The sequence below is a fragment of the Cysteiniphilum sp. genome (assembly GCF_057495195.1).
Window position 1 is genome coordinate 1 of the sequence record NZ_JBXTEF010000094.1, and the last position, 57,671, is coordinate 57,671.

Genomic DNA, 57,671 nt, shown 5'->3' on the forward strand with positions numbered 1-57,671 from the left:
GGCTGAAGGCGCTCCCCTGCTAAGGGAGTATGGGGCTAATAACTCCATCGGGGGTTCGAATCCCCCTCTCTCCGCCATACTCAAACGATTCAATTTTTCTATACCCAAAATATCCAAAATACTTGATTGCTAAAGAAGAAATTCTGCAAAATGCTTTGCCGTAAGCATATATACCGCTCGTAAATCATTTTGCGGTGCTCAGTGTCGAAGAAATTTTTGATGATTTTGAATGATTGTATTGCAGGTAATAGCTAGGACTATTGGCAAAATACAATCATTCAAAAGTGCAGGAAATTCGATGACAGGAATATTGTAAAATGGTTTGTGAACGGTATATACTGTTTTACCATAACTTTACAACCTATTGTGAACGTTGAGTATCATGATGCTTCTATCCATTTGTATTCATGAAACAAAAGCGCATTCACACAGCTAACCACACTTAAGAGAACATCTGAGTTATGTCGTTTAAACCCTACATCAGTACCGAACCGTCTATTTTTGGCAAAATGTCTGTGATGGCAAAAAGTCATAATGCCATCAACTTCACGCAAGGCGCGCCTGATTTCAAAACACCTGATTGGTTGATTGAGCGTTTAAATTATTATGTGCAAAATGGCTTTAATCAATATGCACCGATTCCTGGTGCACCCAGTTTAAAACAAGCGATCGCACATAAAATAAAGATGTGTTACAGCGTAGATATTAATCCCGAGGACAATGTATCTATCAGCTCTGGTGCCGTTGAAGCAATTTTTGCACTGATTAGCGCATGCATTAGCAAAGGTGATGAGGCGATCTACTTTGACCCTGCTTTTGATGCCTACCCATCGATTGTTAACTTCAACCAAGGCGTTAGTCGACGCATTCCCTTATTAGCCGATGGCAATATTGATCTGGAGAGATTAGCGCAAACGATTAATGCTAAGACAAAGCTGATCATTCTTAACTCGCCTCACAACCCCATGGGCAGTGTGATTACAAAAGCGCAATATGCAGAAATCGCAAAATTGATCAAAGGTCGGGATATTTTATTGCTTAGTGATGAGGTATATGAGCATATTTACGCAGGAGATTCTTATACCAGTGCTTTGCAAATCCCTGAGCTTAAAGATCAACTTGTCGTTGTGCAATCCCTTGGTAAAACCTATAACCTCACTGGTTGGCGTCTAGGTGTTTGTATTGCGCCACTTGCAATTATCCAAATGATAAATGCCATAAAACAATTCACAAGCTTCAGCGCGCCACACCCGATGCAATTAGCACTAGCCGATGGCATTAATGCACATCCTGAATATTGGCAAGACTTACCTAAACTTTATCAATCTCAGCATCAGAAATTAGTCAATGGCTTAGCTAGTAGTCGATTTAAAACCCTATCATGGGCAGGATCACCTTTTCAGATACTTGATTACACAGGGATTTCTAATGAGGACGACTTTAGTTTCTGTCAACGTTTAATTCACGAGTATGGCGTTGGACTGGTGCCAATTTCATCATTATATGAAACGCCTCAGCAGGGGCTAGTACGCTTATGCTTTGCCAAATATGACGAAGTCCTATTAGAAGGAGTCAAACGCCTATGTCAAGTTTAAAAGTCGCAGTCATTCAGTCTGATATCGCGTGGGAAGATAAACATCAAAACTATACCCACTTTGAAAAGATTATTGCTGAGCTTGAGCCTTGTGATCTGATTGTACTGCCGGAGATGTTTAATGTCGGATTCACCCCAAATATGGATAAAGCCATCACGCCAGAGGATGAAATTATCAACTGGCTAAAGCGTCAAGCACAATACAAAAATGCAGCAATTATCGGCAGCGTTGTGGTATTAAATGATATGCAAAATGCAGTCAATCGTTTGTTTTTTGTCACACCTGCGGGCTTAGTTTCTCATTATGATAAATGTCACTTATTCGTGCTATCTGATGAATACAAACTATTATCTGCCGGTCAATCGCGTGAAATTGTTCATTATCAAGGCTTTAATATCCTCTTAAGCATTTGTTTTGACTTAAGATTCCCTGTCTTTAACTGCAATAATAATGACTATGATCTATTGATCAATATCGCAAGCTGGCCTGCTAAACGCCGAGAGCATTGGCGCACGTTATTGCAAGCTCGCGCGATTGAAAATCAAGCTTATGTTATCGGCTGCAATCGCATTGGTCGTGACGGACTAGGTTTTGATTACAGTGGCGATAGTCTGTGTATTCATTTTGATGGTGAGATTAAAAAAGATATTGCAGCGTATACGTCGGGCGTTTTATATCATACATTTGATAAAAGTAGTTTGGACGATTATCGAAGCAACTTTAAAGTCCTAGCATCACAAGATAAATTTAGCTTAAACTTTTGACCACAAATTAAAATATCCAGCACTTGACAATTGTAAGGCGCTCATGACAATGATAGAATGCGCGTCGAATTGTCATGATCTGGCAGCTTATTGAAAGTATGTTATAAATTCTGATTGCCTTTGCGTCATTTTTTTGCTATAAAGTTGCCCCTTGAGAATTTAATAATTATAACTATTTAATTTACAGCAATTGACTGGAGGATAACATGTCTAGAGTTTGTATAGTTACAGGCAAGCGCCCAATGACTGGCAACAACGTATCGCACGCGCAAAACAAAACTAAGCGTCGCTTTTTACCTAACTTGCACTCACACCGTTTTTGGGTTGAGAGTGAGAACCGCTATGTTCGCTTACGCGTGAGCTCAAAAGGTATGCGCATTATCGATAAGAAAGGTATCGATTCTGTGTTAGCTGATTTACGTGCACGTAACGTAAAATTCTAATTCACCAGATACTTCAGGAGTAACTTAATATGCGTGATAAAATCAAATTAGTTTCAAGCGCTGGCACTGGTCATTTTTATACAACGACTAAAAACAAGCGTACTATGCCAAATAAAATGGAAATTAAAAAGTTTGATCCAGTTGTTCGTCAACATGTTCTTTATAAAGAAGCTAAAATCAAATAATTTCTCTTTGCCCAGCTCGGGCATCTTTAACATCCACAAATTCAGCCAGTTTGACAGTTACCTTTCTAAAATATTAGGGTGAAAGTAACAACTGAGGTGTTACGATTTAATTCCAGAAAGCTCGACGCATAAATATTTAAGATATAAAGAGTCATGACAAACATTGTTGATGCAAATTACTATAGCAAAAATTCAGAATTTCAGAAGAAAATCGCTACAGAACTGTTTAGATACCATTCATTTAAGTCCCACAATGAAAATATACTAGACATAGGCTGCGGCGATGGAGCCATCACTGAACTATTGTCACAGCATGGAACCGTTACAGGAATTGATTCATCAAAAAGCATGATCGAATACGCTACAAATAACCATCTCAATAGAAACATCCAATATGAGCATACACCAATACTTTCATATGATACACAACAAAGATATTCACTTATAACAGCCTTCAATTCCATTTACTGGTGTGGCGACCTCATTCAAATTTTTAATCGAATAAAACAATTACTGAAACCAAAAGGCAAGTTTCTAATAGTAACTTATCCAAAGGAATCACCATACTGGATACCAATTATTAAAACGTTGAATTCACAAAAATGGGTGCAATATAAAAATAGCTCTATATCTAAAAACTGGAAATCCAGCGATGAATATCTTGAACTGATGCGTAGCACTGATCTAAAAATAATAAGCTTTGACGCTTCTGAGGAATGCATATCCTATAACTCACCAGCTGAGTATGCTCGCTATCTAAAAGGTTGGATTCCATTGCTCTTCAACAATAACAAGTTTCCAATTGATCAATTTATTGCGGATGTTGTTAATACCTTATGGCACAACAGCGGTAATGAGCCGTTAAAAATTGCATACAAAAAAGTGGCATTATACGGCGAAAAACAAGAATAGTAGTTACGCAACAAAAAGACGAACAATTTTTACATACTAGAAATTCTTACAATCTAAATCGATGAATTATGGCGATATTATTAATTTTAACCCTGGGAAAAAGATCAAGGAAAACATGGCGGAGAGAGAGGGATTCGAACCCCCGGACCTGTTACAGTCAACGGTTTTCAAGACCGCCGCTTTCGACCACTCAGCCATCTCTCCGAACGATGGCTAATTATAACGGCATTTTTGCAAATAGAAAGAGGTGTTCTTGTTTTTTTAGAAAAAATTTAATAAGCATCATTATAAACGTATACTTTTCACCCAACAAGATGCCGAAAACAGCTAAAATACAAACTTAGCACTTCTTTTTGATCAATCACTATGATAGAATCGCCACGCTTAAATTTTTAGGGATTGGTAACAACCCGCACAGAAATTAGCAAAACTGAGTAGTTAATAATAAATATTAAGGTAACAAAGATGAAAACGTTTAGCGCTAAGAGTGATGAAGTCAAGAGAGAATGGCTTTTGATCGATGCAAATGGTAAAACTTTAGGTCGCCTTGCAACTGAAATTGCAAGACGTCTTCGTGGTAAGCATAAAGCTGAATACACACCTCACGTAGACACAGGTGACTATATTGTTGTAATCAATGCTGAAAAAGTTGCCGTTACTGGTAACAAGCAAAAAGACAAAATTTACTACCACCACACAGGTTATATCGGTGGTCTTAAATCTGTTTCTTTCGAGAAACTAATCGCGCAACACCCAGAGCGTGCGATCGAATCTGCTGTTAAAGGCATGCTTCCTAAAAATCCTTTAGGTCGTGCGATGTACAAAAAGTTAAAAGTTTATGCAGGTGAATCACATCCGCATACAGCGCAACAACCACTTGTTTTAGAAATATAAGAATAGGATAGGAAAATGACTCAAGCATACAATTACGGTACTGGTCGTCGCAAGAGCTCAGTTGCTCGTGTATTTATGAAAAAAGGCACTGGCAACATTGTTGTTAACGGTTTGCCATTAGATGATTACTTCGGTCGTAAGACTGCAAGCATGGTTGTGCGTCAGCCACTTGATTTAACTAACAACCTAGAAAGCTTTGACTTCAAAATCAACGTTCATGGCGGTGGTGAAACGGGTCAATCTGGCGCAATCCGTTTAGGTATTGCTCGCGCTTTAGTTGACTTTGATGAAAACTTAAAGCCTGAACTACGCCATGCTGGCTTTATCACGCGTGATCCACGTAAAGTTGAGCGTAAGAAAGTTGGCTTTAGAAAAGCACGTAGAAAACGTCAATTCTCTAAGCGTTAATCTACACGTTTACTTTCTACTTTTTATATATTTTATTAATAAAAGCCCAACTGAAGTTTCAGCGGGGCTTTTTTGTTATTACTACGACTTCTATGATGCAAAATGGCTGATCAGTAGTATATAATGTTGAAGCTAATATTGAATAAGGAAAATTGGGATAAATGTCTGCTCAAAACAAACGATCATCAATGACTTTATATACCAACGGTAATGACCCTTTTTGTCATCGCACTAAAATGATTCTTGCAGAAAAAGACATTAGTGCAGATATTATTGATGTTGTTGCTGAAGATAAGTTAGAAGAGCTTTATGAGCTTAACCCTTATGGTGGCGTGCCAACATTAATGACAAAAGATCTAATTGTATATGAGCCAAACATCATATTTGAGTATCTTGAAGAACGCTTCCCCTACCCTCCTTTATTGTCTGTCTTTCCACTTGAACGCGCCCAAGCACGTATGTTATGCAAGAAAATTGACAACGAATGGATGCCTTATCTCATCAATGCGTTAAATGCTGATAATGAAGATATTCAACAAGCCAACAAGATTGCGCTACTTAAGGCGCTTTTTTCATTGATTCCGACCCTGAGTCGACAATCTTATTTACTTGGTGATGACTTCACCATTGCAGATTGCTCACTCGCCGTGATCCTATATAACCTACCTAAGTTAGATATCCGCTTGCCTGAAAAAGCAATGCCGCTCATCAAGTATGCAAAACGTTTATTTGCTCGCAATTCATTTAGAAAAAGTATTAAAACTCAATAAGGAATATCACCATGGCAATGTTACGCGCTTACCTAGTTGAAGCAACCTATGATTGGATGATCGATCATGATTTAACGCCCTATTTACTTGTTGATACCGAATATGAAGGTGTAGTCTTGCCCGAAAGTCATATCGATGAAGATGGTAAAATATTGCTTAATATTGCCCCTGAGGCAATTGAGCGTTTTGACTGTGATGATCAGTTTATTCGCTTTGATGCAACATTTGATGGTGAAGTGATGTCATTGCAAATCCCTGTTGAAGCAGTTCTTGAGCTCTATGCTGGAGAGACAGCACAGGGTCTTTATGCTCGTGAGTTTGGTTATGGCATTGATGTTAATGAGGGTGATGATAATGACGTTAACCCTTCAAAAAACAGTGCACAAAAAGGAAGTGGTGGGCTGCATCTGGTTTAATCATGTTAGATTATAGCTTTCTTATCGGACTTGGCATTGGCAGTATTATCTGCTTTTATACCATATTTCGCTTGCGCAAACAGTTTAAGATCATTCTAATGCAACGCGAACAACGTTTATTTGCTTTAACCTCAGTCACTGAAAAGCTCGTTGCCAGTGCCAATCTACAACGCAATGGCTTATTAAACAAAGAAATTGAAGACACTTTGCTTGAAGGACTTAATATGCCGGCAATTGAAAAAGCTGGCATTACGATCCGTGGCCTTGCAAATCGTAACTTATCACGTCCAGAAAGCATGCAATTTTGCCTTGATCGTTTGCAAAAAAATATCGATCAACTGGAAAAAGATTATAACGACCCATTTCGTTGGAAAAAACCTGGCTAACTTACTACCTTCATTGCTTCAAGCATAATGTTATCCTAGAATAACACCCAAGTTGTAAACGTGCGATTTTACTCTTTATTGGGAAAATACAAACGGCAACAACTTAAACTGATAAAACATAAAAACACAGACAACAAGGAACTTGATCCAATGCGACAGGTATCTCATTCATTAGGCGCCAATCCTAGCTATGGCATTATTGGCAACGGTCGACTTGCGCGACATATACAACTTTATTTTAAGCTCAAAAATATCCCGCACACGCTATGGCATCGCCAGCAATCAGATTCTCCTGAAGATGTATTAAATCAAAGCAACATCATTCTTCTGGCAATTAGTGACGATGCGATAGATGCATTTTTGGATGATCACCCCCGATTAAATGACAAGTTATGCGTACACTTCTCAGGTGCTTTAGTTAGCCAACATGCCCTGTCATATCACCCTTTGATGACATTCTCACCAGAGTTGCAAGATCTTGATTTTTACCAAAATCTGTTGTTTGTTGGCGAGGATAATGCACCAACATTTAGTACTATTTTCCCACAATTAACCAATCCATGTATTCAAATCCCTCAAGCAAAGAAAGCCTACTATCACGCGCTTTGTGTGATGGCAAATAACTTTACCACACTCTTATGGCAAAAGTTTTTTAATGAAATGACAACGGCCTTTAATGCACCACTAAATGATCTTAAACCCTATCTTAAGCAAACATTGCTTAATATCGACAATGATTATAACAATGCCTTAACAGGCCCCTTAAAGCGTCAAGACTTACAGACAATTAAGCATAACTTAGATGCACTTGAAGAAGATACTTTTATCAAAATTTACCAAGCATTTGTCGACGTCTATCAAACAAATTTAGATAACGATATGGGAGCAAAACATGAGCACACATAACTTAATTAAAAAGCCGAGCATTAATAACTTACAAGGCAAAAAGCAAAAACAACAAAAACTATCAATGTTGACTTGTTATGATTTTACTTTCGCGCAAATCATGAATGAAACTGCCATTGACATGCTGCTTGTTGGTGATAGTGGCGTTATGACGCAATTAGGGTACCCTGACACAACCCATGCGACAATTGATATGATGTGTTTTATGACACAAGCCGTTGTTAAAGGCGCGCCTGATAAATTTATCATTGCTGATATGCCATTTCTGGCACAACGCCAAGGCATAACGCATGCCATATACTGTGCCGATAGACTCATTAAGTGTGGTGCTAATGCCATTAAGATCGAAGGAGTTAATGGTCATCAAGAGGTTATTGCACATATTATTGAATCCGGCATCCCCGTGATGGGGCATATTGGATTAACTCCACAATCAGTACATAGCTTAGGTTATAAAGTACAAGGCAAAGATCAAGCAGCTGCCAAAAACTTAAAAGCACAAGCGCTGCAACTGCAAGAGATTGGCTGCTTTAGTCTAGTCATGGAGTGTGTCCCTAATGAACTTGCCAAGGAAATCAGTCAAATGCTGAGCATTCCAGTAATTGGTATTGGGGCAGGTAATGATGTTGATGATCAGGTGCTTGTTCTTCAAGATATGCTTGGCTTAAACAGCAACCTGCAACCAAAATTTGTGCGTCACTTTCTCAATGGCTTTAATGATATCAAAGCAGCATTTGACGCTTATCATCATGCGGTACAAAGCGGTGACTACCCTAATAAGCAAGAAAGTTACGATATTAAAATTGCATAACTTAAGGAAATCCAATGAAGATTTTTAATGATATAGCCTCTTGGCAAACAGCACGCCAACAAATCGCAACGGATAAAACCCTAGGTGTTGTAATGACCATGGGCGCATTACATAAAGGGCATGTAAGTTTAATCAAGCAAAGCCAACAAGATAATGATTACACATTGGTAACAATTTTTGTTAATCCAACACAGTTTAATAATCAAAGCGACTTTGACAATTACCCGAACACATGGCAACAAGACGTTGATTTACTAACGATGGAAGGTGTTGACTTTCTATTATCGCCAGACAAAGATATGCTTTACCCTGATAATTATAACTATCAGATCAATGAGAAAAGTTTAAACCAAATACTCTGTGGTACTTCACGTCCTGGGCATTTTGAGGGTATGCTGACCATTGTCATGAAGCTGTTAAATATTGCCCAAGCAAATAATGCTTACTTTGGCGAAAAAGATTACCAACAATATCGGCTGATCAAAGGCATGGCACAAGCTTTCTTTATCCAAACCAACATCGTTAGCTGCCCAATTATTCGTGAAGAAGATGGACTAGCTTTTAGCTCAAGAAATTTACGTCTAGATGAAAGCGCTCGCAACAAGGCAGGCTATTTTGCCCAAACGATTCGCCAGAATTACGATATTGAGCAAGTGAAAAACACACTTATTGCCAACCACATTACCATTGACTATCTAGAGGATATTGATAATCGCCGCTTTGCGGCAGTGATTATTGACGATGTTCGACTCATTGATAATTTCCCACTTGCTGAAATCACCCAACTGACTAAGGAACATATATGAAACGCACGCTATTAAAATCTAAAATCCATATGGCAACCGTCACGGAAGCAAACCTTAATTATTACGGCTCAATCAGTATTGATCGCGCGCTTTGTAAAGAAGCAAATCTCATTCCTTTTGAACGTGTTGAAATCTATAACTGTAACAATGGTGCACGCTTTGCCACCTACGTCATCTTAGGTGATAAAGGTGAGATTTGCTTAAATGGTGCCGCAGCACGTCATGTCGCTACAGGAGACACCGTTATTATTGCATCTTATGCTGAATATGAGGCACATGAATTAAAAGATCACAACCCACACCTTGTCTTTGTTGATAAGCAAAATGACGTGATTGAAATTAAACGTTATTTGGACTCATCCATTAATCATTAGTTAGGGAAATCACAACGAAACATACTGCCCTTGCCAAGGTCACTTTGAATGCTTAATGAGGCTTTATGACGAATAAGCACGTGTTTGACAATTGCTAAGCCAAGGCCAGCTCCTCCTGTTTCTGGGGAGCGCCCTTTATCAACACGGTAAAAACGCTCAGTTAAACGCGGGATATGTTTTTGCTCAATACCTAAGCCTTCATCTTTGACATAAAAGTGCTTGCCATGTTTATCCTGATACCAAGCAATCGTAATGCTTCCACCATTTGGGGAGTAGCGCACCGCATTGATAATCAAATTACTAAAGCAGCTATTGATCTCCTTTTCATTGCCTTGAAGTGACAATCTTTCATCAATGTCTATGACAAACTCATGCTTATCCGTGCCTAGTGTTTTTGCCGATTCAATAATTTCAATGAGCATGGGCGCCACACTCAAAGTTTCCAGTTCACCTTTTTGCACCTGATGACTTTGGACTTTAGATAATAATAACAAATCCTCAATAAGCTATTCAATTCGCATCATTTGTTGCTGCATTTGTTCAAAATAAGGTAGCCATTCATTTAAATGCTCAGCAACATCTGGCTGCATCAATTCTAAATAACCACGAATAACCGTCAATGGTGTGCGCATTTCATGTGATACATTGGCGACAAAATCCTGACGCATACGCTCAATATGATGACGAAAACCGGCATCTTGAGTAATAAGCAGAAAGTGCTGATCATAGGGGATGAGCACCACAGATAATATTTGATCCGGTGTTTTGGGTAACGGCAACTCGAAGGTACTCATATTTTTCTGCCGCAGATAGGTCAACAAAGTAGGAAATTCAAAAACCTCAGCGATATTTTGCGCTAATTGTGCTTTTGATAATTGAAAAAAGTTCTTAGCTGGTTGATTAAACCATTGCACTGATCCTTCTTGATCAACAATAACAACCGCATCAGTAATACCTTGCGCAAAGGTCTTTGCCCAAAATAACCCGATTTTATTATGCTCATCTATCATTTTCACACCAACTCTTGATCAATTAGCTGATAACCTTCACCACGAATTGCACGCAAATAAATATCATAATGAAAAGGAGCTAAGAGTTTTCTAACTCGAGCAATATGTACATCCACTGTGCGCTCAGTAATATCTTTATCCGCATTCCAAACATGATCTAAAATACGTGATCGTGATAATGTTTTCCCTGTATGCTGCATCAAATAGGTTATTAGCTTAAACTCAAGTCGCCCACATTTGATTAGTTTGCCTTTATAACTCAATACATGACTTTGTAAATCAGCATTAAGCTCACGAAAAACAAGTTTTGATTTATCATCACTTACCCCTTTTGTCCGCTTTAACAAGGCTTGAATGCGCATAATAAGTTCTTTAGGCGAAAATGGCTTAGTCACATAATCATCAACCCCCATGCCGAACCCTCTTAACACATCACCCTCTTCAGCTTTTGCTGTTAGCATAATCACAGGCAAGCTCTCAAGTGGCTTCGTTTGCCTGATTTGCGCTAAGAGCTTGATGCCACTGGTATCTGGCAACATCCAATCCAATAAAACCAAATCAATACTTGAATCACTCATCAGTCTTTCTAACGCTTGCACGCCATTTTCAACCATCACAACCTCATATCGTTGACGAGTTAATGTCAACTGCAATAACTGCCGTATAGGTGGTTCATCATCTACAATTAGTATTTTTGCCATATGATCATCAAGCCTTACTTAGATTCACCATAAAATGCTAACTTATCTATGCTATAGATTCCAGTGATATTATTATGATAAATTATACTGGATAGGTTTACGGATTAGCATTTTGACGCATGTTGATTTCATTGTTTATTATGTTATAGTTTGACGCCAAGGAAATGACGTTCTTCCAAAGTGTATAAATGATTATCTCAATCAAACACTTAAACCATCCTTTAAGATTGATGACGTCTATACAATAATCACTTAAAGGAGAATTACAACGATGTTAACGTTATTATTAGTTGGTTTAGGTGGCGGTTTAGGCTCAATCAGCCGCTTTGGTTTATCTGAATTCATTTACAAGGTGTTTGGCAAATCCTTTCCGCATGGCATTTTGATTGTCAACATCCTTGGATGTCTTATCATTGGTGCATTGGCAGCATTTTTTCAGAAAGAGCGCTTGCTTGAGCATTTTCTCACACCGCATTTTAGAGCCTTGTTAATCACCGGCTTCTTAGGTGGATTTACAACTTTCTCAAGTTTCAGTCTAGATGCCTTAACACTCCTACAAAAAGGTGAATGGTCAAAGGCCATTATTTACATTATGCTTAGTGTTCTTATTTCGATGATTGCCGTTTTTGTCGGCTTTTATTTGGTTGAGAAATACTAGGTTTTATTTATTCACCCAGTTTTTTAAGTGGGACACCATTTTCTAAATTCTTTTCAATATGCTCAAGACTGACACCTTTTGTCTCTGGCACAAAGAACTTCAAAAAGATCATTGCTAAAATACAAAAGCCACCAAACACAAAGAATATCGAGGCATTACCATAAAACTTCATAAAGCTTAAGGCATTTGCCATTACAACGCCTGCAAATGTCCAGTTAACCATTGTTGTTACGGTCATGCCAATTTCACGTCCCTTTAATGGGAAAATCTCGGCACAAATCACCCAAGCAACAGGTCCCCAAGAACAAGCAAAACCAAAAATATAAACAACGGCTGACAATAATAAAACAGTTTTTGATAGTCCGCTAGGTGATGCATTACCCGCCATTGATAAAAAAGCAAAGCCTGCTGCAAACATTGACACCATCATCACAACAGCACCAACATAAAGTAGTTTCTTACGCCCCCACTTTTCAATCCATTTAATTGCTGGAAAAGTAAACAGCATATTAACCGTTGGAATAGCCAGAAGTGCTATGATTCCTGTCATACCGGCATAACCAAAAATCGTTGGCGCGTAGTAAATCATCATATTAATACCAACTAATTGTTGGAACATCTGCAATACCACACCAACAATCAATACTTTCCAGAAAAAACCTTTAGAAAGCATATTAAAGCCAACACCTTTATTGACCGAAATGCTTTCTTTGATTTCATTAACCTCGTCATCAATTTCTTGTTGTGATGCGCGTACACGCTTTAGCACCGAAACAGCTTGTGCTTCTTTGCCTTTTAGCAATAGCCAACGCGGACTTTCCGGCAGGAACACACTTCCTAGAAACATGACAAATGCAAATACAACAATCACACCAAACATCAAAGACAATGAGATTTCAACATGTCCTAGCGCCTTGGCAATAAACACATTTGTTACCGCAATTAAAAATATACCAATGGTAATCATTAACTGAAAAAGTGTCGCCATACCGCCACGAATTGCTTTTGGTGCAGTCTCAGATAAATATAATGGCACGGTAAATGAGGCAATACCGACCGCAAACCCTAAACCAAAGCGGCACGCTGTAAGCACGAACAATGGTGGTAAAAATGCTGAAATCAATGAAAAAGCAGTGAATAGAAATCCTGCTAAAACCAGTACTCTCTTGCGCCCTAGAGCGCGCGCAAATAATCCACTAAGCAACGCACCCAGAATCCCACCCCATGCCAAAACGGCTGAATAATGCTCGCCTTGCTGTGTCGTTAAACCATAAACATGGTCAATGGTTGATAATGAGTTGGCTATAAACCCTTGGTCTAAACCAAATAGTAAACCGCCTAATGCGCCGATTAAGCAGATCATATAGACGAGCTTTTGATACTCTTTTTTTGCATTGACATTAGCTGTCATTGGATTCTCCCCGTTTTTTAACATTTGTTGAGATAAGTAATAAATGATAAAAATATGTTAACGCAGCATTGCATCAATAATTACATACTTTGTCAATATATTACTTATTTATTACATAAGATAATTGGCCATCATTTGTTATAAGCTGCCATCTCTAACGATTGCTTTACACCCTTTATCTCCAAGCCATTCTCCTGATTATTTGGCTGTTCTTTGCTTGTTAACTGCACTCAAAGTGCGATATATTTGCCATGAGTAAATTTTCTGCAAACACAACGTAAAAAAGAAAAAGGTAACCAAGTTATGCATAATTTTTTAGGCGCTATTGAAGCTGGAGGCACTAAGTTTGTCTGTGCAGTCGGTACCGATGGCGGAGAAATTCTACAACGCATTCGCATTAAAACAAGCACACCTGAAGAGACCATGCCCGAAGTTATTGGTTTTTTTCGTGAGCATATGAAAAAATACCCACTTAAAGCGATTGGTTGTGGGTCTTTTGGTCCCATTGACCCCGATATCAATTCTAAAACATATGGCCATATCACACATACGCCCAAGCTGCCATGGCGAGATTATAATATCGTTAAAACACTAGAAGATGCGTTACAAATACCTGTTGTATTTGATACGGACGTCAATGCAGCGGCACTAGGTGAACATCACTGGGGAGCAGGCAAAGGAATCAGTGATTTGATCTATCTGACTGTAGGCACTGGCGTTGGTGGCGGTGCTATCGTCAACAATCAGTTAGTACACGGCAGTGCTCACCCTGAGATGGGACATATTTATATCCCTGTTGATTTAACACAGGATGATTTCAAAGGCATTTGCCCATATCACGAGCGCTGTTTAGAAGGCTTAGCATCAGGCCCTGCTTTGAAAACACGCTGGCAAGTTGATTCAGCGCTAGATCTTGCAGATGATCATATCGCTTGGGAGCTAGAAGCCGAATACCTATCATATGCACTTGTAAACTATATGATGTGTTTTGTGCCTAAGCGCATTATCTTAGGAGGAGGTGTCATGAAGCAGACACACTTATTTGAGAAGATTCATACTAAAGTAAAAGCAAAAATCAATGGCTATCTGAATCAAGACTATTGTGATAGTATCCCATCGATTATTGTGCCGCCGGCTTTGGCAGATAACGCTGGCATCATGGGTGCTTTGGCTTTAGCTAGTACCGCCATAGGCGTCACGCGAGCAGAAAAACCACTTGAGGTCGAATAATCAATCACATACATACAGAATAAAGTAATTGTTAAGGTTTTAAAATGGATATAAATGAAGTAGGTAAAGTATATGAACGTCCTTGGGGCACATATCGCACAATTGAATTAGCAAGCGGCTATCAGGTAAAAGTTATTACTGTTAACCCTGGTGGGCAATTATCTTTGCAAAAACATTTCAAACGCGCTGAGCATTGGGTCGTTGTTAAAGGTTCACCAACTTTTACCATTGGTGAGAACAAAAAAATGTATCACGCCAATGATCATGTTTATATTGAGAAAGAGGAAATCCACCGCATGGAAAATACAACGGATTCTCCATGTGAAATCGTCGAAGTACAGATTGGTAATTATCTTGGTGAGGATGATATTGTTCGATTGGAAGATATTTATAACCGTTAGTTAGCACTAAGTGATACCAAATACAAATGCCCAACCTCTCAAATACAGTTAAATCTTTTTAAATAAAAACTTGTAATTTTTTTCTTAAGCGCAATCTATAGCGATCATGTTTTTATAAACCCAATCATTTAAGCGGGGAAACTATGTTAGAAATGAAAGGTACTACGATTTTATGTGTACGTCGTGGCGATGAAGTTGTCATTGGCGGCGATGGTCAAGCAACACTCGGCAATACGGTTGCAAAAGATAATATCATCAAAGTACGTAAATTAAGTAATGGTAAAGTATTAACAGGATTTGCTGGATCAACAGCAGATGCTTTTACCTTGTTTGAAAAGTTTGAGCAAAAGCTTGATTTTTACCAAGGTAACCTTGAGCGTGCATCCGTTGAGATGGTACGTGAATGGCGCCTAGATCGCATGATGAGCAAACTTGAAGCAATGATTATTGTCGCTGATGAAAACAAATCTCTTCTAATCTCAGGTGTTGGTGATGTTATGGCGGCTGATGAAAAAGGTATTTTATCAATTGGTTCAGGTTCTGCTTTTGCTAAAGCTGCAGCACACGCCTTGGTCGATAATACAGATCTTTCGGCATCTGACATCGTTAAGAAAAGTCTCAACATTGCCGCAGATATCTGTATTTACACTAATCACAACTTAACCATTGAAAAGCTTGCTAACAAAGCAGCCGTATAATTTACTAAGGGGATAGAAATCATGTCACAAATGACACCTAAAGAAATCGTCAGTGAATTAGACCGCTTTATCATCGGTCAAAAAGATGCAAAAAAAGCAGTTGCTATAGCACTTAGAAACCGCTGGCGCAGAATGCAGCTTGAAGATGGCATGCGCCAAGAAGTCACACCTAAAAATATTTTAATGATTGGTCCAACTGGCGTTGGTAAAACAGAGATCGCACGACGCTTGGCAAAGCTTGCCAATGCACCATTTATCAAAATTGAAGCGACTAAATTTACCGAAGTAGGTTATGTCGGCAAAGATGTTGACTCTATCATTCGCGATTTAGCAGACATTTCAATCAAGATGTATCGTGAGCAAGAGAAAACCAAAGTCGCAGCACGCGCTGAAGAGCTCGCAAAAGAACGTATATTAGATGCCTTGTTACCGGCAGCACGTGAGAGCAAAGTAGGCTTTGCCAATGAACCCGTTGAAGTCGAACAAAAAACTGAAAATACAACACGCCAACTTTTTAGAAAAAAACTTGCCTCTGGTGAGCTTAACGACAAAGAAATTGAGATCGACATCGCCATGGCAGCACCTCAAATGAACATCATGGGACCTCCTGGCATGGAGGATATGACCAATCAATTACAAAGTTTATTCTCATCGATGGGTGATGAACGTAAGAAGCGTCGCAAAATCAAAGTTAAAGATGCCTTGAAATTACTACAAGATGAGGAAGCCGGCAAGTTAGTTAATGAAGATGATATCAAGCTTAAGGCAATCGAAGCCGTTGAGCAAAACGGGATTGTCTTTATTGATGAAATTGATAAGGTCTGTAAAAAGTCAGATCAGCGTGGAGGTGATGTTTCACGTGAAGGTGTTCAGCGTGATTTATTACCATTAGTCGAAGGCTCAACCGTCAGCACAAAGTATGGCATGATCAAAACAGACCATATTTTGTTTATCGCCTCAGGCGCTTTCCATGTTGCCAAGCCATCAGATTTAATTCCTGAGCTACAAGGACGTTTGCCGATCCGTGTTGAGCTAAGGTCACTTGAAGTTGAAGACTTTGTACGCATTCTCACAGAGCCTGATTATTCATTGATTAAACAGTATGTTGCTCTATTAGGCACTGAAGATGTGAAGATCATCTTTGAAGAAGATGCTATTAGACGCATTGCTGAGATTTCATTCCGCGTTAATGAAGAAGTTGAAAACATCGGCGCACGACGCCTGCACACAGTACTTGAGCGCTTATTAGAAGAAGTATCCTTTGATGCCTCTGATCGCACTGAAAAAACCTTTAGTGTCACTAGCGATTACGTCAATGAAAAACTAGGAAGTTTAGTCAAAGACCGCGACCTAAGTCAGTACATTCTGTAGCGCATTTGTACACTTAAGAAAAATTCGTTAATAAACGCGTGAAAACTCAAAAAATACAATTGACATTAGGGGTTTAGCCCTTATAATCTGATCCTGTTCTGCGGGAATAGCTCAGTGGTAGAGCACAACCTTGCCAAGGTTGGGGTCGCGAGTTCGAACCTCGTTTCCCGCTCCAGTTGGCTGGGTAGCAAAGTGGTTATGCAGAGGCCTGCAAAGCCTTGGACACCGGTTCGATTCCGGTCTCAGCCTCCAGAACAAGTCTTTGCCCGGGTGGTGAAATTGGTAGACACAAGGGACTTAAAATCCCTCGAGACTTAACTCTCGTGCCGGTTCGACTCCGGCCCCGGGCACCATCAAATTTTCCCAATGCAAAATATTAAAAATCAAAATATTTTTGTGAATATTTAAAGCATGATCTCATCAAGACATATTGAAATTGTAACAATCACTGTTAACTCTATACCCATCGTAAGTTATTTTGCGGTGTTTGCTTGCAAAATAGTTTGTGAAGATTTTGGTAAATTGGATTGCAGGTAATATCTGCCCTTGACAGAGTCTTTGGGCGCTCATTTGCCAAAACAATGAAACTATTCATTGTTTCTTAACGCATTCGCTATTATCAAAATTCAACTTGCCAAATGCACGCAAAATACAAAGCAAAAAATCCCTAAAAAACTACGATTTAAAATAATACGGATAATACTTTGGTTCCCAAATCACTTGATCTATCTTGCGCCAAATATCATCAACATCTTCAGCAACACCATCCTCAATTGCCTGACGTGCTACAGCAAATGCCACCTGACGACTGACACTGTATGCCTCACTTAGTTTTGGTAATAATGCATCATCTTGGGTTGAGTAATTTGCTAGTGCCTTACATGCCGCCCATAACATATTATCCGTAAAGCGCTTCGCAGCAATCGCAACGATGCCTAAGCCAATACCAGGGAAAACTAAGGCATTGTTTGACTGCGCAATACGATAAACTTTACCTTTATAACCAACATCATCAAATGGGCTACCTGTAGCAATAAGCGCGCGCCCTTCCGTCAAGCGAATGATATCCTGTGGCACACGCTCACAGCGACTCGTTGGATTAGATAGGGTAAAGATAATTGGGCGATCATTATTCTCAGCCATAGACAAAATAACATCATCCGTAAATGCACCAGCAACACCGGAGCAACCAATTAAAGTCGTTGGTTTTGCTTGCTTGACCACTTCTGTCAACACAATTCTTCCCTGGTCATCCGTAGCCCATCCTTTAACTGATTCACGTGTACAAGCATAAGGACGTTGAAAGTCCATCATATCCTGATCATCAATCAATAGACCATCTTTATCAATACACCAGAAGTGCTGATACGCTTCTTCTTTTGTCAAACCCGAATGCACAAGCGCTGCAACAATCTCATCAGCAATACCCAGCCCTGCCGTTCCCGCACCAAAGATTACAAATTTCTGACAATTAAACTTCAAGCCTGAGCGTTTGGATGCTGAAATCAAACCTGCTAAAGCGACCGCCGCAGTTCCTTGCATATCATCGTTAAAGCTGCAGATTTCATTTTGATATTTCACTAAATTTTTACGTGCATTGTCACGACCAAAGTCTTCCCAATGCAGGAATGTCTCCGGCATTTCTTCTTGAACTGCCTCAATAAATAACTGCACCATTTCATCATATTGCTCACCACGCACACGCTCATGACGCCAACCAAGATACAACGGATCTTCTAACAACTTTTTATTATTAGTGCCTGCATCTAAAAATACCGGCAAATAACGCCCAGGATTAATGCCCGCACACAGCGTATAAACCATAAGCTTAGCGACTGGTATTTCAATACCACCAACGCCTTGGTCACCAATTCCTAACACACCTTCTGCATCACTAACTACAAGAATATCAACATCTGAGTTAGTGCGATTACGTAATATCTCACGCATTTTGTAGCGATCTGGATAAGCAATATAAAGTCCTCGAGGCGATAGAAATTGCTCGCTATAGCGCATCACTGCTTCACCAACTGTTGGTGTGTAGATAATCGGCAGCATTTCATTAAGATTATCGCGCACTAATCGATAAAACAACGTCTCGTTGATATTGTGCAAGTTCTTTAAAAAACTATAGCGCCCAATGTTGCTTCTAAAAGATTTATACTGCTGATAGGCACGCGTTTTTTGCTCTTCTAAAGATTCGATCTGAAAAGGCAATTTACCTAATAAGCCAAATTCTTCACGCTCACGCTCGCTAAAGGCCGTACCCTTATTTAAAGATGCAAGTGTTAATAAACTCTTACCATGCAAATCAGTTTCAACCCACATTTCATTGCTTTCAGGATTGCGTTTAAATTCAAATCTTTTTATTTTCTTCATCATTATGCTTCTATTAGTTATCTTTTATATTTATATCTTTCGACTAAGACTAAATATTCATCCACAAGTGCTCACCGCACCCTGAGCATCAGTCGAAGTGGGTAAGCTTGGGAAAGTCACACTTCATAAAGGCTTCTACTTACGCTCAGCCAACACTTACACAATCAAAGTGGTCAGGAATATAGTCATAGCCTATTTTTCTAACTTAAATTTCTAATTCACTTAATCTTTAGCGCCGAACTCACGCACAGCATCAACCATTATCTTAACTTTATCCGGTGAAATATCCGGATATACACCATGCCCTAGATTAAAGACAAAGCGACTATATGGTGCCTGACTTGTGACGATATTTTTCACCGAGTCAATAATACTTTGATCACTACCATAAAGGGCTGCAGGATCTAAGTTACCTTGCAACGCAAACTCATTGCCAACGGCTTGTCTTGCACGTGCTACATCAATACTCCAATCAATACCGATACCATCGCAGTCGGTTTTAATCAACTGGTCTAACCATAATCCACCGCCCTTAGTAAAAAGTGTCACTGGCACATGCGGATGACGTTTTTTAAGCTCAGCTGTGATCGCTTGCATATAATTTAATGAAAAGGCTGCATAGTTGCCTTCTGCTAACATGCCACCCCACGTATCAAAGATCATCACTGCATCAGCGCCTGCTTTTACTTGTTCATCCAGATAGTTAATAATCACAATACTTAGATCAGACAATAGCTTATGCAAAAGCTCTGGCGCGCTATAGAGCATCTTACGCAATTGCGTAAACTGTTTTGAACCCTGCCCTTCAACCATGTAAGCCGCTAACGTCCAAGGACTACCACTAAAGCCAATTAAAGGCACACGATCTTTAATCGCCTTTTTAGTGGTTGAAACTGCATTAAACACATAATGCAATTTATCAATAGCACCTTCAACATCTAAGCCCTCAACATCTGTTAAAGTTGTCAATGGCGCGGAAAAGATTGGCCCCTTACCACTGATAAACTTAAGATCCATCCCCATGGCTTCTGGAATGGTTAATATATCTGAAAATACGATAGATGCATCTAAATCATAACGATCTAAAGGTTGCAAAGCCACTTCACAACAAGCCTCAGCATGGCGACACATCTGCATAAAATCACTAAATTTGGCGCGTGTCTGGCGATACTCTGGCAAATAGCGTCCAGCTTGACGCATAATCCACATCGGTGTTTGTGTCACAGGCTTGCCTTGTAAGGCATCTAAAAATAACGTTCTCATTTTTTATCCTTTTTATAATAATCAATCCCATCAGGGTGATATTTAAATCGCTTATATGTCCACTGATATTGCTCTGGATATTGGCGAATAATTTCCTCAAACCGTTTAGTAAAAGCATAAGCTACTGGATCTTCAACGCCACCAATTGCTTGATAGTGCTTAATCAAAGGCTCTAAGTCTTCATTAAACAGTGTCAAGCCTTTGCCATCAGCATTTCTAACGGCATAGCTTAACACAACCGCAGGCTTGTAACGCTCATATAATTTTCCAGCGAAATTCATCGTCTTGGCAGGGTTACCAAAAAAATCAACATAGGTACCACCCGCATCAACCGGTACTTGATCCGTTAGCATCGCAATGACTTCTTTTTTTGCTATCGCTTTAAATAGCATTTTGACACCTTTTTGATTGGCAGGTGACATATTTTCACATAAGCGCGAACGCGCACGCAGAATAAGCTTATCCAGTGTTTTTATCTTAGGTGGTGTGTATAGCATCGCCGAAGGATATTTACTTGAATAATACATCGAAGCAATTTCATAACTGCCCAAATGAGGTGCGACAACCATGACACCACGCCCTTCTTCATACAAACGCTGTAAGACATCCCCGCCATGCACCACTTGAATTTGTTTCAATAGTTTTTGTGGATTTTTGAATAAGATTCCTGGCATTTCAGCCCCTGTCATACAGGTTTGTTGTAAAGTTTTCTTAACCAACTTGCGCTTATGATAGTCACTGAGCTCAGGAAAACATTTATGAATATTAATACGTGCTATTCGACGCATATCACTTTTACAAAAATAAAGTAACACCCCAATCATTGCACCAATACGCTGCGCTGTTTTAAAACTTAACTTTCCCCACAGAAACAATATTAATATCAGGGCTTGAGCACCTATTTTCTTCATCGCATTTTACCGTTTTTTATTTTATTGCTGAAAGCGTTCAAATTTACGATAGCTTAATGCCTCTTGAATATGATACTTCGCAATCATCTCTTGTGCTGCCAAATCAGCAATCGTCCGCGCAATTTTAACCACTCGGTGATATGCTCTTGCCGATAAACCTAGCTTTTCAATGGCGTCTGCCAACAACAGCCGCTCATTATCCCCTAAAATGCAAAATTGATCAATTTCCTTACCTTGAAGTTCGGCATTAATTTTTCCTTGACGCTTGATTTGTAGATCACGTGCGTTAATCACGCGCGCTTTGACATCGTGACTTGGTTCGCCTTGTGCACCCGCAACCAAATCATCATGCTCAACCTCAAGCACCTCAACTTGCAGATCAATACGATCTAATAAGGGGCCTGAGAGCTTTTGTTGATAACGTTTTATTTGCATATCCGTGTCTTTACATACTTTGCGTTGAGAACCTAAAAATCCACAAGGGCAAGGATTCATTGCCGCAATTAATTGAAAGTTAGCTGGATATTCAACTTGTGCACTCGCCCTTGAGATCACAATCTTGCCAGACTCAAGTGGCTCACGTAAAACCTCTAATACTTTGCGATCAAACTCTGGCAGCTCATCTAAAAACAACACACCATTATGTGCTAAAGAGATTTCTCCTGGTTTTGGATTTGATCCACCACCAACAAGAGAGACTGCCGATGATGTATGATGAGGGGCGCGAAATGGGCGCTGATAGAAATGCTCCGCAACATCTCTAGCACCTTTAATAGATGCGACCATTGCCGTTGCCAAGGCCTCATCCATAGAAAGTTTGGGTAAGATTGTGTTAAAGCGCGATGCGAGCATCGTCTTGCCCGTGCCCGGGGGTCCAACAAACAAAAGATTATGCCCACCTGCTGCGGCAATCTCTAATGCACGCTTAGCTTGAAACTGACCTTTAACATCGCTCAAGTCCAATTCAAATGCATTATTTGGCAGCACATCTTCTGCTTGTTGTGCCTCTTTGATAAATTGTGTTTTCGATAAGTGCAAAACAACATCCATCAAACTATTAGCTGCATAGGCATGAAGATCTGGTAACAAGGCAACTTCACTTTCATTTTTGACCGCAATGATAAGATTACGTTGATGCTTTAGGCTCTGAATGGCAAACGGTAAGATTCCTTTCACAGGTCTTAATTTGCCACTTAAGGATAGCTCAGCAGCAAATTCATAGTCCTCAATATCAGGTGCTATAACTTGTTGAGACGCAATTAAAATACCAATAGCAATCGGTAAATCGTAGCGCCCACCTTCCTTGGGCAAATCGGCAGGGGCGAGATTAATGGTAATGCGTTTACTTGGAAATTGAAATCCTGAATTAATAATCGCACTTCTAACGCGATCTTTACTCTCTTTAACAGCTGCTTCCGGTAAACCTACGATCGACAAACTCGGCAATCCATGCGATAAATGCACTTCCACAGTTACTTGTGGTGCATTCACCCCCAACTGTGCGCGGCTAAAGACCGTAGCTAGCGACATAACAGCTACTTATTCCCTTGCTTAGCAATAAGCTCATCAACTTTTTTCTCAAGCACCTCAAGCTTTAAACGTGTTTTTGCTAACACTTCTTTTTGGATATCAAACTCCTCACGCGTGACGAGATCCAACTTTTCAAAGCTTGCTTTTAAAACATTTTTGCAGTTATTTTCAAACTCACTCGCCGCTGTTTTTAAGCCACTTGGAATGCCATTGGAAATCTTACTGGCAACATCATCGATTATTTTATTGTTTAGTTTCATGCTCAATCACTTAAATGCTTTACTAATAGATAGTGCATAATGTAGCATAGACAGCTAAATTGACAAATCAATTCGAGCATGAAGCTAATTACAGCCTATATCAAACCACATTTACTTGATCGCACACGTGAAGCCCTATTAAGGGCTGGTGCAACGGGCATTACTATCACTGAAATTAAAGGCTTTGGACGTCAACTGGGTCATACTGAGCTTTATCGAGGCGCTGAATATGCTGTTGATTTTTTGCCAAAGATTAAAATAGAAGTTATTTGCAAAGATGAGCAAAAAGAAGATTTTGTCGAATGGATTATCAAAATAAATCAAGCAAATAAAATTGGTGCCGGCAAAATCACCATCACCCATCTTGAGGAGGTTATTCGTATTCGTACCGGCGAAACTAATACTGAGGCAGTTTAGATGTAAACATTTAAAATCTTATTTAATCAATCTTTAGTCCAAGTGCCATCGCCAAATACTCCTGCTGGATCATAGGCATTTTGATTACACCATCCTTCATGCCCAGTACAGGTATAGGTTACACCATTTCTGATGACTTTACTGCCAATCTGATAACTGCCAATACCATTTGGCCATTCTGGCAAATCCGGTGTTGGCTCAGGTGAGACCTGTCCTTTATTCTCCAAAAGCCAAGTGTACTCAATATGATTACTCTGCTCGATCTCCGTATTGATATAAACCATATTAACGCCACCTTCAACCGGCTTAACCGTATCATCATCTTGTAAGACACCAATCACAATATCATATGCCTGCAACTCATCATTTAATTTAGTAATGTACTGTGACTTCCATGTTGCTAAATTATCAATCACCATTGGCACTTCAATCGCTTCTTTGTAACCGCCTAAGCGCCCAGAATCAAAGATATCACTGCGCCATAATCTAAAGTTAAGCTGATCATTTAGTTTATAACTACTTTCTGATTGAGCACCAAAAACAGCACTACCCTCATTACCTAAAAGTGGGGTCCACACACTTTCAATTGGTTCTGGCGTTACCGCATGATGTTGAATACGCCATTGATAGTTTACTGATGAAGATTTTAATTGATATACATAATAGCCTGACGGTGATGTTGTTTCGACATTTTCACCATCTGCACTTAGTATACCTATCTGTACATCATGCTTATAATCATTATCACAATTAAATATTTTGGCTAGTTCTTGCTGCCAATTATGAGCCAAAACTGCTTCGTTTGGCTTAAATGTAGTCACGGCACAATGATTGTGCATATCGTCAACACACACCTCTAAAGATAGTGTATCATCAATGGACACATTGAGATTGGGTAATCTTGTCTCATCTGATTCACTTCCTATTACTTCCCATTTTTTTTCTGGAGCAGGAGGTATGCTCGCATCAATGACCACATCTGAACATGAATAAAAAGCTTCAGCACTGTCATCTCTTTGCCACACGGCATACAAGATATGTTGACCTGATTTAGATTCTGGAATAGGGCAACGGAAGTCCTCATATCCAATGCCTCCAGGTATGGATGTAACTTGCAAAGGCGTATTAGCTGTCGGCGGTACATGGTGACAAATTGGCTTTGGCTCCAAATCTTGCCAAGTTAACGCTTTATTTGGGTTCCAGCTATCTTTGGTAATATAAATATCAATATAGCCCTTGCCATATGTTTTGTGCGGCGCGCTTACAGCATAAGTGAATGTATTATCACCCGAGCTTATATTGACAGGATAAACATTATCCCCTTGGTCTTGCGCCCATAATGTTTCATCTAATGCTCTAAACTTATGGACATTTGCTGAACAAATAGGTGCTGTTTCACCTCCCATTATAGCGATATGTTTCGCCCTTGGATCATCGGCATATGAAGCATCATCGGACCAGCCAGCTGCGGCACCTTGCGCAATACCACTCCAATCAGAATAAACCCGATGCCAAGTAGTTCTTTGATCACCATCTTCTGCATCACCCTCAAGTGGAAACAAATTTGGATCACAAACTGCTACTCCACTTTTACCATTCCAATCAGCACCATTAGCGCTTGCACAAAGCCATTGTCTACTCTCTGGAAAGGACAAAGCACCATGCCCAAACACTGTACCCGAACTTAATACCAAACTTGACACTAAAAAAATAGAACGTAATTTCATCTGTAACTCCTAAAAAATAATTTAGCAGAATTGTATGAAATTAGAGCCAGACTGTGAAATTGAAAGAACTAATAGCGATATAAGGGATATTTATTTTCAAACTTTATCTATCTTCAGTTGAAAGCGTTACATTGGAACCAGATTTACCTGCTATAGGGGTTGCAATATAAGGATATCCGGAATCAATATCAAAATCATAGCTAAGATGATATTGGTTTTGAGCACGTTTACTAATAATCATAAATTGATAATTAACCTCATAACCTTCATGGTCTACCCCTCTTAAATCAAATTCACATTGATATTTTGCATGATTTGACATCTCTTTATCAGCAACAAGCTCGACCTTCTGGTTAGGTTTCAAAGAATAGCCATCTTCAATAAAATTATTTTCATTCCCTTTTAAATGAACCTTGCATTTAGCATTCCACGGCGAAACATTCTTTCTGTAAAGCTTAAATATTGTTCCCGTATTATTTTGAACATTGATTACAACCTCCTCATTGCCTGCAAGAATATCATCAGCAAAAACAAATGACGACATTAAACCAGAGACAACTAAAGCGCTTAACATTACTTTTTTCATTGATTCCTCCAAATTTTATGTACAACAAAATATAGCTAACACTTCCGTGCAAACTATCGCTTAATATAATTGCTTATAATTATTTAAAAATAATGTAATTTGTTATTTATAATAACTTTAATGATGAATTTTTTTAATATTTATTGGAAATTCGAATGTTAGCCGATAATATGGGGAACATTATAATCCATCAAGGTGTTGACGGTTCTTTCAGGTAACCCTGAGCCGATTGACTGACCGTGCTCTGAATTTCCATCCAGAACAAGCATGATAAGTACTAAGCTATCTGCTGGAACAGTGGTTAGTCTATCAAAATGTATTAAGATTGAAGCACTGCTTGAATCGATAAAAACGCTTGCATACTCCGGTCAGCCTAAAGACGCTTATGAAATACCCCCTAAAAAGTATCTTTTACAGACTGGCTTCGATATATTGTTTAATAAAATAAGCAAAGGATATGACTGTGAATATAAAATGGCTTAATTTTTCACCTATATTGACATATAACGTTATACTTGAAGTTTTGAAGCAAGGTCAAACAAAGTTTGTTAACAATCAAAATAACACAAGGCTTTTAAGTAATGGCTGGATAACGAATGAGTAGCTTTTCACAACAACTAAAAGCCGCAACCATAGACAGTATTGCCGGTTTATTTAAAAATCGGAAAATGTTAGTGATGTTTATTTTAGGCTACTCGTCAGGATTGCCGTTAATGCTTACAGCATCATCACTAACCTATTGGTATCACGAAGCTGGAATTAGCATTAAAGATATTGGTTTACTAACGTTAGTGGCGTTGCCATATACGGTAAAGTATCTATGGTCGCCTGTGATTGATCAGGTAAACCTTAAATTCCTTGGCAGACGCAAAAGTTGGATTTTCTTAATGCAATTATTATTAATTGTCTGTGTGTTTTTACTGAGTCAATTCTCACCTGCACAATCACCATTAATTATCGCGGGTATTGCCTTGGCAATTTGCTTTTTCTCGGCAACTCAAGATATTGCGATTAATGCCTACCAAACAGAAGTATTAGATGAAGATGAACGTGCATTAGGTAGCTCTATCTCAGTATTAGGCTATCGTGTGGCGATGATGGTCACGGGTGCTTTTCTATTAATCATGGTTAAATACTTTGATAACAATTGGCAAACCGGTATATTTGCATTGATTCCATTTTTTGCAGTGGCAATGATCGGCACTTTTTTAGCGAAAGAAGCCTCGGTAGATAATCGCCCGAAAACATTTGCCGATGCGGTTATTCTGCCATTTTATGATTTCTTTACCCGTCGCAGCTTTGCTGTAGCGGTTGTTGTGCTGTTGATTATTATTTTCTACAAATTTAGTGATGCACTGGCATTTTCACTTAATACAGTCTTCTTTGCCGAGCTTGGCTTTGATAAGGTCACGATTGCCGTATCGTATAAAACCAATGCCTTAATATTTACCTTCATTGGTCTAGTATTAGGTGGCATGTTAGCCAAAGGATTTGGTTTGTTTCGCACGTTTTTAGTATTTAGCTTTATGATGGCAGCGGCAAACTTGATGTATATGTGGCTAGCATTTGAAGGGAAGAATTATTATTTAATGGTCATCTCTGTCGCAGTTGAATATATGGTCGGCGCGATGGGCACTGCCGTATTAGTTGCAATGATCATGAGTCTTGTAAATAAAAGCTTTTCCGCAACACAATTTGCAGTATTAAGCTCGATCGACTCATTGGGGCGTGTATTGGTAGGACCATTAGCGGGTAATGTTCAAGCAAGCTACGGCTGGGAGATATTGTTTTTATTAAGTTTTATTCTTGGCTGTATTGTCACCCTTGGCATATGGCTTGCACGCAAGCAAATTATTTCAATGGCGAATCTGCATGCATAATCATGAATCAAGAGTAAGCCGTACTTTAATCCCCCTCACCCGCGCAGCTTAAGCTGCACGAGCAATCCCACAAGGGGCGAGATGCTTTTTTATAGGTCATTACGTAGCGAGCGAATGATCACACTTGGTTAAAGTTTTCTTCAGTTGTGGCATTAAACTTAAACCCTAGTGTTTGCTCTAATGAGGCAAAAGCATCATGCAGCAGCTGATACATTTGCTGGCGATCATTGCTGTTGTTTAAGTTCAGAATCATGGCACTTGATACCCCATTCTGCTCTATGCTTTTTGTAAATGCTGCATTAGCACTGTCAATATTGATAAATTGATAGTCACTCGCCGTTTTACCATAGGCTAATGTGTGCATACTTTCCGCAAAGACTTTTTGTAATTGTGCAATACTAAAAGCGAAAGAGTTGTTAACTTGCAAGCCATATTGTGCCAACTTTTGATTGCTGTTAGTTAGTTGATCAATGTAGTATTGGACTTGTCGCGGATAAAGAATGAATGTCGTGCCTTTATACCACTGTGGTAGGCTTTTTGGTTTGTAGTCATCTGCTAGCGTAGGTAGTTGGAAAGCATTGATATACGCGCTGTCATTTAAGCTGAAGTTTGCCAAGTTGGGCAAATACTGGCTTAATTCTTGTGGATACGCACAAAGATCAATGAGCGTGCCTAGAATATCGGAGTAAGTCCCTGCATTATACGCCGCATTAAGAACCATATCAAAATAGGCAAATTGATTGGCGTTTAATGCTTGTACACATTTTCTCCAGCTATGTGCTTGTGGTCCCCACGTTGTGCTGTTATTGACCTCAATGCGATTTATATCATTTAAATGAAAATAAGCCGCTGCAAGTGGACCAAAATAGATATTATCAAGTGTTTCAGGTCCTGTTGAGCCAGTTTGCGCGCCATTGTCTTGCGATGCAATGCTATAGCCTAAAGATTTCTGTAGAACTGTATAGTTAATGAGTCCAAGGGATCCAGGAACATCAACGCTGGGTAGGCGTTTGGAGTAGTCATTGAGTTGATATGGTCCGCCTTGACCTGCGTTAAGTAATTGTTTTCGCGCTGTTTCATTATTGATAAACAATCCACCGGGATAGTTACTAGTACTGATATTCTCCTGCAGAAGTTGTGCAAATAAAGATCCAGCGATATAGTCCTTATCAATAGACCACTGTGGATAACGTGCTTTTATCATATAATTTAGCAACTCTCCCGCAACATAATTAGATAATATCAGTGGTGCAAATTTAGAGTCACTAAGATCAATTGATTCTGCACTGTGCGCATAATCACTCACTGGGAACCCAACGTGATAAGTGATTTTCCCGTAGTTTGACTGTTGATTGACAATATTGACATTAAAGGCATTTTGTTGGGTGCCTGAAGAGGTATTGAACTGGGTTTTATCAACGCTAGCGCTACCACTTGCGGCATTAACTGACAAAGTGAAACTGTCATTGGCAGGAAGCTCAAGGGTTTGTGTGGAGTTGCCTGATGAGATTTGACGCGTGAAATTGAATGTGGTTTTGTAGTTATTATCTTTTAGCGTGAGTGCTAAGGTGGTTTTATGATCGCTAGTGACCGTAAAAGGTGTAATAACTGTAGCAAGTGGCGAAACTTGGTAGTGAGGTGTCACGCTAACCTGCTGCTGATTTTGGCTAATACTAACATATTGATCAGTGGCATTGGCAACGTTTTTACCATCGCTAACAGACTGAAATTGTAATGTGTAATCACCATAACTTAGCGATTGAAAAGTATAACTACTATTCCAGTTAAGCACTTTAGTTTGTGCTTGCCCATCGTGTGTAAGCGTTACTGTTGTATGATTGCCAATGCCGCTTAAAGGAGCTGACGGTAGGGAAACTTTGATGCTTCCTTGTTCGCTAGGCGTTGTACATTGATAACTTAAACTTAGCGAGTTGATATTGTCATTATTAATGGTTAAAGCATTGCTTGGTGAGAATACGGCGGTGCAATTGCCAATCTTGTTGGCATTCAAGGTATAGTTACCATAATCTAGATGATCAATTAAGCTGGTTTGATCGGCTGTCCAATTGCTATTATTTAGCGTTCTGATCGGCTCTCCAGCAAGGCTAAGCGTCACTTTGGATGCACCTTGAAGTTGGGCGTTGGATTTAAAGGTAAACCTTATTTTCCCATTTTCACTTACTGGAGCGTCATTGCTAAAAATCTGTGCGTCAGTGATTTTAGCTAATTCAGCTAATGGGAAGTTCAATCCAAATTGAACAGAAAATGATTGATTAATATTTAAGGTTTCATCTTTGTTTTTGGCAATGGTGAAACTCACTAAGTCATTATGGTTACTTGGTGGGTTTGAATCGGAGTTTACAAAATTCCAAGTACCCCAAACATTTTGCACTGTGCTATTAGCTTTAAACTGTACCAACGCATTTTTGAGATTAACAGGCTTACCACAGTGGTTGGTAAATTGAATCTCAACGGCTTTGTAATATGCAGCTACATCGGGTTGATCAATGTTGATGTTGGCGCTAATACAGTCAATTGGCTGCGGGGTACTCATTGCATAGCTAAAAGCACCTAAGCTTAAGAGAATACTTAAGGCAAGTGATTTTGGTTGTGGCGTTATATTTGGCATATTTAGGTCCTATCTTGATGTTTCCATGGGCAGTATAGAGTATAACAAATAGCAAGTAACGCGTAATAAATACGTGATATTGATTGTAATGCATTCTAGATATGAGTAACTTTAATTGAATATTAGATGGATTGAGTGAAGTAAAAAGAAAGTCAATTGATTAAACCTCAGCAATTGCCTCAACTTCAATTAATACATCTTTGGGTAAGCGAGCGACTTCAACACATGAGCGTGCCGGTGGTATAATCCCTTGAAAAAATGATGCATAAACCTCATTAAAAGCAGCAAAGTCATCCATGTTTTTAATAAAACAAGTGGTCTTGATCAGTTTATCCATGCTGCTACCAGCGGCTTCGACAACGGCTTTTAAGTTTTGCATGACTTGTTTTGCTTGCACTTTGATATCACCTTGAACTAATTCGCCGTTGGGATTTAAGGCAATTTGTCCTGAGGTATAGAGTATGCCATTGATCTTAACTGCTTGCACATAAGGACCTATTGCTTGAGGTGCATTATTGGTTTGTACAACTTCTTTCATAAATATTCCTTAGATTTTTAAGAGCAATTTCATTCTGGCTAAATCAAGCGTGTTGTCAACGTATGCATTAGCACTTTCGTAACGTGAGCTGTGTGATGAAATTAAATATGATCACCAATAGCACAAGAATAAGCAGGCTAGACAACAACACCTCTTTAAAAGCCATCACTGAGCAACGATGCAGCAATGAGGCAATGCTTAAGTAAATCACCGGAATAAACCCTTGATATAAGATATTAAGATAGGTGCTTAAGAGGGTATTTGTTTGGTTTGAATATTGATTGGTAAAAATGATTTGTCTTAGGTTAAACATGACGACGTATTCGACAATCGCATAAATAATAAAAAAGACAATAACAGCAAGTAACACCCAAGCTATATTGGCTGAACCAATGGTGTAAAAGCACCACAATAGCGGCAACATCAACATGCCAAATAAAAAGATATTCTGGCGGATAGTGGCATCAGTTGTTTGGCTTTTCTTGCGCAAAATAAGACGCAATCCAATGATTACAACAATTAATGAAAATACAGGCTCTAGCGGATAAACTGCTTGATAGATCTGTGAAAGTTGGTCGTTGAATAAAAACAACAGTACCGATGACATCAACACATAAATAACAATGCTGTATTGACTTGCGCCATTGATACAGAGCATGACATAGCGTGGCTTGGTTTTGATCGCAATGGCAACACTTAGAAAAGCAATAATGATAATGACAAGTGCGTCAGCGATATTATGCCAACGATACATTAACGCACCACACAACAGCGCTAATAATGCACCTATCGCAAACGATAATAGGCATTTTAAAAATACCTGTATATTAAAACTTTCAATGCTACGCACAAAACGGAAATAGTAAAAAACAGCACCACAAATTGAAGTTACCAAGGTAAAGGGTAACAGCAGATTGAAAAAAGAGAAGCTAACAAACAAAATGGTGACGATAATCCCAAGGGTATTGACGATAAATGACATCAAGTTGTTTTTGATCTCATTGGAAAGTGAGTTTTCTGCGACAAGTTGATAACGTTTAGTATGTAACACAACTTGATTACCAAGATACGATAGTAAAAAGAAATGCACCCCCATCGTCATGTACAGTACACCACCGCCAAAACGTCCAGAGAGTAAAATATAAGTGGTTAGCATCAATAAAAATGGACAGAAAAATCCAACCATTGTTAAGGCGTCTGATTTTTGTTTGACGTCTTTAACAAGCTTTTCTGTTAGCATGACGGTAAGCCAAGTAATGAGCCCTAAAATCGCGCCAATAATCAACATATCCGAGAAGAAATATAAACGTTCAAAGTCATCTTTAAAAACTTGGTTAAAGCTAGAGATGCTTTCTGCTAAAGCGCGAATAGGGACATATACCGGCAAAATACAGAAATATAAAATACTCGGGTGACGTATGCAGTTAAGCAAGAAAGCGCGTTGTGGTGACATCGATGGCATTCCTTTATTAAAATCTGCTTAACACGCGCTCAAGTGCGCGACTGGATAACATCCATTTCAAGAGTTTAGCAATACTAGTAAACCTGGTGATGCTATAACGTGGTGCGGGATTTTTCGCTTTTAGAACCTTCTCAACAACCTTGGCCACAGAAATTGCTTCTTCGTTAAATGGTACAGGTTTATGATTACCTGACATCAGTTTTTTATAATCACTTAAATGCACCGAGTTTTTAAGCTCAATATTTTTAACGGTTTTCATCGAGTTTTCTCGAATTCTACTGGTCACTGGTCCGGTATTAAGTATGGTCATGTGGATATTAGAACCTCTTAATTCTTGACGCATCGTATCCACTAAGCCTTCAATGGCATATTTACTCGCATTATATGCCCCTCGATATTTAAGTGATACTAACCCTAAGACAGAGCCATGCTGAATAATCTTACCATAACCTTGCTTACGCATAATTTTAAGCGCTTTGCATGTGAGATTATGAAGTGCAAAGAAGTTAGTATCAAACTGCTCTTTGATATGTTTTGTGGGGATATCCTCTAAGGCACCAGCTTGTGAGAAACCTGCATTATTAAACAATACATCTAATGTACCCCCTGTTTTTTGCAGAATATCAGACAATGCAGCATCTATCTGAGCATCATCTAACACATCAATTAAGTAAGTTTCAAAGCCTTCAGCAGTGAGTTTTTCAACGTCCTCAGGCTTCCTAGCAGAGGCAAAGACACGATAACCTTGTGTTTTTAAGTATTTCGCTGTGGCGTAACCAATGCCGCCATGTGAGCAGCCAGTAATTAATATCGTTTGTTTGTCCATTATAAATTAACTCCAATTTATGGTAACAATCAGGGTGTATATAACATCAATTAGCACCAAGATCACAATAGCAATAGCAAATTTTTTGATTCCAATCCTATAGTCTTTAGCATGGTAGTGATCAATAACACGCAATGTGGCTACAATAATTGCTGCGATTACAATTGAGATACCACCAAGCAACACACCAAAGCCCATAAAAGGAATCCATGCGCTTAATGCGGCAATCAAGCCATATAAAATGACATAAATGATAAATGTTTTGATGATGTGGCGTTTTAGAGTTTTTTGTTTTAAGGACATACTTCACCTTGGCACCATTTGATTTTAACTTTCCAGTCAAATGGTTGATACATTTCTTGTAATATCTTGGCAACTTGCATTTGTGCTTGCGCGATATATTGATCACTCATTGCCAATTGACGCATTGATTGCTGTGCCAGCAAATAAGCTTTATCTGGCACTTGATCTTTAGGATCGGTATTGATCACCCCTAAACGTGGAATGACACCAAAGGTATAGTCTTGTTTGGTAATCAAGTGTGAGTGTTGATGGTTAATCTCAATACTCAACACAGTTGGTAAAGGTAGTTTGATTGTTAGTATTTTGCGTGTTTTATCGATATTGATTTGCATATGTTCAAGATTACTACCCAATAAAACCGAAGCATAAATATAATAAGATGCTCGAGTATCAACCAACCAACCCTTATCTTCAAACTGCTCCATTTGGCTAAGCTCTAAGCGCAGACTCGCTAGTTGGCTAATCGTTTTGACTTGGGAGATACTTGGGTAGAATTTTGCATTATCATTCGCAGTGTAATGCCGATAAAACCAAGCGCCACTAGCGCCTAATGCAACACAGATCACAATTAAGGTAAGTTTAGAAAAAATACGCATCATAGCACCAATACCACAAATAAAACGATGATTAAGACTAATAGTATCCAGTGTTTTATACGCACATTTATATCCTTAATGACGTTATCCATTCAACTTCTTATTCAATATTTCATTCACTTGCTTAGGATTTGCCTTGCCTTTGCTATTTTTCATGATTTGTCCAACAAAGAAGCTCAAAAGCTTCTTATTTCCAGCGCGATAATCTTGCACTTGTTGTGGGTTTTGCGCAAGTATCTCGTCAACCAAACTTTCAACCAACCCTAGATCATTGCTTTGGCGCACACCGAGCTGATCAATAATGCTTTGTATTTCCTGCGGTTGATCATAATAGTTTTGTAGTACAGTCTTGGCGGATTTTAAAGAAACCTCATCCTTATCAACGCATGCAATAAGCTCAAGTAATATATGAACAGGGACACGTCTGGCATCAAATGTACTTTGTGCACGATTAACCACTGCTTGCAACTCAACGGCAACCCAGTTATATGCGGTTTTTGCCGGAATGCTTTTTGCCAATGCATCATAGTAATCCGCAACTAGCGGGTTATCCATTAAAAAGTTCACCTCATCGGCATTAAGCGTCTTAGCATAAGTTTCACGGCGCACTTTTGGCAATAGTGGCATCTGTGAATGTATGCTTTCAATTTCTTCATTAGATAAAATAATAGGTAATAAATCAGGATCAGGGAAATAGCGATAATCAAAGGCATTTTCCTTGCTGCGCATACTGCGCGTTTCATTATTATCCGGATCATAAAGCCTTGTTTCTTGCGTGATTATGCCACCTTTGTCAAGGACATTGACTTGACGCTGATACTCATAATGAATGGCACTTTCGATAAAGCGGAAAGAATTAATATTCTTAAGCTCGGCTCTTGTTCCAAGATCCTCACCTAGTTTACGAATCGATAAATTAACATCACAGCGAAATGATCCTTCTTGCATATTACCATCGCAAATCCCAAGATGCTGCACCAGTTGATGAAGGTCTTTAAGATAACAGATCACCTCCTCGGCACTACGAAAATCAGGATGTGTTACAATTTCCAATAATGGTGTGCCAGCACGGTTATAATCTAAACCAGTTTGATCGCCAATAAAGTCATGCACTGATTTGCCCGCATCTTCCTCAAGATGGGCGCGCTCAATACGAATGGTTTTAACACCCTTATTTGTTGTAATCTCAAGCTGACCATTTTGCACAATTGGATTATTAGATTGACTAATCTGATAGCCTTTGGGTAAATCTGGATAAAAATAATTCTTGCGCGCAAAAAAGCTGTTTTTTGAAATTGTTGCATCAACGGCTAGACCAAACATTACTGCCATATCGACTGCTTGCTTATTAACAACAGGCAGCGTTCCTGGCAAGGCGACATCAAGAAAGCTTACCTGTGAATTAGGTTCTTGACCATAAAGGGTCGCCGCATTTGAGAAGATTTTGGCTTGTGTTTTAAGCTGAACATGCACCTCAAGCCCAATGACCATTTCATAACTCATACACCAACTCCTTGTAATAATTGCTGTGGTAAATGAAACTCTGTTTGACGTTGAAATGCACAGGCTACTTGCAATAATAAATGATCTTGGAAATTATTGGTCATCAGTTGCGCACCAAATGGCATATGCCCAATCTGTCCAATAGGAAATGAAATCGCAGGCGCCCCTGTTAAATTAGCAATTAATGTATACATATCCGATAAATAAGTTGTTACAGGATCTTTTTGTGCACCAAGTTTGGGTGCTGTTGTTGCAGCTGTTGGCAGTAAAATTATATCGACATTTTGATAGATCATATCAAGATCTTGCTTTAATTTGGCACGCACCTGTTGGGCTTTGTGATAGTAAGCATCGTATTGACTCGCGGCTAATACATAGTTACCAATAACAATGCGGCGTTTGACCTCGGCGCCAAAACCTTCTGTGCGACTATTAACATACAGCTCATCTAACGTATTTGCATGCTCGCTGCGATAGCCGTAACGCACCCCGTCAAAGCGTGCTAAGTTCGTGGCAGCTTCAGCAGGAGCCAACACATAATAGCTTGACACAGCCGCTTGTAAATCCGGCAATTGAATGTCTTTGATCTTCGCACCTTGCTTTTGGTAAATAGCAATACATTCCTGAAATAGTGCTTGTGCTTCAGCTGAGAGCTTTGATAATAATTGCCCATCAATACCAATGGTCAGGTTCGTTAGATTTTCTTGCTGTAATGATTTAGTAAAGAAATTCGGATCAGTTATGATACTCGTGCCATCTTTATCATCTTTGCCTGCCATCGCTTGCAATAAATAAGCACAATCCTCCGCATAATGCGCCAATACGCCAACCTGATCAAAGGATGAGCCATAAGCTACCAAACCATAGCGTGACAAGGTGCCATAGCTTGGCTTTATTCCTGTAATACCACAGAAGCTAGCAGGTTGTCTTACTGATCCGCCAGTATCACTGCCTGTGGCAAAAGGTGTGAGCCCTGCGGCAACTGCTGCGGCTGAACCACCAGAAGAACCACCTGGGACATGATGCAAATCATAAGGGTTTTTAGCAGCACCAAAAAAACTATGCTCATTGGTTGAGCCCATACCAAACTCATCCATATTGGTTTTACCAAGCAGTGTCATGCCTTGATTTTTTAGCTTATCGACTATTGTGGCATTAAAAGGAGATTGATAATTGCTTAATATCTTTGACCCACAAGTGGTGGTCATAACATCAGTACACAGATTATCTTTGTGTGCGATAGGGATTCCAGTTAACAGTGTTGCCTTGCCTTTGATGATTAAATCATCCATTTCTTTGGCATGCGCTAAAGCCCTGATTTCATTGACTGATATAAAGGCGTTTAATAAGTTGTTTTTATGTTTTATGTCTTTTAAATACGTTGTTGTTAACTCAACAGCACTTACACTTTTGTCATCAAGCTTTTGACGCAATGTTTTTAAAATACTCACGAAACTTCCTCTTATTCAATGACTTTGGGCACAATGAAATGCTGGTTAGTAAACTCAGGTGCTATACGCTCAAAGTCTGCTGTATGATTTTGCATTTGAGGCGCATCTTCACGCGCTGGGTAATGACTTAGCAGTGGTGAGATCATGGGTTTGATATCATGAGTATCCACTAATTTAAGATTAGCAAATAGATTAAAAATATTATTCAGATCAAATTCAAACTGTGCCAACTCTTCTTGAGTAGCACTGAGTTTTGAAAGCATGAGGATGTGCTTTAATTCCTGCTGCGAGATTGCCATTTACTGGTTTCCAAAGCTGCTTTTATATAGGCAATTATCATATACCCATCACAAAGCATTTTACAGAGTTTTTTCCTTTGCATTTTCTGTGCTTTTGCCAAGTTGAATTTTGGCAATAGTCTCAGCTATTCCCTACAATTCAACTTGACAAAATCTTCACAAACTGCTTTGCAACTAAACACCGCAAAATGTTTTGCGATGGGTATAGCACTGCTAAGTGAGAATTAAAACAATTGATGATGCGGTTTATGCTCGATAAAGTGGGTTGCATCATAGGCTGACAATGGCACGCTGAAATAGTAGCCTTGAATATAGTCACAATGCAATTTCTTTAGTAATTGATATTGCTCAATGGTTTCAACCCCTTCAGCAACCACAGTACTCCCTAAACGTTGACTCAAATCGATAATGCTTTCGACAATAAGCTTGCTATTGATATTGGTTAACATGTCATCAATAAAGATTTTATCAATTTTAATGTTATCAATCTGTGCATGAATCAAATAACTTAGCGAACAAAAACCCGTACCAAAATCATCGATGGATATTTTAAATCCCATATTTTTAAGGGTATTTAGCACTTTCGATGTATTATCTAAATTTTCCATAATCACCGTTTCGGTGACTTCAAATGTAACATATTCACTGGGGATAGGCATTTGCGCCATCAAGTGCTCTAAGAATGCCAATAAAACGGAAGGGTTATTGATTTGTACGGCTGAGAGATTGATTGAAATGCTTGGTTTGTGAGTGATTGTTTCATCTTCATGCCACTGATAAAGTTGGTAAAATGCTTGGCGAATCACCCATGCACCTAGCTCAACAATAAGCTTAAGCTCTTCAGCAACAGGGATGAATTCACCTGGTGACACCTCACCCAAATAACGATTATGCCAACGAAGCAATACTTCAAAATGCATTTGTTGTTTATCATTTAAATGAATGATGGGTTGAAACATAAGGTAAAATTCATTGTTTTTTATCGCATTAGCTAAGTGCTTACCCAATTCAAGTTGACGGAAATAACGTGCACCCATACTTTCATTAAAGATACAATAACTGTTGCCACCGGCTTTTTTACAGTCTCTGATTGCCATATCAGTATATTGCATCAATGTCTCACGATCACTCGCATGCTCTGGCGATATTGCTGCACCTATACTTGCCTTAAGACTGATGGGGTAATCATTGACTAAAATTGACTGGTGAACAACTGAAAACAAGTGATTGATTACCAATTTGACGTCATCGAGTGTGCGAATATCTTTAAGCACAACAACAAACTCATCACCGCCAATGCGCGCAACAAAGTCACTTTTGCGCACACTGGACTTTAAACGTGTGGCAATCTCACGCAATACAATATTCCCGAAATAGTAGCCAAAGCTATCATTGATGTTTTTAAAATGATCGATATCAATATGCAATAGGGCAACCTTCTTATTGCTAGTTGTTTCGTCTATAAGAATTTTCTCAAACTCGGTCTCAAAGTATCTGCGACTTGGCAATGCAGTATGCTCATCCTCGTTCAATAACTGATAAAATCTGCTGTTCTCAACGATGACTTTATTGAGCATCGGGCGTAACAAAAGGTATAGCAATAAGATAAAAATGATAACAAACCCAAGAATTGTTAGTGGAATATGTGACAAATTTCGCCAGACATTTGAGGCAACTGTTTTTTTGTTGACACCCAACGCTAGTACTTGTTGTCCATTAATGCGTTCAAAATAGTATTTTTTATCTTGAATCAAGAGATTGGAATGTTCTTGTGTTTTTAATTGTGTTAATACTTCGCTTGGCAATGTTGTGAGGTTGTTGGCAAAGCCTGAGCTTACTGCCTGCCATGAGCCACCAATCTTGATAAACCAGTAAAAATCACGCTTCTGTGTCAGATTTTCAGACTCAAACTTATTCAGTAGCTTACTTAAGTCAAAATAGAGTCGATCATAACCTATAATCTTTCTATCTTGTCCAATCTGTGTGTAGATTGGACTGGTCAAAATTGCAGTAAGCCCGCCATTTTCAATGACAAACGTAAGCGCTTTTTTATCAAATCGTTGATGTTGTTTGGTACCCACTTCAACCAATAAATGTCCATTACTTTCAAAACGCTGTATAGATTGTAAAGCAGCACTTGAGACAAGGGCGGATGCCAAAATTTGTCTTAAGGCATTCACCTCATCGATAATGGCATCACCATATTGGTATTTACGCTCGATTTCCTCGGTAAGCCATGCCGCTTGTGTTCGACTACTTACTTGTAATGCAACGCTTCGTGCCTCTGATAAAGACAGTTGAATTTCAGTTTTATATCCATCCAATACTTCTTCATAATAGTGATTAATGGTGCGCTGTGTTTGTTGATAAAAAGGATAAAATGACAAAACAAAAACGGTTAAAGATGCGAGGGTAAGCAAAATAATAGTACTGATCAACACACGCCAAAATATTCTTTTGCCAATGAGTTTAGTGACTTTGCTAGCCTCTTTGTTTTTTTTGGCTTTTTTTGATTTTTTGAGTTTTTCAAATGTTTTCAAAATCCGTCATCCTTGCCGCTGCCAGTTACCGTTACTTGTGTCGTTTTCCCAGTATAGCGCTAATAATTTATTTTTCGAGCGATCAGCTGAACATTTCATATATACTAATAATCGAAAAATTAAGTTGCAGAAACGATTACCTCTCCCCCATGCGGGAGAGGTCGTGCAGCGTGAGCTGCGCGGGTGAGGGGCAATTGAAGCCCACTTTATGTTTTATCATCTACATAGCTAATTTCCTCGCTGTAAGCTATTTGGTGATTTGGTAATTTTTTATATCGCAACAATAGCGCGGTTTGTTATGATGACGTAAGTTCTAACACAGCAACCTAGAAGCAATAAATTATCATGAATGTTGATCAAGCTGAAATTAATAAATTTAGTGCATTAGCGCACCAATGGTGGTGTGAGGATGGTGAGTTTCGCACATTACATCAAGTCAATCCCTTGCGTGTGCAGTTTATTGAAGAATGTGCAGGCGACTTGGCGCAATTAAATATTGCTGATATTGGTTGTGGCGGTGGCATTTTGACAGAAGCAATGGCTCAGAAAAATGCAAACGTTACGGGTTTGGATCTTGCTGAAGCCTCTTTGAGTGTTGCTAAGCTTCATCTGTTAGAGTCAAAGCTTACCATTCGCTATTTAAAAGACTCAGTTGAAAATCTAGCACAAGAGGAGCCGCAAAGCTTTGATATTGTCACCTGCATGGAAATGCTTGAACATGTGCCTGACCCTGAGAGTGTGATTCGCTCATGTGCAGAGCTCTGTAAAACGGGTGGTTGGGTGTTTTTCTCGACGTTAAATCGCAATCTAAAATCTTTTGCGTTATCCATTGTCATGGCGGAATATGTCATGGGGCTTATCCCTAAAGGCACGCATGAATATAGCAAGTATATTAAACCACTGGAGCTGATTAATACTGCCAGGAAATATGGACTTCGAGCCACTAAAATCAAAGGTGTACATTATAACCCATTAACTAAAAACCTATCTTTAGGAGGTAATGCTGATGTTAACTACATCGCCGCATTTACCAAAGAGTCCTAAATACCCACTTGATTTGTTGTTATTTGATCTTGATGGCACCTTACTCGACTCATCAGATGGCATTTTTGATGCGATTAAGCATGCCTTTATCTATCGTAATCTAGAGATTGACTTTAATGCTGACATGCTAAGGCAGCACGCCGGTCGCGGTGTTGAGTTTCTATTAAAAAAAATTAATAACCAGCTTACTCGTGAGCAATTGAATACCTTAAAGCATAATGCGTTTATGCATTATCAACAGCATGCAGCAGATATGACGCACCCCTTTATTGGTGCGCATGAATTAATGAATACTTTACATGAGCAACGGATTAACTGGGGAATTGTTACCAGTAAGACGCGTAAACTAACTGAAGCTGTAATTGCTAAAGTACCACAATATCAGAATGCTAAGATCGTGATTTGCGCGGATGATTTATCTTATAAAAAGCCGCATCCTATGCCAATCATACATGCACTTAAAACGCTTGATAAAATGCCACAGTATTCAGCTTATATCGGCGATACCAAACCAGATATGTTAGCTGCCAAACACGCACATTGTTATCGCATTTTTGCTGATTATGGTTATGAAGCAAATGCGATGAATGACAATGACTATGATTTAAAAATTTCAAACTTGGAGCAATTACGCCAGTGGATTATCTCTACGCTTGTCTAAGCGAAAACACCCCAGAAGCAGGGTCTATTTATTATTATGCTTATCGCCATTGCTCGGAAGATAAGACAAAAGTTCTTTATGCCTTGGATCAGTTAAAATATCAATGGCTTAAGGCATCAGAGCTATACTCAGAACCCTATCCTAGTCTGCAAAAACTGCAATGGTGGCAACAGGCTTTAACCGATTTAAAGGATCGTCGTGACCATCCATTGCTAACTGTTTTGTATCAGAGTTTTGAGTTTGATGCGTTGCAAGAATGTTTATCAAGTGACTTGGATTATGCCTTACAAACGATTGCTGAAGGTCGTAATTATCAAGACTCCCTTGATCTAAGTGAAAGCTTTCTTGGTATTGCTAAACTTAAAGCACATGCACTTCAATTTAATGAACTAGAGCAAATCAAAACATTAAATCACATCGATGAGTTATTGCGCCACATATTGATGATAGGCAAACATTTTTCACGCAATATTATCTTGAACGATACGCTCACACCTCAAATTACGACAGAAAACTTTCAGCAAGTAATGGATAAATTAATGCAATATATTCATACGTTGAAACAAAATTTAAATCTTACCGCGGCGCAAATAAAGCAACTTAAACCTTTGATTGCATTGCATAAGCAGCAAATGCTATGCGTTAAAAAGTTTATCAAAAAAGTGGACAACCCTTTTACCGAGAGTATTTATGTTTCGTCGTTTGCATTATTATTTACAAGTGTATCTGCATCAAAACTTTAACCTGTGGTGTTTTTCTTATACAATCATATGTAATTTAAATCTGCTGCATTGCTGCTATGAATAGAAAACATTTAATCTTATTGCTGAGCTTAGTGGCTAGCCATGGTGTATTTGCTAACGCTAATCCATCCAAGTCGTTAGATAAGAATGATCCCTTGTCGGTTAAACCTTTGCTTAAAGATTTACTTATGCAAAACCAACAAACGCTTAACCACCTGATGAGTGAGGTGCAAGCATTGCAAAAGACAAGGCAAAAAGATGTGCCAAACACCCCCAAAAAAGTGGAGAAAACTGATTCACCAATGGATCGTGAAGCGATGAATAGTCCAATCTTCTTACCTGGCGGCGCACCAATGCCGGAAGGGTATAAAAATCGATATAAAGATCAACAAAAGCAACAACAACCAAGCACACAAGACAATAAAGATAAATCTGCAGATGATGCTGCGCAAACAAAAAATCAAAATAATGACAGTACGAGTAGTAGCTCATCCAATTATAACAACCCTTATAACAATTACTCTGGTGGTTATTACCCATCTACTTCAACAAGCAACCCACTATTACAATTTAGCCCACAACAGGAAAGCTATACTTATACCATTGCTAACATCAATAATAATGCCGATGGAATTTCCCCATTTAATGAAGCATCAAGCAGCAATAGCATTAAGATTAGTTATAATTTATCAACCTATAACCGCATTTCATTTTGCACTTCAAGCAGCTTTAGTGATTGTAGCCAAACATTTAGTCTGCCTGTAACAATTACTGATAAGTCAACGATTACTAATATCAGCTACACACCCCAAACAATCTCCGGTCAGCCAAGTGGTAGTAAATATTACATTGCCAATTTATATGTTCAGTTGACTAACACTAATAATGCTAATAGCAAAAGAACCTCTACAATATCCTTTCCGATTAATTGCACTGCACAAAGTGATGCAAACGCTAATTTAAGCTGTTCAATTACTAGTACAGTGAGTGTAGGCGTGTAATTGTAAGCAATATGGTTACCCTTAAACAACGAAACCATTAATCAATGACTAACAACATTGCTGAAGCTTTGATTCATCGTTACAATGCCTGAACCTTAGATTATCCATTAGAAATAATTATGTCGTTATCTTCACGCGGATTTGGCTCTGCTATGATCATCACTGGCACAAGTGTTGGTGCGGGGATGCTTGCCATTCCTGCTACAGTTGCTGCTTGTGGCTTTTGGTTAGCAAGTTTGCTCTTGATCGTTGTTTGGTTTGTTATGATGCTCACCGCTTTGCTGTTAGCTGAAGTTAATCTTGCCATGCCAAATGGCACGAACTTTAGCCGTATGGCACATGCAACTTTAGGCAAAACAGGACAACTTATTACATGGGTTTCATACCTATTATTACTTTATTCATTAACAGCAGCTTATAGTGCAGGTGGAGGCAATCTCGTTGCCAGTGGTTTAAATAGAGTAGGACTATATTTACCTAATGCAGTAAATAGTGCGCTTTTTATTTTGATTCTTGGTTTTTTTGTCTACATTGGCACACGCGCCGTTGATCATGCCAATAAGGCATTAATGCTTATTAAATTTCTGGCATTCTTTGCCTTTGTTGTTGCGATCGTGCCAAGCATTCAGCAGACTTTGCTTGAGGTTGAAACACGTTCATTTAATTTTATCTGGATTACATTCCCGATTTTAATCACCTCCTTTGGTTTTCATCATATCATTCCAACACTGCGCAGTTATGTTAATTCTGATCGCGCAACTTTACGTAAAGCCATTATTTTTGGCAGTTTTATTCCCTTAGTCATTTATCTTATATGGGTATTATGCACACTTGGATCGATTCCTATCTATGGTGCTGAAAGCTTCCAAAGCATCATTCAAAGTGGCAATACCTCGGCAGGTATTGTTGGCAGCTACCACAGTACACATATAGGTAGCTTTGCCTATCTATTTGAATCAGTTGCAATAACCACCTCCTTTTTGGGTGTCACTTTGGGACTGTTTGATTTTAACCGTGATACATATCGGTTACAACGACCAACACATATCAATAAAATAGCTGTTTTCGTGATTACGTTCTTGCCTCCATTTTTATTTGCTGTTTTTTATCCTCAGGGTTTCATTATTGCACTAGGCTACGCCAGCATTTTTGTTGCTATTTTGTTAATTGGATTGCCTGCCGCAATGACCTGGATTATTCGTGCGCGTCAAAATAAAAACCACCTCCTAAGTAAAACTTATCTTGGGATTATTTTACTAATCGCTGGCGCGATGATCCTGCTTGAAATATTAACGTTATTTAATGTATTACCAACGCTCTAATGCAGCGTTCTGTTCTCACTACTTAATACCATATCGTAACTATAGCTATTGGTTTTTCCAAGCTCTTCATCAATGAAATCTTGCCAGTTAAGCAAATCATCGATTTCGCCTTGAACCGCAATAAACTGTTGATATTCGTCAAGGTAGTAATCAAGCGCTTCATCAAGATCCGTTTGATGATCTTTAGCATACATGTATAACTGATATACTAACTCCATTTTTTTGTAGAATTCATCAAGTGTCAATGCGGTAAACACTTGACGTTGTTGGCCTTGATAAAAGACATTCACCGCATAAAGGACAACTTTTTTCTTGTCATCAATGCAGCATTGCGCTTGTACGTTATAGCCGAAATAAGACAAAGCTAATTCAAAATACTGGCAGCAACTGTCGAAATGAATGCGTTGTTGCTTGGTAAACAATTGATCGATTGACGTAGTCATAGCGCATCCTCCTATTGTTGGTTAGCCGCATGGCCCTGCGCCGCCTGTTAGCCCTATGCTTCCAGCGCAGCTAACACCTTACCTATCCTTAGTATAGCAGCATATCAAAATACGCAACCTCCTTTTTTATCTTTTTTGCTTTTTTACAAAAAAATATCTTAATGCGTGCTTAACTACTGCTTTATTGTTGCTTGATTGAGTTATATACTAACCCCATAGCTTTAAGGACAGCAGGGATATGATGACAAAGATTGCAATCGCTCAAATTAATGCATGTATGGCAGTTGGCGTTAACTTGCTTTGCTTGAAACGGATGATTGAGCGCGCAGCTGATAGTGATGCTAAACTGATTATCTTTCCTGATCGCTGTGCACTGTTGTCAATGAACTCATCAGACTATGAAATCAATAAAGAGATTCTAGGCGAAGGACGTATTCAAGATTATTTACAGAAATTAAGTCATGATAATAATATTTGGATTATCGCTAGCGGCATCCCCATTGTATCGGAATACAGCAAAGAAAAATACTACTTAGCAAGTGTCGTTTATAATAGTTCTGGTGATTTATATGAAGTCTATTATCACTTAGCCCCCACCTTGCCTTGTGCCTTTCAATGGACGCATAGCTTACTACAAGATCAAGAGTATGGTGAAATGGTTAAAGTGATTAAAACGCCATTTGCCAATATTGGTTTAATTTCCACTTATGATTTGTTTTTACCCGAGGTCTTTCGCTATTTGAAGAAACAAGGTGCCGATATATTCGCAGTGAGCGCGGCGTTTACTCAAGATATGGGCGCACATGCTTGGATGACACTTCTTAAAGCACGTGCACTTGAAAACAGTAGTATGATTCTTGCCGCCAATCAAAGTGGCATTCATGAGGATGCAGATTTGCTTTTTCATGGCAATAGTATGGTTATTGATCACAATGGACAACTTGCACAGCGCATCGAAATGGGAGAGCAATTACTCTATGCCGAGATTGATACAAAATATTTTAAAAATATTTGTTTTGATCAAAATCCATTCCAGTTACAATACCGCAGATAAAATTAAGCTCAAGGTATTTATATGCAAGTAACCATGCCAAAAATTGGCTTTGTCAGCTTAGGCTGCCCTAAAAATTTAGTAGATTCTGAACGTATTATTACAAAATTAAAAACTGACGGTTATGAGATTGCTGCTGATTATAGCCATGCCGATTTAGTCGTTGTAAATACCTGCGGTTTTCTAAACTCGGCTATTGAAGAGTCGCTTGAGGCAATAGGTGAGGCTCTTGATGAAAATGGCAAAGTCTTGGTGACTGGCTGTTTGGGCAAGAAATCAGACATGATTCGTGAGAAGTATCCCAATGTTTTGGGTATTTCAGGTCCTCAAGATTATGAGAACCTTGTCAAAGCCGTGCATGATAATCTACCGATTGAACATCATGCCTTTACTTCACTGGTCCCTGCTCAGGGCATCAAGTTGACACCAAGGCACTATGCTTATCTTAAAATCTCTGAAGGGTGTAATAATAGCTGCACTTTCTGCATTATACCCGATATTCGCGGTAAGCTAAGCTCACGAAAGCTTGATGATGTCATGCTTGAAGCAAAACGCCTTGTTAACGCAGGCGTCAAAGAGCTTTTGGTCATCTCACAAGATACTAGTGCTTATGGTGTTGATATCAAATATGCCGAAGCCAAGTGGAATGATGAGACGTACCAAAGTCGTTTTATTGATTTAGCGCGCGCCTTATCAACCTTAGGTGTTTGGATTCGCATGCATTATGTCTATCCTTATCCACATGTTGATAAAGTGATTTCGCTAATGGCTGAAGGTAAAATCGCACCCTATTTGGATATTCCTTTTCAACATGCCTCACCACGCATTTTAAAACTGATGAAGCGTCCTGCAAATGCGACAAACACGCTTGAGGCAATTAAACGTTGGCGTGCAATTTGTCCTGAGCTTACCATTCGCAGTACATTTATCGTCGGCTTTCCAGGAGAAACCGAAGAAGATTTTATGACGCTATTAGACTTCTTAGAAGAAGCTGAGCTTGATCGCGTGGGTTGCTTTACCTACTCTGAGGTTGAAGGTGCTAAAGCTAATGATTTACCTGATTTAGTTCCAGAAGAGGTTAAACAACAGCGCCTTGAACGCTTTATGACAGTGCAATCAAAAATCAGTGCTAAACGGTTGCAACGTCATGTTGGAACTATTCAGAAAGTCATTATCGATGAGATTCGTCATGATGAGAATATTGCATTAGCACGCACACAATACGATGCACCAGAAGTTGATGGTGTTGTCATTATTGAAGATATTAATGATCACAAAGGTATTGCCAAAGGTTTGTTCGTAAACGTTGAGATTTTTGCTGCTAATGAGCATGATCTGTTTGCAAGATTGAAGGCGGATTCGTAATAAACTTCTATAACTAAAGCAATGAAGCACTGTTTTTTATATATCAATTAAATTAAAATCGCAAACAGGTTAGTTTTCAAAACAAAAGCCTATTTGTTTTTATTAATAAACGCCACAAGGAGATATTATGCGCTTTTTAAACACATTACTGATGCTACTGACGATTATCGGCGGCTTTAACTGGTTTACTTCATCAGTTTTTAACTTCAATATTATTACTAGCATTTTTCATAGTTCACCAAACTGGCAAAAAATCGCTTATGTGATTATTGGTCTTGCGTCACTGTACTGCTTAAGCCTATTAAAACAAATTTATAAAACCAAATAATCCAGAAATTCTGCATAATCCGTTTGAGCTCATTATCTATTGTGTCTATACTCTAGAAAATCATGCGATATGGAAGCTATCTTATTATGTGGAAAAAAAGCATTGTTACTTCACTATTGGTGACTTCGTGCTTGGGCGCGGCGTTGGCGGATGATGTCTCTCTGCCTTCGACAAACTTTAATTTTGATGTCAAAACGGTCTCCTCAGATTCGACCTATAAACCGATGTTGGGCTTTGTCGATCAAGGTAAAACCTATATTAAATTCCCACCAACAGTGACAAACCATAATATGCCGTTGATTCTGGTTGATCAGCTAGGTGATGGTGATGCACCGATTATTTCATGGGATCAAGGCTATGTTGTCATTAACCAGCCATCAACGCATGTAAAGATCTATAATCCGCGCACAAAGAAGCTTATTTATGATTTAACTTTCCCTGATCAGTTTAACTATAGCAAAGTACCACCTTCACCACGAATATTGCCTTATGAGTTTGCCGGATTCTTTATGGGTGCCACAGTTGGGATGTCCAATATTGGCAGCAAAGGCAACTCAGCCTCAGGCGGATTAAAGCTTGGTTATGATTGGCATTTCACCAAAGGTTTCTTAGCTGGTTTTGAGCTTGGCTTTAACTATGATGGTAAAGTCTCAAAAGATTCAGTAGATTATAAAAGTTGGAATATAAATGCGATGCTTAGAGCTAAATATCTATTCCAATCTGGCTTTAATGTGACTGGCAAGGCAGGGGTTGCTTATGTTAAAAACAGTCAGTCAACACCGGTTGGGCAAGCGACAAACAGCATCGGCAATAGTATTGCTCCGCGTATTGGTGCTGAGGTCGGTTATCTATTTACCAATGGTATTGGTTTAAATCTGGAATATGATCACCTTTTCTCAAACTCGAAAGTACTATCCGTCAACACTTTCCAAGTCGGTATTTCTTATATTTTCTAATGCTTCAAGGGGTTAATTAACACCACTAGAAATAATGCACAAATCCAATATCAAATAGATTCATTGTCCCTCTAGTTTTTGCTGGGATGATCTTGTAACCGCTAGTGCGCCAGCAAAAACATAAGCGAAAATCTTTGTACTCATAACAACCTATCCTTGTATATCAATTTAAAGAACAGGCGTCATTGTGCATATAAAAGCTCATTAAATCAAGGGTGAATTGATCACTTGTTCTATACTGTTGATCGTTAGTATCTTTTTATCTGTTTATTGGTTCTGCTTTACTAAAATCATATCGTTGCGTTTTAAATGCATAGCAATCCAGTTTTGTCATAAACGACAGCTTTAGAGAACTCAAGCTATGACTATTCCTAAGTCATGCGTTCTTTGCTACACTCTATGTCAGTAATGGTTTTACTTAAAGACATAATGACGCATGAAAAAATTACCGATTGGCTACTCAACTCTGGCTGAAATGATTAACGGCAATACATTTTATGTTGATAAAACCAAACACATCCATGAAACAACTTCTCAGGGCAAATATTATTTTTTATCTCGCCCACGACGCTTTGGTAAGAGTTTAACTATTGACACCTTAAAGCAGCTGTTTCTTGGCAAGCATGAACTGTTTAAAGGCTTATACATTGAAGATAAATGGGATTTTAATGAAGTATTTCCCGTGATTCATTTTAGCTTTGGTGGCTCTAAGGCAATCAATAGTGAAAAAACCTTACTCGAAATTATTGACCAAACGTTACTTAACACAGCTAAGACCTATGAAGTTGAACTCCCCGATTTAGAGTATAGTGCTCAATTTGACACATTAATCAAAGCATTAAAACATAAATATAATCAACGCGTTGTATTCTTAGTTGATGAATACGATAAACCTATTCTTGATGTCATTAGCGAGTCTGATCAGGCGCTGCGCAATCGTGAAATACTCAAAGGGCTTTATAGCGTAATCAAAGACAACGACGCCTGTTTACGCTTTGTCTTCTTAACCGGGGTATCTAAATTCTCTAAAGTAAGCTTGTTTAGCGGCTTAAACAACTTGGAAGACATCTCCTTTCAAGCACAATTTGCTGATCTATGTGGCTACACCCAAGAGGAGTTAGAAAGCACCTTTGGTGACTATCTACACGATGTTGATCTTGGCAAACTCAAAGCATGGTACAACGGCTATAATTTTGCAGGTTCTGAAAAGCAAAAAGTCTACAACCCGTTTGATATCTTGCTATTTTTCAGAAATCAACAATATCAAAGTTACTGGTTTGAAACTGGCACACCCACTTTTTTAATCAAGCTCATCAGCAAACGCCGTGACATAATTCCTAAGCTTGAGAATTATGAAGCAACACCTGATGCGTTAAATAGTATTGATGTTAATAATATTCCAATTGCGGCATTAATGCTGCAAAGTGGTTATCTAACGATAAAAGAGCAATTTTATTTTGGTCAAGACCTTTGGTATCGTTTAGGCTATCCAAATTTTGAAGTGAAAACAGCCCTAAATAGACAACTGACCAAAATTGGGATTACTCAGGAAGATGCCACCGCCAATCAGCTTGCCATTAACCGTGCGCTATTGAGCGATGATTGGCAGCAATTTGCCAAAGCCATTCAAAGCTTTTATAGTAGCATTCCTTATGATTACTACACCAAAACACCATTACATCGCTATGAAGGTTATTATTGCGCGATTATCTACAGCTATTTTGCCGCCCTTGGCTATGACGTTAAACTAGGAGATCACACCTCTGAGGGTCGTATTGATATGTCGATTATTATCACGGGTAAAAAAGTCATTATTTTTGAGTTTAAGGTCAGTCAAGGTGAAGACTTAGCAGCTAAAGCTGTACAGCAGATTATCGATAAAAGCTATGCATTGAAATTTACCCATCTTGAGTTGCCAATCTATCAAGTTGGCATTTCATTTGACTCTAATTTACGGACAATCAATGGTTTTGAGGTTATTGAAAAATAATCAAAGCTTTTACATGCACAATAACCTAGCGCACAACAGCAAGCCAAGAAACGCTGTAAAATAGCTTCTTATGGGTATATACTGCCTAGCAATAATAAGCTTCGCTCATTTATCTTATGCATAAAAAACCACACGATCAAACCACACACTTTGGCTTTGAAGAAGTCAACTGGGAAGACAAACAGCAAAAGGTTGCCGATGTCTTTCATTCGGTGGCAGCAAAATATGACATTATGAATGACGTGATGTCATTCGGTGTACATCGTTTATGGAAGAAAATCGCCATTCAAAAAGCCTCAATCAAGTCAGGTCAAAAAGTTCTTGATCTAGCAGGTGGTACGGGTGATTTGGCTTACCAATTCACCCAAAAAGTTGGTGACAATGGCAAAGTAGTATTAAGTGACATCAATGCGTCAATGCTAAATGTTGGTCGTGAGAAATTAACCAATCGTGGTTGTGTTGGCAACATCGAATATGTGCAGGCCAACGCTGAATGTTTACCCTTTGCCGATAATACCTTTGATTGCATCACGATTTCATTTGGTCTTAGAAATGTCACCGATAAAGATGCGGCATTAGCTTCAATGCAGCGTGTATTAAAACCAGGTGGCCGTTTATTGGTACTTGAGTTTTCAAAGCCGATCCTGCCATTATTAAGCGAGATTTATGATCAATACTCTTTTAAAATTCTACCATTTATGGGACAGCTTATTGCCCAAGATGCCGATAGTTATCGCTATCTTGCGGAATCTATTCGCAAGCACCCAGATCAAGACACACTAAAAGAGATGATGCTAAATGCGGGCTTTGATAAGGTGGATTATCAGAATATGACCGGTGGCGTTGTCGCACTACATATGGGTATTAAATACTAAGGTGATCAAATGAATGAACAAATGATCATTAAATCAATTAACCTCATACTCGATAAAGTACTTAGCTTAGATCCACAGAAAACCTATTTGCTCGAAAAGCTGAACAACCAGCCTTTTTATATTGCTATTAATGATCTTAACCTATGTTTTTGTTTTGAGCCCAGTGAAGATAAGCTGATATTTGAATTAGCTGAAAGTACGCATTCAGCCAATCTACTGACAGCAACCTCAGGAACTTTAATCGCAATGGCATTAAGTCAACATCCACAAAGCTATATTCAACAAGGTGAGGTTAAATTTATTGGTGATATGCATGTGCTTGAGTATTATCGCGACTTCTTCAAAGCGATTCGCCCTGATCTGATCTTCACGCTAACTGCAGGTCAAACGACTTCACTAAATTCTTTTTTAGCCAAACCGCTTGATGTCATTAAAGCATGGTTGATGGCAAGTAAAGAGAGCCTGCCGCATGAGTTCAGAGAATACATTCAATATGAAAAAGAGCTTTTCCCATGCAAAGAAGAAGTCGAGGATTTCTTCAGTGACATTCAGCTGTTAAAACAGGATCTAGAGCGCATCACGACCAAAATAACTCGCCACATTAATACCAACGGTGATCAGCATGACTAAACTTAAAAAATGGCTACGCCTGATCTATATTGGTTACGTGCTAAATAAATATAACGTCACCACGATGATGGCTGATTTACCCTTATTGCGCACACTTAAAATCACGCTTATCTTTAATCCTTATTACTGGTTTGCACGCAATAAGCTTGATCGCGGTACTCGCCTGCGTTTAGCACTGGAGACATTGGGACCTATCTTTATTAAGTTTGGGCAAGCATTGTCAACACGTCGCGATTTATTACCACATGACCTTGCGAACGAACTTGCGAAACTACAAGACAAAGTACCTCCTTTTTCGGGCGAATATGCACGTAACGTGATTGAAAAGGCATTACAACAACCGATTAGTGACGCCTTTACACAATTTGACATTAACCCTTTAGCATCGGCATCGATTGCTCAGGTGCATAGTGCCATGCTCGCCAATGGTCAAGAAGTTGTGGTCAAAGTTTTACGCCCAAATATCGAAAAAGTATTAGTGCAGGATACAGAGCTACTAAAGACCCTTGCACATATGCTTGAGCATTATGTACCAGCAACTCGACGCTTGCGTCCCGTTGAAGTCGTGGCTGAGATTAGTCGTAACCTTCTTGATGAGCTTGATTTGCAGCGCGAGGCTGCCAATGCCTCACAGCTGAAACGCAACTTCAAAGGCAGTCATATCCATTACGTGCCTGAAGTGTATTGGCAATATTGCCGAAGCAACCTATTAACCATTGAGAAAATAAAGGGCATTCCTGTCTCTGATATTGACACATTAAAGTCACTTAACACCGATCTTAAACTCTTAGCTGAGCGTGGCGTTGAAATCTTCTATACACAAGTTTTCCGTGATTGTTTTTTCCATGCCGACATGCATCCTGGCAACATCTTTATTGATGCAACCACTCCGCAAGATCCTAAATATATATCTATTGATTTTGGCATTGTTGGCACGCTTACTCGTGAAGATCAGCATTATCTTGCTGGCAATTTTCTAGCTTTTTTTAATCGTGATTATAAAAAGGTAGCTGAGCTTCATATCGAATCTGGTTGGGTTCCGCATGATACCCGTGTTGATGAGTTAGAATCAGCCATTCGCACCGTCTGCGAGCCTATTTTTGAAAAGCCATTAGCTGATATCTCATTCGGTTATACCTTAATGCGTCTATTTCAAGTGGCAAGACGCTTTAATATGTCCGTACAACCACAGTTAGTACTATTACAAAAGACTTTATTAAACATAGAAGGCTTGGGACGAGATCTCTACCCTGAACTTAACCTATGGGCGACTGCTAAGCCATTTCTAGAGAAGTGGATGAAAACGCGTGTCGGCTGGCAAGGTTTTGTCAAACGTTCAATGGCAAGCATTCCTGATTTGAGTGAACGCTTGCCAGATGTGCCTGAGCTATTATTTGACTTATTAAATGCCCAAGTCAATCAGGCAAAGCGTGATAGCTTAGCACCACCAGATCAAAGCAAACAGGTCAAACACTCTAAACGCCATGGTGTTATGATTGGCTTTGGTATCTCACTCACCACACTTGGTATTATCTCTGGGTTTCAGGGTGAGCTATTAAACACATTGCACCAATTTATTGACAAACATTATGCTGTGATTGGTGGAATTGGTGTGGCACTATTGCTATACACTTTTTTCTCAAAACAAAAGGACTAGATCAATGAGTGATTGTATTTTTTGCAAAATTATTAATGGTGAAATCAAATCCAATAAAGTCTATGAGGATGCTGATATTTTGGCGTTTCATGATGCTTTCCCTGTAGCCGAAGCGCATGTGCTTGTTGTCCCTAAAAAGCACATCGATAGCTTAAATCATCTTGAAGATGGGGATATTCCTCTTGTTGGTAAAATTAACCTAGCGATCCCTAAGATTGCACAAACACTAGGGCTTAAAGCTGGTTTTAAAACTTTGGTGAATACCGGTAAAGCAGGCGGGCAAACTGTCTATCATCTGCATTATCATATATTAGGTGGGCGCTTTACCAAAAAGGATGCGCTACTGCACACTTAATTTTCTTTGGTAAACTCAGTCGTTGTAGTGATTTGTGCCAAACGCGATAAGGCGCTTAAACTTGCCTCATGAGACTCTTTAGTTGCAGCATTACATGCATCACTGATAATAACAACTTGATAATCACGATCATGCAACTCGCGAGCTGTCGCTTCAACCACATAAGTCGTTGATACGCCACAGATAATAACGCGTTCAATTTTATTGGCTCTTAGTACAGGTTCCAAATTCGTGCCATATAATGCACTCACGCGATGCTTAGTAACAATGACATCTTGAGGCTCGACATCCATTTTTTCGTGAAATTCCGTTCCCCATGTCCCGAGTTTCAATACGCCATATTCTGGCGCCTTACCAAACATCGGCGAATGCTTGGGACATTCTGGGTAATTTGCTTCAAAACCTACTTTAACATGCGCAATTAGCACGTTATGCTTTCGCGCCCAAGCAATCACCTCATTCGCCTTTTCCATTGTTTTATCTTCAATAATACGTGCCGCATTATGTGCACCAAAAGCACCTTTTGGATCGACGATTTCATTAATAAAGTCCGCAACTAAGACCAATGTATTCTGCATAATAAACTCCTTAAGTTTTATGATATTTCATTTAGGTTTAGTGAGTAATAGCGCATATTTAGCTTTCTCAAAATATTAATCTAACAACGAATGACAAATGAATAATGGCTTTGACTTTGCTCAGCCAACGTTCGTACTAATAAGCTCACGTGTTTATAACAACACAACTCAACGCCACTTAGTCTAATTCAAAATAATACTAAACTGCTAATGATAAAAACTAAATAGCTTTATAGAAACTTTAAAGATTACAGCCATCCAAGGCACAAAATTCCTTATATCAAGAATATACCCATCGTAAATGCTTGCAGTGTTTGGTTGCAAAGAAGTTTGTGATAGGTATATACGATTACACCGCTAAATATTTATTAACCAAACCGACAAAGTTCGCTGGATCTTCAAGCTGAGCACCTTCAACCAACAAGGCTTGTTGGTATAAAAGATCTGTCCAATCAGCAAATTGCGCATCGTCTTGCTCTTGTTGCAAATGCTTCACTAATTTATGATCAGCATTGATCTCAAGAATTGGCTTACCACCCATGCCAGGCATCATCATTTGTCCTGCATCTGCCATCATTTTTTGCAAATGCATGCTCATGCCATAATCATTAACAACAATACAGCTTGGTGAATTGGTCAAACGCTTAGAAAGACGTACATCTTCGACTTTATCTTGAAGCACTTCTTTCATTTGCTTAATAATGCTTTCAAACTCTTTTTGCGTTTCTTCTTGCTGCTTTTTATCTTCTTCAGAATCCAAATCACCAAGATCTAGATCACCTTTAGCAACAGATTTCAAAGTCTTCCCATCAAACTCAGATAAGTGTGATGTCATCCACTCATCAACGCGATCGCTTAACAGCAATACTTCAATGCCTTTCTTACGGAATACTTCCAGCTGCGGGTTATTCTTCGCTGCATTAAAGCTCTCAGCAGTCACATAGTAGATAAACTTCTGATCTTCCTTCATGCGTGACACGTAATCAGCTAATGACACGTCCTGCTCGGCAGTATCTTTGTGCGTTGAGGCAAAGCGCAATAACTTAGCGATCTTATCTTTGTTTTCATGATCTTCAGCAGGTGCTTCTTTTAATACTTGCCCAAATGCCTTCCAGAATTTTTCATACTGCTCTTTATCATCTTTAGCCATTTTATCAAGCATGTCTAAGACTTTTTTAGCCGCTGCTTTTTTGATCTTATCAATTACTTTGTTATGCTGCAAAATCTCACGTGAAATATTCAATGGCAAATCATTTGAATCAATAACACCTTTAACAAAACGTAAGTATGATGGCAATAAGTGCTCATTTTCCATGATAAATACACGTTGTACGTAAAGCTGTAAACCAGATTTACGCTCGCGATCCCATAGATCAAATGGTGCGCGCTCTGGTAGATACAGGAGACTTGTATATTCGAGATTACCTTCAACCTTATTGTGCGACCAAGTCAATGGATCGGTAAAATCATGTGAAATATGCTTATAAAACTCTTTGTACTCTTCATCGGTAATTTCAGATTTAGAACGTGTCCACAAGGCTTTTGCCTTATTGATTGTTTCCCATTCTTTGGTTTCTTTTTCTTTACCTTCTTCATCATGCTCAGTTTTTAGCATTTGAATAGGTAATGAGATATGATCTGAGTATTTCTTAACAATTTGGCGCAATTTAAAGTCATCAAGCAAATCATGCTCCTCATCTTTAAGATGCAGCACAATCTCAGTACCACGCGCCTCTTTAGTAATATCTTCAACGCTAAATGAACCGTCGGCCTTAGACTCCCAACGCACACCTTCTGAAGCTTCTACGCCAGCTTTACGTGTGTTTACTGTGACTTTATCAGCAACGATATAGGCAGAATAAAAGCCAACACCAAACTGACCAATCAATTGCGAATCTTTACTTTGATCACCACTTAATGCTTCTAAGAATTTCTTAGTGCCTGATTTTGCAATTGTGCCCAAATGCTCAATCACCTCATCACGCGTCATGCCGATACCATTATCTGAGATTGTAATCGTTTTAGCATCTTTATCAAAAGAAACACGCACCTTTAAATCAGCATCATTTTCAAAAATATCCGCATTGCTTAATGCTTCAAAGCGTAGCTTCTCTGCCGCATCTGATGCATTAGAAATAAGCTCTCTTAAGAAAATTTCACGGTTTGAATACAGTGAATGAATCACCAAATGTAATAATTGTTTTACTTCCGTTTGAAAGTCAAAAACTTGCTTTTCAGACATGCTTACTCCTATTTTGATTTGCTTTATTTAAAACTTGACCGCAAACAAATGGGCGTTAAAAAAGATATTTCAAGGCGAAATTTATAAAATGTTATCATTGACAGAAATAACTCTATTAAACCTCATTCGCTCCCTAAGCATAGTCGAAGGGTACGAGTGACAATGGCTTCGACTGACGCT

The 57,671-nt window shown here is 38.9% G+C and carries 59 protein-coding genes, 4 tRNA genes and 1 riboswitch; of the genes, 38 read left to right on the forward strand and 25 right to left on the reverse strand.

Annotated elements, in window-relative coordinates:
• Positions 1 to 461: 461 nt before the first annotated feature.
• The 5 genes from ACY10D_RS08615 (at position 462) to ACY10D_RS08635 (ending at position 3,899) form a co-directional block, all read left to right on the forward strand.
• Entirely contained in the window at positions 462 to 1,595 is a 1,134-nt protein-coding gene (locus ACY10D_RS08615; RefSeq protein ID WP_487000341.1) for an aminotransferase class I/II-fold pyridoxal phosphate-dependent enzyme, read from the forward strand.
• Complete coding sequence (locus ACY10D_RS08620; protein WP_487000342.1) at positions 1,583 to 2,359, forward strand: amidohydrolase; 777 nt, start codon at positions 1,583 to 1,585, stop codon at positions 2,357 to 2,359. The genes ACY10D_RS08615 and ACY10D_RS08620 overlap by 13 nt, the downstream gene beginning before the upstream one ends.
• A gap of 206 nt (positions 2,360 to 2,565) precedes the next feature.
• Positions 2,566 to 2,802 carry a 50S ribosomal protein L28 gene (rpmB, locus tag ACY10D_RS08625; RefSeq protein ID WP_192483743.1) on the forward strand — a complete coding sequence of 79 codons (237 nt, stop codon included), beginning with the start codon at positions 2,566 to 2,568 and terminating at the stop codon, positions 2,800 to 2,802.
• A 29-nt stretch (positions 2,803 to 2,831) separates the two neighbouring features.
• The gene (gene rpmG / locus ACY10D_RS08630; protein ID WP_117001430.1) at positions 2,832 to 2,987 is read left to right on the forward strand and encodes a 50S ribosomal protein L33; all 156 of its coding nucleotides are present in this window, start codon (positions 2,832 to 2,834) and stop codon (positions 2,985 to 2,987) included.
• Positions 2,988 to 3,140: 153 nt separating this feature from the next.
• Positions 3,141 to 3,899: a class I SAM-dependent methyltransferase gene (locus tag ACY10D_RS08635; RefSeq protein ID WP_487000343.1), complete on the forward strand. Its 759-nt coding sequence runs from the start codon at positions 3,141 to 3,143 to the stop codon at positions 3,897 to 3,899.
• Between the two features lie 116 nt (positions 3,900 to 4,015).
• Here ACY10D_RS08635 and ACY10D_RS08640 read toward each other — a convergent pair.
• Positions 4,016 to 4,103 (reverse strand) — tRNA-Ser (locus tag ACY10D_RS08640).
• A 261-nt stretch (positions 4,104 to 4,364) separates the two neighbouring features.
• Between ACY10D_RS08640 and rplM the strand changes: the two genes are divergently transcribed.
• The 9 genes from rplM to panD all read left to right on the forward strand — a co-directional run bounded on the left by rplM (position 4,365) and on the right by panD (position 9,670).
• Positions 4,365 to 4,793 (forward strand): 50S ribosomal protein L13, encoded by a 429-nt coding sequence (rplM, locus tag ACY10D_RS08645; protein ID WP_117001431.1) that lies wholly within the window; start codon positions 4,365 to 4,367, stop codon positions 4,791 to 4,793.
• Between the two features lie 15 nt (positions 4,794 to 4,808).
• On the forward strand, positions 4,809 to 5,201 hold the full coding sequence (gene rpsI, locus ACY10D_RS08650) for a 30S ribosomal protein S9 (RefSeq protein ID WP_192483740.1): 393 nt from the start codon (positions 4,809 to 4,811) through the stop codon (positions 5,199 to 5,201).
• A gap of 161 nt (positions 5,202 to 5,362) precedes the next feature.
• Positions 5,363 to 5,971, forward strand: a complete 609-nt coding sequence (locus ACY10D_RS08655) for a glutathione S-transferase N-terminal domain-containing protein (protein WP_487000344.1) — start codon at positions 5,363 to 5,365, stop codon at positions 5,969 to 5,971.
• 11 nt (positions 5,972 to 5,982) lie between these two features.
• Complete coding sequence (locus ACY10D_RS08660; RefSeq protein WP_487000345.1) at positions 5,983 to 6,387, forward strand: ClpXP protease specificity-enhancing factor SspB; 405 nt, start codon at positions 5,983 to 5,985, stop codon at positions 6,385 to 6,387.
• Positions 6,388 to 6,389: 2 nt separating this feature from the next.
• A complete protein-coding gene (locus ACY10D_RS08665; RefSeq protein ID WP_487000346.1) occupies positions 6,390 to 6,773 on the forward strand; it encodes a hypothetical protein in 384 nt (127 codons plus the stop codon).
• Positions 6,774 to 6,923: 150 nt separating this feature from the next.
• Entirely contained in the window at positions 6,924 to 7,679 is a 756-nt protein-coding gene (locus ACY10D_RS08670; RefSeq protein ID WP_487000347.1) for a DUF2520 domain-containing protein, read from the forward strand.
• The gene (panB, locus tag ACY10D_RS08675; RefSeq protein ID WP_487000348.1) at positions 7,666 to 8,490 is read left to right on the forward strand and encodes a 3-methyl-2-oxobutanoate hydroxymethyltransferase; all 825 of its coding nucleotides are present in this window, start codon (positions 7,666 to 7,668) and stop codon (positions 8,488 to 8,490) included. Before ACY10D_RS08670 ends, panB begins: the two co-directional genes overlap by 14 nt.
• A gap of 14 nt (positions 8,491 to 8,504) precedes the next feature.
• Positions 8,505 to 9,296: a pantoate--beta-alanine ligase gene (gene panC, locus ACY10D_RS08680; protein ID WP_487000349.1), complete on the forward strand. Its 792-nt coding sequence runs from the start codon at positions 8,505 to 8,507 to the stop codon at positions 9,294 to 9,296.
• Complete coding sequence (gene panD, locus ACY10D_RS08685) at positions 9,293 to 9,670, forward strand: aspartate 1-decarboxylase (RefSeq protein WP_487000350.1); 378 nt, start codon at positions 9,293 to 9,295, stop codon at positions 9,668 to 9,670. Before panC ends, panD begins: the two co-directional genes overlap by 4 nt.
• On the opposite strand, the gene ACY10D_RS08690 is transcribed toward panD, so the two are convergent.
• The 3 genes from ACY10D_RS08690 to ACY10D_RS08700 are packed head-to-tail and all read right to left on the reverse strand — an operon-like array spanning position 9,667 to position 11,381.
• Positions 9,667 to 10,164 (reverse strand): ATP-binding protein, encoded by a 498-nt coding sequence (locus ACY10D_RS08690; RefSeq protein ID WP_487000351.1) that lies wholly within the window; start codon positions 10,162 to 10,164, stop codon positions 9,667 to 9,669. The two genes, panD and ACY10D_RS08690, sit on opposite strands and share 4 nt — an antisense overlap.
• A 12-nt stretch (positions 10,165 to 10,176) precedes the next feature.
• Positions 10,177 to 10,680, reverse strand: coding sequence for a histidine kinase dimerization/phospho-acceptor domain-containing protein (locus ACY10D_RS08695; protein WP_487000352.1), 504 nt, complete (start codon positions 10,678 to 10,680; stop codon positions 10,177 to 10,179).
• Positions 10,681 to 10,682: 2 nt separating this feature from the next.
• Positions 10,683 to 11,381, reverse strand: a complete 699-nt coding sequence (locus ACY10D_RS08700; RefSeq protein WP_487000353.1) for a response regulator — start codon at positions 11,379 to 11,381, stop codon at positions 10,683 to 10,685.
• A 151-nt stretch (positions 11,382 to 11,532) separates the two neighbouring features.
• A riboswitch (Fluoride riboswitch) is annotated at positions 11,533 to 11,628 on the forward strand.
• A gap of 24 nt (positions 11,629 to 11,652) precedes the next feature.
• Between ACY10D_RS08700 and crcB the strand changes: the two genes are divergently transcribed.
• Positions 11,653 to 12,039 (forward strand): fluoride efflux transporter CrcB, encoded by a 387-nt coding sequence (crcB, locus tag ACY10D_RS08705; RefSeq protein ID WP_192483727.1) that lies wholly within the window; start codon positions 11,653 to 11,655, stop codon positions 12,037 to 12,039.
• Positions 12,040 to 12,046: 7 nt separating this feature from the next.
• Here crcB and ACY10D_RS08710 read toward each other — a convergent pair whose 3' ends face one another.
• Positions 12,047 to 13,450, reverse strand: coding sequence for a sugar porter family MFS transporter (locus ACY10D_RS08710; protein ID WP_487000354.1), 1,404 nt, complete (start codon positions 13,448 to 13,450; stop codon positions 12,047 to 12,049).
• Between the two features lie 303 nt (positions 13,451 to 13,753).
• Between ACY10D_RS08710 and ACY10D_RS08715 the strand changes: the two genes are divergently transcribed.
• The 7 genes from ACY10D_RS08715 to ACY10D_RS08745 all read left to right on the forward strand — a co-directional run bounded on the left by ACY10D_RS08715 (position 13,754) and on the right by ACY10D_RS08745 (position 17,503).
• Positions 13,754 to 14,680: an ROK family protein gene (locus ACY10D_RS08715; RefSeq protein WP_487000355.1), complete on the forward strand. Its 927-nt coding sequence runs from the start codon at positions 13,754 to 13,756 to the stop codon at positions 14,678 to 14,680.
• Between the two features lie 44 nt (positions 14,681 to 14,724).
• Complete coding sequence (locus tag ACY10D_RS08720; protein WP_487000356.1) at positions 14,725 to 15,081, forward strand: phosphomannose isomerase type II C-terminal cupin domain; 357 nt, start codon at positions 14,725 to 14,727, stop codon at positions 15,079 to 15,081.
• A gap of 143 nt (positions 15,082 to 15,224) precedes the next feature.
• Positions 15,225 to 15,779 (forward strand): ATP-dependent protease subunit HslV, encoded by a 555-nt coding sequence (gene hslV, locus ACY10D_RS08725; protein ID WP_192483723.1) that lies wholly within the window; start codon positions 15,225 to 15,227, stop codon positions 15,777 to 15,779.
• A 21-nt stretch (positions 15,780 to 15,800) separates the two neighbouring features.
• The gene (hslU, locus tag ACY10D_RS08730) at positions 15,801 to 17,150 is read left to right on the forward strand and encodes an ATP-dependent protease ATPase subunit HslU (protein ID WP_487000357.1); all 1,350 of its coding nucleotides are present in this window, start codon (positions 15,801 to 15,803) and stop codon (positions 17,148 to 17,150) included.
• A 100-nt stretch (positions 17,151 to 17,250) separates the two neighbouring features.
• Positions 17,251 to 17,325: transfer RNA gene (locus ACY10D_RS08735), tRNA-Gly, on the forward strand.
• Between the two features lie 3 nt (positions 17,326 to 17,328).
• A tRNA-Cys gene (locus ACY10D_RS08740) sits at positions 17,329 to 17,402 on the forward strand.
• Between the two features lie 12 nt (positions 17,403 to 17,414).
• Positions 17,415 to 17,503: transfer RNA gene (locus tag ACY10D_RS08745), tRNA-Leu, on the forward strand.
• Between the two features lie 322 nt (positions 17,504 to 17,825).
• On the opposite strand, the gene ACY10D_RS08750 is transcribed toward ACY10D_RS08745, so the two are convergent.
• The 5 genes from ACY10D_RS08750 to ACY10D_RS08770 all read right to left on the reverse strand — a co-directional run bounded on the left by ACY10D_RS08750 (position 17,826) and on the right by ACY10D_RS08770 (position 23,493).
• Positions 17,826 to 19,529: an NAD-dependent malic enzyme gene (locus ACY10D_RS08750; protein ID WP_487000358.1), complete on the reverse strand. Its 1,704-nt coding sequence runs from the start codon at positions 19,527 to 19,529 to the stop codon at positions 17,826 to 17,828.
• A 222-nt stretch (positions 19,530 to 19,751) separates the two neighbouring features.
• Positions 19,752 to 20,792: a uroporphyrinogen decarboxylase gene (gene hemE / locus ACY10D_RS08755; RefSeq protein ID WP_487000359.1), complete on the reverse strand. Its 1,041-nt coding sequence runs from the start codon at positions 20,790 to 20,792 to the stop codon at positions 19,752 to 19,754.
• Entirely contained in the window at positions 20,789 to 21,703 is a 915-nt protein-coding gene (locus ACY10D_RS08760; RefSeq protein WP_487000360.1) for a lysophospholipid acyltransferase family protein, read from the reverse strand. Before ACY10D_RS08760 ends, hemE begins: the two co-directional genes overlap by 4 nt.
• A 21-nt stretch (positions 21,704 to 21,724) precedes the next feature.
• Positions 21,725 to 23,233, reverse strand: coding sequence for a YifB family Mg chelatase-like AAA ATPase (locus tag ACY10D_RS08765; RefSeq protein ID WP_487000361.1), 1,509 nt, complete (start codon positions 23,231 to 23,233; stop codon positions 21,725 to 21,727).
• 5 nt (positions 23,234 to 23,238) lie between these two features.
• The gene (locus ACY10D_RS08770; RefSeq protein ID WP_487000362.1) at positions 23,239 to 23,493 is read right to left on the reverse strand and encodes an accessory factor UbiK family protein; all 255 of its coding nucleotides are present in this window, start codon (positions 23,491 to 23,493) and stop codon (positions 23,239 to 23,241) included.
• Positions 23,494 to 23,571: 78 nt separating this feature from the next.
• Between ACY10D_RS08770 and ACY10D_RS08775 the strand changes: the two genes are divergently transcribed.
• A complete protein-coding gene (locus tag ACY10D_RS08775) occupies positions 23,572 to 23,910 on the forward strand; it encodes a P-II family nitrogen regulator (RefSeq protein WP_487000363.1) in 339 nt (112 codons plus the stop codon).
• 26 nt (positions 23,911 to 23,936) lie between these two features.
• On the opposite strand, the gene ACY10D_RS08780 is transcribed toward ACY10D_RS08775, so the two are convergent.
• Complete coding sequence (locus tag ACY10D_RS08780; RefSeq protein WP_487000364.1) at positions 23,937 to 25,637, reverse strand: lytic polysaccharide monooxygenase; 1,701 nt, start codon at positions 25,635 to 25,637, stop codon at positions 23,937 to 23,939.
• Positions 25,638 to 25,740: 103 nt separating this feature from the next.
• A complete protein-coding gene (locus ACY10D_RS08785) occupies positions 25,741 to 26,223 on the reverse strand; it encodes a hypothetical protein (RefSeq protein ID WP_487000365.1) in 483 nt (160 codons plus the stop codon).
• 596 nt (positions 26,224 to 26,819) lie between these two features.
• Here ACY10D_RS08785 and ACY10D_RS08790 point away from each other — a divergent pair.
• Positions 26,820 to 28,103 (forward strand): AmpG family muropeptide MFS transporter, encoded by a 1,284-nt coding sequence (locus ACY10D_RS08790; protein WP_487000366.1) that lies wholly within the window; start codon positions 26,820 to 26,822, stop codon positions 28,101 to 28,103.
• Between the two features lie 118 nt (positions 28,104 to 28,221).
• On the opposite strand, the gene ACY10D_RS08795 is transcribed toward ACY10D_RS08790, so the two are convergent.
• From ACY10D_RS08795 to ACY10D_RS08840, 10 genes are all read right to left on the reverse strand, one after another.
• Positions 28,222 to 30,732 (reverse strand): hypothetical protein, encoded by a 2,511-nt coding sequence (locus ACY10D_RS08795; RefSeq protein WP_487000367.1) that lies wholly within the window; start codon positions 30,730 to 30,732, stop codon positions 28,222 to 28,224.
• A gap of 160 nt (positions 30,733 to 30,892) precedes the next feature.
• Entirely contained in the window at positions 30,893 to 31,270 is a 378-nt protein-coding gene (locus ACY10D_RS08800) for a RidA family protein (RefSeq protein ID WP_487000368.1), read from the reverse strand.
• Between the two features lie 67 nt (positions 31,271 to 31,337).
• Positions 31,338 to 32,723 (reverse strand): hypothetical protein, encoded by a 1,386-nt coding sequence (locus ACY10D_RS08805; RefSeq protein ID WP_487000369.1) that lies wholly within the window; start codon positions 32,721 to 32,723, stop codon positions 31,338 to 31,340.
• 16 nt (positions 32,724 to 32,739) lie between these two features.
• On the reverse strand, positions 32,740 to 33,558 hold the full coding sequence (locus ACY10D_RS08810; RefSeq protein ID WP_487000370.1) for an SDR family NAD(P)-dependent oxidoreductase: 819 nt from the start codon (positions 33,556 to 33,558) through the stop codon (positions 32,740 to 32,742).
• A 6-nt stretch (positions 33,559 to 33,564) separates the two neighbouring features.
• A complete protein-coding gene (locus ACY10D_RS08815) occupies positions 33,565 to 33,861 on the reverse strand; it encodes a hypothetical protein (protein WP_487000371.1) in 297 nt (98 codons plus the stop codon).
• Complete coding sequence (locus ACY10D_RS08820) at positions 33,852 to 34,457, reverse strand: DUF4230 domain-containing protein (RefSeq protein ID WP_487000372.1); 606 nt, start codon at positions 34,455 to 34,457, stop codon at positions 33,852 to 33,854. Before ACY10D_RS08820 ends, ACY10D_RS08815 begins: the two co-directional genes overlap by 10 nt.
• A gap of 84 nt (positions 34,458 to 34,541) precedes the next feature.
• Positions 34,542 to 35,960, reverse strand: a complete 1,419-nt coding sequence (gatB, locus tag ACY10D_RS08825; RefSeq protein WP_487000373.1) for an Asp-tRNA(Asn)/Glu-tRNA(Gln) amidotransferase subunit GatB — start codon at positions 35,958 to 35,960, stop codon at positions 34,542 to 34,544.
• On the reverse strand, positions 35,957 to 37,411 hold the full coding sequence (gene gatA / locus ACY10D_RS08830; protein WP_487000374.1) for an Asp-tRNA(Asn)/Glu-tRNA(Gln) amidotransferase subunit GatA: 1,455 nt from the start codon (positions 37,409 to 37,411) through the stop codon (positions 35,957 to 35,959). The genes gatB and gatA overlap by 4 nt, the downstream gene beginning before the upstream one ends.
• A gap of 11 nt (positions 37,412 to 37,422) precedes the next feature.
• A complete protein-coding gene (gene gatC, locus ACY10D_RS08835) occupies positions 37,423 to 37,710 on the reverse strand; it encodes an Asp-tRNA(Asn)/Glu-tRNA(Gln) amidotransferase subunit GatC (RefSeq protein WP_487000375.1) in 288 nt (95 codons plus the stop codon).
• A gap of 224 nt (positions 37,711 to 37,934) precedes the next feature.
• Positions 37,935 to 40,250 carry a putative bifunctional diguanylate cyclase/phosphodiesterase gene (locus ACY10D_RS08840; RefSeq protein WP_487000376.1) on the reverse strand — a complete coding sequence of 772 codons (2,316 nt, stop codon included), beginning with the start codon at positions 40,248 to 40,250 and terminating at the stop codon, positions 37,935 to 37,937.
• 342 nt (positions 40,251 to 40,592) lie between these two features.
• On the opposite strand from ACY10D_RS08840, the gene ubiG reads away from it, so the two are divergent.
• The 5 genes from ubiG to ACY10D_RS08865 all read left to right on the forward strand — a co-directional run bounded on the left by ubiG (position 40,593) and on the right by ACY10D_RS08865 (position 45,021).
• Positions 40,593 to 41,294 (forward strand): bifunctional 2-polyprenyl-6-hydroxyphenol methylase/3-demethylubiquinol 3-O-methyltransferase UbiG, encoded by a 702-nt coding sequence (ubiG, locus tag ACY10D_RS08845; RefSeq protein ID WP_487000408.1) that lies wholly within the window; start codon positions 40,593 to 40,595, stop codon positions 41,292 to 41,294.
• The gene (locus ACY10D_RS08850) at positions 41,257 to 41,955 is read left to right on the forward strand and encodes an HAD family hydrolase (protein WP_487000377.1); all 699 of its coding nucleotides are present in this window, start codon (positions 41,257 to 41,259) and stop codon (positions 41,953 to 41,955) included. Before ubiG ends, ACY10D_RS08850 begins: the two co-directional genes overlap by 38 nt.
• Positions 41,931 to 42,698: a hypothetical protein gene (locus tag ACY10D_RS08855; protein WP_487000378.1), complete on the forward strand. Its 768-nt coding sequence runs from the start codon at positions 41,931 to 41,933 to the stop codon at positions 42,696 to 42,698. The genes ACY10D_RS08850 and ACY10D_RS08855 overlap by 25 nt, the downstream gene beginning before the upstream one ends.
• 56 nt (positions 42,699 to 42,754) lie before the next feature.
• Positions 42,755 to 43,699 carry a hypothetical protein gene (locus tag ACY10D_RS08860; protein ID WP_487000379.1) on the forward strand — a complete coding sequence of 315 codons (945 nt, stop codon included), beginning with the start codon at positions 42,755 to 42,757 and terminating at the stop codon, positions 43,697 to 43,699.
• 119 nt (positions 43,700 to 43,818) lie between these two features.
• Positions 43,819 to 45,021 (forward strand): amino acid permease, encoded by a 1,203-nt coding sequence (locus tag ACY10D_RS08865; RefSeq protein ID WP_487000380.1) that lies wholly within the window; start codon positions 43,819 to 43,821, stop codon positions 45,019 to 45,021.
• Here ACY10D_RS08865 and ACY10D_RS08870 read toward each other — a convergent pair.
• Positions 45,018 to 45,464 carry a hypothetical protein gene (locus ACY10D_RS08870; protein ID WP_487000381.1) on the reverse strand — a complete coding sequence of 149 codons (447 nt, stop codon included), beginning with the start codon at positions 45,462 to 45,464 and terminating at the stop codon, positions 45,018 to 45,020. The two genes, ACY10D_RS08865 and ACY10D_RS08870, sit on opposite strands and share 4 nt — an antisense overlap.
• 238 nt (positions 45,465 to 45,702) lie before the next feature.
• Between ACY10D_RS08870 and ACY10D_RS08875 the strand changes: the two genes are divergently transcribed.
• The 9 genes from ACY10D_RS08875 (at position 45,703) to ACY10D_RS08915 (ending at position 54,671) form a co-directional block, all read left to right on the forward strand.
• Positions 45,703 to 46,518, forward strand: coding sequence for a carbon-nitrogen hydrolase family protein (locus ACY10D_RS08875; protein ID WP_487000382.1), 816 nt, complete (start codon positions 45,703 to 45,705; stop codon positions 46,516 to 46,518).
• 21 nt (positions 46,519 to 46,539) lie between these two features.
• Entirely contained in the window at positions 46,540 to 47,880 is a 1,341-nt protein-coding gene (gene rimO / locus ACY10D_RS08880) for a 30S ribosomal protein S12 methylthiotransferase RimO (RefSeq protein ID WP_487000383.1), read from the forward strand.
• A gap of 127 nt (positions 47,881 to 48,007) precedes the next feature.
• Complete coding sequence (locus tag ACY10D_RS08885) at positions 48,008 to 48,208, forward strand: DUF378 domain-containing protein (RefSeq protein ID WP_487000384.1); 201 nt, start codon at positions 48,008 to 48,010, stop codon at positions 48,206 to 48,208.
• An 86-nt stretch (positions 48,209 to 48,294) separates the two neighbouring features.
• Complete coding sequence (locus ACY10D_RS08890) at positions 48,295 to 49,164, forward strand: outer membrane protein (RefSeq protein ID WP_487000385.1); 870 nt, start codon at positions 48,295 to 48,297, stop codon at positions 49,162 to 49,164.
• 436 nt (positions 49,165 to 49,600) lie between these two features.
• Positions 49,601 to 51,154, forward strand: coding sequence for an ATP-binding protein (locus tag ACY10D_RS08895; RefSeq protein ID WP_487000386.1), 1,554 nt, complete (start codon positions 49,601 to 49,603; stop codon positions 51,152 to 51,154).
• Positions 51,155 to 51,270: 116 nt separating this feature from the next.
• Positions 51,271 to 52,029, forward strand: a complete 759-nt coding sequence (ubiE, locus tag ACY10D_RS08900; RefSeq protein WP_487000387.1) for a bifunctional demethylmenaquinone methyltransferase/2-methoxy-6-polyprenyl-1,4-benzoquinol methylase UbiE — start codon at positions 51,271 to 51,273, stop codon at positions 52,027 to 52,029.
• 9 nt (positions 52,030 to 52,038) lie between these two features.
• The gene (locus ACY10D_RS08905) at positions 52,039 to 52,659 is read left to right on the forward strand and encodes an SCP2 sterol-binding domain-containing protein (protein ID WP_487000388.1); all 621 of its coding nucleotides are present in this window, start codon (positions 52,039 to 52,041) and stop codon (positions 52,657 to 52,659) included.
• Positions 52,652 to 54,316, forward strand: coding sequence for a ubiquinone biosynthesis regulatory protein kinase UbiB (ubiB, locus tag ACY10D_RS08910; RefSeq protein WP_487000389.1), 1,665 nt, complete (start codon positions 52,652 to 52,654; stop codon positions 54,314 to 54,316). Before ACY10D_RS08905 ends, ubiB begins: the two co-directional genes overlap by 8 nt.
• A 4-nt stretch (positions 54,317 to 54,320) precedes the next feature.
• Positions 54,321 to 54,671 carry a histidine triad nucleotide-binding protein gene (locus tag ACY10D_RS08915; protein ID WP_487000390.1) on the forward strand — a complete coding sequence of 117 codons (351 nt, stop codon included), beginning with the start codon at positions 54,321 to 54,323 and terminating at the stop codon, positions 54,669 to 54,671.
• On the opposite strand, the gene ACY10D_RS08920 is transcribed toward ACY10D_RS08915, so the two are convergent.
• Positions 54,668 to 55,249: a cysteine hydrolase family protein gene (locus ACY10D_RS08920; RefSeq protein ID WP_487000391.1), complete on the reverse strand. Its 582-nt coding sequence runs from the start codon at positions 55,247 to 55,249 to the stop codon at positions 54,668 to 54,670. The genes ACY10D_RS08915 and ACY10D_RS08920 overlap by 4 nt on opposite strands.
• A 349-nt stretch (positions 55,250 to 55,598) precedes the next feature.
• Positions 55,599 to 57,491 carry a molecular chaperone HtpG gene (gene htpG, locus ACY10D_RS08925; RefSeq protein WP_192483677.1) on the reverse strand — a complete coding sequence of 631 codons (1,893 nt, stop codon included), beginning with the start codon at positions 57,489 to 57,491 and terminating at the stop codon, positions 55,599 to 55,601.
• Between the last annotated feature and the right edge of the window lie 180 nt (positions 57,492 to 57,671).

Bases quoted from the DNA above. Each gene is read 5' to 3' on its own strand.
- ACY10D_RS08770 (WP_487000362.1), bottom strand. From the start codon at position 23,493: ATGAAACTAAACAATAAAATAATCGATGATGTTGCCAGTAAGATTTCC.
- ACY10D_RS08805 (WP_487000369.1), bottom strand. From the start codon at position 32,723: ATGTCACCACAACGCGCTTTCTTGCTTAACTGCATACGTCACCCGAGT.
- ACY10D_RS08760 (WP_487000360.1), bottom strand. From the start codon at position 21,703: ATGAAGAAAATAGGTGCTCAAGCCCTGATATTAATATTGTTTCTGTGG.
- ACY10D_RS08890 (WP_487000385.1), top strand. From the start codon at position 48,295: ATGTGGAAAAAAAGCATTGTTACTTCACTATTGGTGACTTCGTGCTTG.
- ACY10D_RS08700 (WP_487000353.1), bottom strand. From the start codon at position 11,381: ATGGCAAAAATACTAATTGTAGATGATGAACCACCTATACGGCAGTTA.
- ACY10D_RS08775 (WP_487000363.1), top strand. From the start codon at position 23,572: ATGAAGCTAATTACAGCCTATATCAAACCACATTTACTTGATCGCACA.
- rpmG (WP_117001430.1), top strand. From the start codon at position 2,832: ATGCGTGATAAAATCAAATTAGTTTCAAGCGCTGGCACTGGTCATTTT.
- rpmB (WP_192483743.1), top strand. From the start codon at position 2,566: ATGTCTAGAGTTTGTATAGTTACAGGCAAGCGCCCAATGACTGGCAAC.
- ACY10D_RS08850 (WP_487000377.1), top strand. From the start codon at position 41,257: ATGTTAACTACATCGCCGCATTTACCAAAGAGTCCTAAATACCCACTT.
- panD (WP_487000350.1), top strand. From the start codon at position 9,293: ATGAAACGCACGCTATTAAAATCTAAAATCCATATGGCAACCGTCACG.
- ACY10D_RS08875 (WP_487000382.1), top strand. From the start codon at position 45,703: ATGATGACAAAGATTGCAATCGCTCAAATTAATGCATGTATGGCAGTT.
- gatB (WP_487000373.1), bottom strand. From the start codon at position 35,960: ATGAGTTATGAAATGGTCATTGGGCTTGAGGTGCATGTTCAGCTTAAA.
- ACY10D_RS08710 (WP_487000354.1), bottom strand. From the start codon at position 13,450: ATGACAGCTAATGTCAATGCAAAAAAAGAGTATCAAAAGCTCGTCTAT.
- ACY10D_RS08860 (WP_487000379.1), top strand. From the start codon at position 42,755: ATGAATAGAAAACATTTAATCTTATTGCTGAGCTTAGTGGCTAGCCAT.
- ACY10D_RS08795 (WP_487000367.1), bottom strand. From the start codon at position 30,732: ATGCCAAATATAACGCCACAACCAAAATCACTTGCCTTAAGTATTCTC.
- ACY10D_RS08670 (WP_487000347.1), top strand. From the start codon at position 6,924: ATGCGACAGGTATCTCATTCATTAGGCGCCAATCCTAGCTATGGCATT.
- ACY10D_RS08715 (WP_487000355.1), top strand. From the start codon at position 13,754: ATGCATAATTTTTTAGGCGCTATTGAAGCTGGAGGCACTAAGTTTGTC.
- rpsI (WP_192483740.1), top strand. From the start codon at position 4,809: ATGACTCAAGCATACAATTACGGTACTGGTCGTCGCAAGAGCTCAGTT.
- hslU (WP_487000357.1), top strand. From the start codon at position 15,801: ATGTCACAAATGACACCTAAAGAAATCGTCAGTGAATTAGACCGCTTT.
- ACY10D_RS08820 (WP_487000372.1), bottom strand. From the start codon at position 34,457: ATGCGTATTTTTTCTAAACTTACCTTAATTGTGATCTGTGTTGCATTA.
- ACY10D_RS08895 (WP_487000386.1), top strand. From the start codon at position 49,601: ATGAAAAAATTACCGATTGGCTACTCAACTCTGGCTGAAATGATTAAC.
- rimO (WP_487000383.1), top strand. From the start codon at position 46,540: ATGCAAGTAACCATGCCAAAAATTGGCTTTGTCAGCTTAGGCTGCCCT.
- crcB (WP_192483727.1), top strand. From the start codon at position 11,653: ATGTTAACGTTATTATTAGTTGGTTTAGGTGGCGGTTTAGGCTCAATC.
- ACY10D_RS08660 (WP_487000345.1), top strand. From the start codon at position 5,983: ATGGCAATGTTACGCGCTTACCTAGTTGAAGCAACCTATGATTGGATG.
- ACY10D_RS08815 (WP_487000371.1), bottom strand. From the start codon at position 33,861: ATGTCCTTAAAACAAAAAACTCTAAAACGCCACATCATCAAAACATTT.
- rplM (WP_117001431.1), top strand. From the start codon at position 4,365: ATGAAAACGTTTAGCGCTAAGAGTGATGAAGTCAAGAGAGAATGGCTT.
- ACY10D_RS08695 (WP_487000352.1), bottom strand. From the start codon at position 10,680: ATGATAGATGAGCATAATAAAATCGGGTTATTTTGGGCAAAGACCTTT.
- ACY10D_RS08915 (WP_487000390.1), top strand. From the start codon at position 54,321: ATGAGTGATTGTATTTTTTGCAAAATTATTAATGGTGAAATCAAATCC.
- ACY10D_RS08785 (WP_487000365.1), bottom strand. From the start codon at position 26,223: ATGAAAAAAGTAATGTTAAGCGCTTTAGTTGTCTCTGGTTTAATGTCG.
- ACY10D_RS08790 (WP_487000366.1), top strand. From the start codon at position 26,820: ATGAGTAGCTTTTCACAACAACTAAAAGCCGCAACCATAGACAGTATT.
- ACY10D_RS08920 (WP_487000391.1), bottom strand. From the start codon at position 55,249: ATGCAGAATACATTGGTCTTAGTTGCGGACTTTATTAATGAAATCGTC.
- ACY10D_RS08620 (WP_487000342.1), top strand. From the start codon at position 1,583: ATGTCAAGTTTAAAAGTCGCAGTCATTCAGTCTGATATCGCGTGGGAA.
- ubiE (WP_487000387.1), top strand. From the start codon at position 51,271: ATGCATAAAAAACCACACGATCAAACCACACACTTTGGCTTTGAAGAA.
- ACY10D_RS08615 (WP_487000341.1), top strand. From the start codon at position 462: ATGTCGTTTAAACCCTACATCAGTACCGAACCGTCTATTTTTGGCAAA.
- ACY10D_RS08870 (WP_487000381.1), bottom strand. From the start codon at position 45,464: ATGACTACGTCAATCGATCAATTGTTTACCAAGCAACAACGCATTCAT.
- ACY10D_RS08750 (WP_487000358.1), bottom strand. From the start codon at position 19,529: ATGAAGAAAATAAAAAGATTTGAATTTAAACGCAATCCTGAAAGCAAT.
- ACY10D_RS08655 (WP_487000344.1), top strand. From the start codon at position 5,363: ATGTCTGCTCAAAACAAACGATCATCAATGACTTTATATACCAACGGT.
- ACY10D_RS08635 (WP_487000343.1), top strand. From the start codon at position 3,141: ATGACAAACATTGTTGATGCAAATTACTATAGCAAAAATTCAGAATTT.
- ACY10D_RS08665 (WP_487000346.1), top strand. From the start codon at position 6,390: ATGTTAGATTATAGCTTTCTTATCGGACTTGGCATTGGCAGTATTATC.
- ubiB (WP_487000389.1), top strand. From the start codon at position 52,652: ATGACTAAACTTAAAAAATGGCTACGCCTGATCTATATTGGTTACGTG.
- gatC (WP_487000375.1), bottom strand. From the start codon at position 37,710: ATGGCAATCTCGCAGCAGGAATTAAAGCACATCCTCATGCTTTCAAAA.
- ACY10D_RS08720 (WP_487000356.1), top strand. From the start codon at position 14,725: ATGGATATAAATGAAGTAGGTAAAGTATATGAACGTCCTTGGGGCACA.
- panC (WP_487000349.1), top strand. From the start codon at position 8,505: ATGAAGATTTTTAATGATATAGCCTCTTGGCAAACAGCACGCCAACAA.
- ACY10D_RS08765 (WP_487000361.1), bottom strand. From the start codon at position 23,233: ATGTCGCTAGCTACGGTCTTTAGCCGCGCACAGTTGGGGGTGAATGCA.
- ACY10D_RS08885 (WP_487000384.1), top strand. From the start codon at position 48,008: ATGCGCTTTTTAAACACATTACTGATGCTACTGACGATTATCGGCGGC.
- ACY10D_RS08905 (WP_487000388.1), top strand. From the start codon at position 52,039: ATGAATGAACAAATGATCATTAAATCAATTAACCTCATACTCGATAAA.
- ACY10D_RS08865 (WP_487000380.1), top strand. From the start codon at position 43,819: ATGTCGTTATCTTCACGCGGATTTGGCTCTGCTATGATCATCACTGGC.
- hemE (WP_487000359.1), bottom strand. From the start codon at position 20,792: ATGAGAACGTTATTTTTAGATGCCTTACAAGGCAAGCCTGTGACACAA.
- ACY10D_RS08780 (WP_487000364.1), bottom strand. From the start codon at position 25,637: ATGAAATTACGTTCTATTTTTTTAGTGTCAAGTTTGGTATTAAGTTCG.
- panB (WP_487000348.1), top strand. From the start codon at position 7,666: ATGAGCACACATAACTTAATTAAAAAGCCGAGCATTAATAACTTACAA.
- ACY10D_RS08810 (WP_487000370.1), bottom strand. From the start codon at position 33,558: ATGGACAAACAAACGATATTAATTACTGGCTGCTCACATGGCGGCATT.
- ACY10D_RS08800 (WP_487000368.1), bottom strand. From the start codon at position 31,270: ATGAAAGAAGTTGTACAAACCAATAATGCACCTCAAGCAATAGGTCCT.
- hslV (WP_192483723.1), top strand. From the start codon at position 15,225: ATGTTAGAAATGAAAGGTACTACGATTTTATGTGTACGTCGTGGCGAT.
- htpG (WP_192483677.1), bottom strand. From the start codon at position 57,491: ATGTCTGAAAAGCAAGTTTTTGACTTTCAAACGGAAGTAAAACAATTA.